Annotated in this window: 50 protein-coding genes and 1 other annotated feature; of the genes, 6 read left to right on the forward strand and 44 right to left on the reverse strand. The window is 49.7% G+C overall.

The genetic code is table 11. The features are described 5' to 3' along the window. Positions 1–1801: condensation domain-containing protein (locus PEL01S_RS26310; RefSeq protein WP_255320167.1), on the reverse strand; the 1801-nt coding region annotated here is incomplete at its 3' end. Positions 1802–2294: 493 nt separating this feature from the next. Between PEL01S_RS26310 and PEL01S_RS26315 the strand changes: the two genes are divergently transcribed. Beyond that, a complete protein-coding gene (locus PEL01S_RS26315; RefSeq protein ID WP_127462361.1) occupies positions 2295–2660 on the forward strand; it encodes a hypothetical protein in 366 nt (121 codons plus the stop codon). 113 nt (positions 2661–2773) lie between these two features. On the opposite strand, the gene ptsP is transcribed toward PEL01S_RS26315, so the two are convergent. The 11 genes from ptsP to PEL01S_RS26370 all read right to left on the reverse strand — a co-directional run bounded on the left by ptsP (position 2774) and on the right by PEL01S_RS26370 (position 15011). After that, the gene (gene ptsP / locus PEL01S_RS26320) at positions 2774–4513 is read right to left on the reverse strand and encodes a phosphoenolpyruvate--protein phosphotransferase (protein WP_127462362.1); all 1740 of its coding nucleotides are present in this window, start codon (positions 4511–4513) and stop codon (positions 2774–2776) included. A gap of 39 nt (positions 4514–4552) precedes the next feature. Continuing rightward, on the reverse strand, positions 4553–4831 hold the full coding sequence (locus PEL01S_RS26325; RefSeq protein WP_127462363.1) for an HPr family phosphocarrier protein: 279 nt from the start codon (positions 4829–4831) through the stop codon (positions 4553–4555). Positions 4832–4845: 14 nt separating this feature from the next. Further along, positions 4846–5298, reverse strand: a complete 453-nt coding sequence (locus PEL01S_RS26330) for a PTS sugar transporter subunit IIA (protein ID WP_108533588.1) — start codon at positions 5296–5298, stop codon at positions 4846–4848. Positions 5299–5347: 49 nt separating this feature from the next. Beyond that, a complete protein-coding gene (locus tag PEL01S_RS26335; protein WP_063177916.1) occupies positions 5348–6721 on the reverse strand; it encodes a PTS fructose transporter subunit IIC in 1374 nt (457 codons plus the stop codon). 36 nt (positions 6722–6757) lie between these two features. Then, positions 6758–7696, reverse strand: coding sequence for a 1-phosphofructokinase (gene pfkB, locus PEL01S_RS26340; protein WP_127462364.1), 939 nt, complete (start codon positions 7694–7696; stop codon positions 6758–6760). Further along, positions 7686–8477 (reverse strand): DeoR/GlpR family DNA-binding transcription regulator, encoded by a 792-nt coding sequence (locus PEL01S_RS26345; protein ID WP_127462365.1) that lies wholly within the window; start codon positions 8475–8477, stop codon positions 7686–7688. The genes pfkB and PEL01S_RS26345 overlap by 11 nt, the downstream gene beginning before the upstream one ends. 188 nt (positions 8478–8665) lie before the next feature. After that, positions 8666–9865: a Ger(x)C family spore germination protein gene (locus PEL01S_RS26350; protein WP_127462366.1), complete on the reverse strand. Its 1200-nt coding sequence runs from the start codon at positions 9863–9865 to the stop codon at positions 8666–8668. Next, positions 9852–10946, reverse strand: a complete 1095-nt coding sequence (locus tag PEL01S_RS26355) for a GerAB/ArcD/ProY family transporter (RefSeq protein ID WP_127462367.1) — start codon at positions 10944–10946, stop codon at positions 9852–9854. The genes PEL01S_RS26350 and PEL01S_RS26355 overlap by 14 nt, the downstream gene beginning before the upstream one ends. Before the next feature lie 28 nt (positions 10947–10974). Next, positions 10975–12453 carry a spore germination protein gene (locus PEL01S_RS26360; RefSeq protein WP_127462368.1) on the reverse strand — a complete coding sequence of 493 codons (1479 nt, stop codon included), beginning with the start codon at positions 12451–12453 and terminating at the stop codon, positions 10975–10977. Positions 12454–12617: 164 nt separating this feature from the next. Next, on the reverse strand, positions 12618–13550 hold the full coding sequence (locus tag PEL01S_RS26365) for a response regulator (RefSeq protein ID WP_127462369.1): 933 nt from the start codon (positions 13548–13550) through the stop codon (positions 12618–12620). A gap of 168 nt (positions 13551–13718) precedes the next feature. Beyond that, a complete protein-coding gene (locus tag PEL01S_RS26370; RefSeq protein ID WP_127462370.1) occupies positions 13719–15011 on the reverse strand; it encodes a sensor histidine kinase in 1293 nt (430 codons plus the stop codon). A gap of 189 nt (positions 15012–15200) precedes the next feature. Here PEL01S_RS26370 and PEL01S_RS26375 point away from each other — a divergent pair, with 189 nt between their 5' ends. Further along, the gene (locus PEL01S_RS26375) at positions 15201–16790 is read left to right on the forward strand and encodes a sensor domain-containing diguanylate cyclase (RefSeq protein WP_127462371.1); all 1590 of its coding nucleotides are present in this window, start codon (positions 15201–15203) and stop codon (positions 16788–16790) included. A 58-nt stretch (positions 16791–16848) separates the two neighbouring features. Here the strand turns inward: PEL01S_RS26375 and PEL01S_RS26380 are convergent, their stop codons facing one another. After that, positions 16849–18057, reverse strand: coding sequence for an FAD-dependent monooxygenase (locus PEL01S_RS26380; protein ID WP_127462372.1), 1209 nt, complete (start codon positions 18055–18057; stop codon positions 16849–16851). Between the two features lie 77 nt (positions 18058–18134). On the opposite strand from PEL01S_RS26380, the gene PEL01S_RS26385 reads away from it, so the two are divergent. Beyond that, entirely contained in the window at positions 18135–18518 is a 384-nt protein-coding gene (locus PEL01S_RS26385; protein WP_204343403.1) for a TetR/AcrR family transcriptional regulator, read from the forward strand. Between the two features lie 342 nt (positions 18519–18860). Further along, complete coding sequence (locus tag PEL01S_RS26390) at positions 18861–20702, forward strand: fibronectin type III domain-containing protein (RefSeq protein ID WP_127462374.1); 1842 nt, start codon at positions 18861–18863, stop codon at positions 20700–20702. Positions 20703–20813: 111 nt separating this feature from the next. Here the strand turns inward: PEL01S_RS26390 and PEL01S_RS26395 are convergent, their stop codons facing one another. The 4 genes from PEL01S_RS26395 to PEL01S_RS26410 all read right to left on the reverse strand — a co-directional run bounded on the left by PEL01S_RS26395 (position 20814) and on the right by PEL01S_RS26410 (position 24235). Further along, positions 20814–21296 carry an anthrone oxygenase family protein gene (locus tag PEL01S_RS26395; protein WP_127462375.1) on the reverse strand — a complete coding sequence of 161 codons (483 nt, stop codon included), beginning with the start codon at positions 21294–21296 and terminating at the stop codon, positions 20814–20816. Positions 21297–21442: 146 nt separating this feature from the next. After that, positions 21443–21868 (reverse strand): MarR family winged helix-turn-helix transcriptional regulator, encoded by a 426-nt coding sequence (locus PEL01S_RS26400; protein ID WP_127462376.1) that lies wholly within the window; start codon positions 21866–21868, stop codon positions 21443–21445. Between the two features lie 284 nt (positions 21869–22152). Beyond that, positions 22153–22590: a NucA/NucB deoxyribonuclease domain-containing protein gene (locus PEL01S_RS26405; RefSeq protein WP_127462377.1), complete on the reverse strand. Its 438-nt coding sequence runs from the start codon at positions 22588–22590 to the stop codon at positions 22153–22155. 196 nt (positions 22591–22786) lie between these two features. Then, entirely contained in the window at positions 22787–24235 is a 1449-nt protein-coding gene (locus PEL01S_RS26410) for an amidase (protein WP_127462378.1), read from the reverse strand. Between the two features lie 156 nt (positions 24236–24391). On the opposite strand from PEL01S_RS26410, the gene PEL01S_RS26415 reads away from it, so the two are divergent. Then, complete coding sequence (locus PEL01S_RS26415) at positions 24392–25657, forward strand: MerR family transcriptional regulator (RefSeq protein ID WP_127462379.1); 1266 nt, start codon at positions 24392–24394, stop codon at positions 25655–25657. Between the two features lie 94 nt (positions 25658–25751). Here the strand turns inward: PEL01S_RS26415 and trxA are convergent, their stop codons facing one another. From trxA to PEL01S_RS26485, 14 genes are all read right to left on the reverse strand, one after another. Continuing rightward, positions 25752–26072 carry a thioredoxin gene (trxA, locus tag PEL01S_RS26420; RefSeq protein WP_010496933.1) on the reverse strand — a complete coding sequence of 107 codons (321 nt, stop codon included), beginning with the start codon at positions 26070–26072 and terminating at the stop codon, positions 25752–25754. A gap of 116 nt (positions 26073–26188) precedes the next feature. Further along, on the reverse strand, positions 26189–27094 hold the full coding sequence (locus PEL01S_RS26425; protein WP_127462380.1) for an NAD(P)/FAD-dependent oxidoreductase: 906 nt from the start codon (positions 27092–27094) through the stop codon (positions 26189–26191). Between the two features lie 111 nt (positions 27095–27205). Then, on the reverse strand, positions 27206–27604 hold the full coding sequence (locus PEL01S_RS26430; protein WP_063177951.1) for an Rrf2 family transcriptional regulator: 399 nt from the start codon (positions 27602–27604) through the stop codon (positions 27206–27208). A 158-nt stretch (positions 27605–27762) separates the two neighbouring features. Beyond that, positions 27763–29082 carry a hypothetical protein gene (locus tag PEL01S_RS26435; protein ID WP_127462381.1) on the reverse strand — a complete coding sequence of 440 codons (1320 nt, stop codon included), beginning with the start codon at positions 29080–29082 and terminating at the stop codon, positions 27763–27765. Between the two features lie 114 nt (positions 29083–29196). Continuing rightward, positions 29197–30465, reverse strand: coding sequence for a molybdopterin molybdotransferase MoeA (locus tag PEL01S_RS26440; protein ID WP_164824321.1), 1269 nt, complete (start codon positions 30463–30465; stop codon positions 29197–29199). Between the two features lies 1 nt (position 30466). After that, positions 30467–31471, reverse strand: a complete 1005-nt coding sequence (gene moaA, locus PEL01S_RS26445) for a GTP 3',8-cyclase MoaA (protein WP_127462383.1) — start codon at positions 31469–31471, stop codon at positions 30467–30469. An 82-nt stretch (positions 31472–31553) separates the two neighbouring features. Further along, a complete protein-coding gene (locus PEL01S_RS26450; RefSeq protein WP_063177958.1) occupies positions 31554–31847 on the reverse strand; it encodes a hypothetical protein in 294 nt (97 codons plus the stop codon). Then, positions 31847–32197, reverse strand: coding sequence for a hypothetical protein (locus PEL01S_RS26455; protein WP_127462384.1), 351 nt, complete (start codon positions 32195–32197; stop codon positions 31847–31849). The genes PEL01S_RS26450 and PEL01S_RS26455 overlap by 1 nt, the downstream gene beginning before the upstream one ends. Then, complete coding sequence (locus tag PEL01S_RS26460; RefSeq protein WP_063177962.1) at positions 32198–32380, reverse strand: hypothetical protein; 183 nt, start codon at positions 32378–32380, stop codon at positions 32198–32200. Further along, complete coding sequence (locus PEL01S_RS26465; protein WP_010496944.1) at positions 32370–32921, reverse strand: Rieske 2Fe-2S domain-containing protein; 552 nt, start codon at positions 32919–32921, stop codon at positions 32370–32372. Before PEL01S_RS26465 ends, PEL01S_RS26460 begins: the two co-directional genes overlap by 11 nt. A gap of 24 nt (positions 32922–32945) precedes the next feature. Beyond that, the gene (locus PEL01S_RS26470) at positions 32946–33509 is read right to left on the reverse strand and encodes a 4Fe-4S dicluster domain-containing protein (RefSeq protein WP_010496945.1); all 564 of its coding nucleotides are present in this window, start codon (positions 33507–33509) and stop codon (positions 32946–32948) included. After that, positions 33506–35683, reverse strand: a complete 2178-nt coding sequence (locus tag PEL01S_RS26475) for a molybdopterin oxidoreductase family protein (protein WP_063177964.1) — start codon at positions 35681–35683, stop codon at positions 33506–33508. The genes PEL01S_RS26470 and PEL01S_RS26475 overlap by 4 nt, the downstream gene beginning before the upstream one ends. Then, complete coding sequence (locus PEL01S_RS26480; RefSeq protein ID WP_063177966.1) at positions 35670–36710, reverse strand: hypothetical protein; 1041 nt, start codon at positions 36708–36710, stop codon at positions 35670–35672. The genes PEL01S_RS26475 and PEL01S_RS26480 overlap by 14 nt, the downstream gene beginning before the upstream one ends. Positions 36711–36784: 74 nt before the next feature. Next, entirely contained in the window at positions 36785–37924 is a 1140-nt protein-coding gene (locus PEL01S_RS26485; protein WP_063177968.1) for a TIGR04053 family radical SAM/SPASM domain-containing protein, read from the reverse strand. Between the two features lie 103 nt (positions 37925–38027). On the opposite strand from PEL01S_RS26485, the gene PEL01S_RS26490 reads away from it, so the two are divergent. Continuing rightward, entirely contained in the window at positions 38028–38393 is a 366-nt protein-coding gene (locus PEL01S_RS26490; protein ID WP_063177970.1) for a group I truncated hemoglobin, read from the forward strand. Between the two features lie 67 nt (positions 38394–38460). Here PEL01S_RS26490 and PEL01S_RS26495 read toward each other — a convergent pair whose 3' ends face one another. The 13 genes from PEL01S_RS26495 to PEL01S_RS26555 form a co-directional block, all read right to left on the reverse strand. Continuing rightward, positions 38461–39963: a nitrate/nitrite transporter gene (locus PEL01S_RS26495; RefSeq protein ID WP_063177971.1), complete on the reverse strand. Its 1503-nt coding sequence runs from the start codon at positions 39961–39963 to the stop codon at positions 38461–38463. 361 nt (positions 39964–40324) lie between these two features. Next, positions 40325–42250 carry an anaerobic ribonucleoside-triphosphate reductase gene (gene nrdD / locus PEL01S_RS26500; protein ID WP_127462385.1) on the reverse strand — a complete coding sequence of 642 codons (1926 nt, stop codon included), beginning with the start codon at positions 42248–42250 and terminating at the stop codon, positions 40325–40327. Between the two features lie 45 nt (positions 42251–42295). Beyond that, on the reverse strand, positions 42296–42955 hold the full coding sequence (locus PEL01S_RS26505) for a radical SAM protein (RefSeq protein ID WP_127462386.1): 660 nt from the start codon (positions 42953–42955) through the stop codon (positions 42296–42298). A gap of 142 nt (positions 42956–43097) precedes the next feature. After that, positions 43098–43814 (reverse strand): iron-sulfur cluster repair di-iron protein, encoded by a 717-nt coding sequence (gene ric, locus PEL01S_RS26510; protein ID WP_127462387.1) that lies wholly within the window; start codon positions 43812–43814, stop codon positions 43098–43100. Between the two features lie 246 nt (positions 43815–44060). Further along, positions 44061–45392 (reverse strand): radical SAM/SPASM domain-containing protein, encoded by a 1332-nt coding sequence (locus tag PEL01S_RS26515; RefSeq protein WP_127462395.1) that lies wholly within the window; start codon positions 45390–45392, stop codon positions 44061–44063. Positions 45393–45477: 85 nt separating this feature from the next. Then, complete coding sequence (locus PEL01S_RS26520; protein ID WP_127462388.1) at positions 45478–46209, reverse strand: YwiC-like family protein; 732 nt, start codon at positions 46207–46209, stop codon at positions 45478–45480. A 102-nt stretch (positions 46210–46311) separates the two neighbouring features. Beyond that, positions 46312–48207, reverse strand: a complete 1896-nt coding sequence (locus PEL01S_RS26525; protein WP_127462389.1) for an arginine--tRNA ligase — start codon at positions 48205–48207, stop codon at positions 46312–46314. Between the two features lie 56 nt (positions 48208–48263). Further along, positions 48264–48528, reverse strand: a binding site (T-box leader). Positions 48529–48627: 99 nt separating this feature from the next. Further along, positions 48628–50103 (reverse strand): protein adenylyltransferase SelO, encoded by a 1476-nt coding sequence (locus PEL01S_RS26530; protein ID WP_127462390.1) that lies wholly within the window; start codon positions 50101–50103, stop codon positions 48628–48630. A 1059-nt stretch (positions 50104–51162) separates the two neighbouring features. Continuing rightward, positions 51163–51600, reverse strand: a complete 438-nt coding sequence (locus PEL01S_RS26535) for a hypothetical protein (RefSeq protein WP_127462391.1) — start codon at positions 51598–51600, stop codon at positions 51163–51165. Beyond that, positions 51554–53020: a P-loop NTPase fold protein gene (locus PEL01S_RS26540; protein WP_127462392.1), complete on the reverse strand. Its 1467-nt coding sequence runs from the start codon at positions 53018–53020 to the stop codon at positions 51554–51556. The genes PEL01S_RS26535 and PEL01S_RS26540 overlap by 47 nt, the downstream gene beginning before the upstream one ends. 1219 nt (positions 53021–54239) lie before the next feature. Next, positions 54240–55358 (reverse strand): HNH endonuclease signature motif containing protein, encoded by a 1119-nt coding sequence (locus tag PEL01S_RS26545; RefSeq protein ID WP_163767575.1) that lies wholly within the window; start codon positions 55356–55358, stop codon positions 54240–54242. Between the two features lie 241 nt (positions 55359–55599). Continuing rightward, complete coding sequence (locus tag PEL01S_RS26550; protein ID WP_255320168.1) at positions 55600–56151, reverse strand: hypothetical protein; 552 nt, start codon at positions 56149–56151, stop codon at positions 55600–55602. A 217-nt stretch (positions 56152–56368) separates the two neighbouring features. Next, complete coding sequence (locus PEL01S_RS26555) at positions 56369–57430, reverse strand: suppressor of fused domain protein (RefSeq protein ID WP_127462394.1); 1062 nt, start codon at positions 57428–57430, stop codon at positions 56369–56371. Between the last annotated feature and the right edge of the window lie 241 nt (positions 57431–57671).

Consider the following 57671-nt stretch of genomic DNA (forward strand, 5'->3'; position numbering starts at 1 on the left):
CCGTCGGGCCGGCTGCGGCATCCGGATTCGAGCTGTCGTCGCTGTAGACATCGTCTTGGCTTAAATCGACGATTTTACCCGCAAAATCGGTGTGCATCCGTTCGCCGCCCCGCACAAGCAGCAGCTTCGCGCCCGAATCCTCCAGCATATACCGGATACGCTCCTCGGGATAGTCCGGATCGATCGGCACATAAGCGCCTCCGGCTTTCAGAATGCCGAGGATGCCGACGATCATCTCCAGAGAACGCTCGGCCATAAGGCCGACGGGTTGATCCGGGCATACACCTTCGCTCCGCAAAGTCTGCGCCAGCCTGTTCGCCCGCTCGTTCAATTCCCGGTACGTCAGCCCATGCCCCTCGAAAGCAACGGCAAGCCGCTCCGGCGACCGCTCCGTTTGTTCTTCAAAGAGCTGTTGGATTGTTTTGTTCCGGGGATAATCTATCGCCGTATCGTTGAATACCGATACAAGAGTATGCCTCTCCTCCTCGCTAACCAAGGATACCCGAGACACGGTTTCGTGCGGATGACAAACGATATAATCGGCAATCTCAAGCAAATGTTCGGTCATCCGCTTCACTTCGGCTTCGTCAAATAATTCCGTGCGATAATCTACAATCAGCTCTATCCGCTGCTCGTCGGGCATTTCCTTGACGTGTATGACAAAATCATTCACTTCGTGGCCGCAAAATTGATTGCGGGTTTGGACGCTGAGATTGTCGAAATGTACCCATCGCATCGGCTGATATTCCACCGCAACGCTGAACAGCCGGCCCAGGTCCCTGTTATTGTGCAGCTCTCTTACGTCTTGGATAAGCTGATTGTACGGGTATTTTTGATGGCGCATAATCGTGCTCTGCTCCTTCGCCACCGTCCGCAAAAACGACACCAGATTCTCGTCCGGCTCTACGCCGACCCGGACCGCCACGGTGCTTGCAAACATTCCTAACGTCTCTTTTTCTTTTTTCGAGCTCCGATTGCCGTAGATGGCTCCGAGCGTTACCTCGCGCTCATTCGTCATTTTATGTAAATAAATATAGATGGCTCCTAAGAAAAACGTGAATGCGCCTATGTTATGTGCTTCCCAAAACGTTTTCAGTTTGGCGTAAAATTCACCGCTGACCGCTGTGTTGTCCCGCTTTGCAACCGTGCTCACCGACAGGTGATTGTACGTTTTTAGTCCGGTCGCTTCCGGAAGGGTTTGAAACTTATCGAGCCAGTACGCCCTGTCTTTTTTGAAACGTTCCGATTGCTCGTACTCGATTTCGGTTTGAATATAGTCCAAATACGAATGCGTCGCTTTGCCGGAAGGAGACTCCCCTCGGACCAGCTCCAAATAGGTGTGCATGATCCCATTCCCGATCAGCCCCATGGAAATACCGTCGGAGATGACATGATGCATTCTTAAGTTACACCGGACTTCATGCTCGTTGACTTTGAGAATCGTAAATTCGTACAAGTCGGAATGAAGCAGCTCCATCGGCTTCCGATTGTTGAGCTCGACCCACTCCTCTACATCCTGATCGCCTGCGGAAAAATCCAAGTACCCGATTTCGGCCGGCTGATAAGGCTGAATATACTGCTTCGGCTCGCCGTCCTCCGTCAGCAGCCGAATGCGCAAAGCCTCGTTCCGTTCGATAAGCAGCTGGACGGACCGGACCAGCGCTTCCCGATCGACCTGGCCTTTCATAATGATGGCTCCCGAGAGCATGCAGGCGGCGCTGTTCGGATACAGCAATTCCGTATACCATATTCTTTGCTGCGCCCGGGTTAAAGGAAATAATTGAAGACTCGTCGTGCTCACATGAATTCCTCCTCGTTGAAATTACGGTTGGCAGCGGACAAGCGGTTTTCAAACGCTTATCCCACATACTCTTTGCCCCATGAGATCAGGGGTGGTCATAACACGATCGGTTATCCGAAACGTTTTGGAAAATCGATAAAAGAAAGCAGGTCATGCTGACGAAGTCAGTCGACCATCTGGAACGTGATTACAAATTATAAATAAATATCTTATTTAATTAAAAATTTACTTATTCATTATAACCCCCTATATATTCCATGTATATACATAATATGTGATTATTTTGTAAACAAATACATACTTATGACGACACATTGAAATGAAGATTTTCATTCTAATCCGCAAAATAAACCAAATCATGGATAAAATCATTCTAAACCCGGAGGTTAATATATGTAAAATTAAGTTATTTTTATTAAATTTTACAACCTCTCTATTGACTCTACGAAAATATAATAATAACCTTATTTTGACAAATTTAGGAGGTGTTTATGTGAAAAAGAAATTATTATCTATCGGTTTAACTGCTATCTTAACCATTGTTGGCGCAAGTTCTGCATTAGCTGTTCCAGGTGATTCTACTGCCGTAACAGCATTGCCCTATGCAAGTGATCAAACGAGAGGTATTGCAGGAGCCGATACGAATGGAAAAATCACGTTGCAATCCAAAGGTCAAGCTTCTGCTGTTTTGTGGAAAGTATGTCCCGGCAGAACAGAAAGAGTTGTTGATCTGAGTACATCAGCTACTAAACAGGAAGATTCTTGGCAAGTTTATATGAATGAAGGCTGCAATTATTACGCAGACGTATTTTCTAATAGTTCTTCTTCCGCCACTCTCTATCTTCGAAACTACAATTAATCAATAAAAAACAGCGCCTTCTTCATGAAAATTAAGAAGGCGCTGTTTTTCGATAAATTTAACGTTGGGAGAATTTCCACCCGCTTCGAGCTGTTGCTCGATAATACTTTAAGTCACACGCCCGGCTCTACCTGCCGATGGAAGGCTTCCAGTGCTTGTCTCACCTCGGCGGCCGTATCCAGCGCCAGTACGCGCTCTGCAAGAGAGGCACACTCGCTTCGATTCACATGGACGATGACCTTTTTCACCTTGGAAAGCGAAGATGCGGACATGCTCCATTCGTGAAGGCCTAAGCCGACCAATAGAGGGGCGGCAAGCGGGTCGCCGGCCATCGTTCCGCACATCCCCGTCCATTTGCCGTGACGGACCGACGCATCGATAACCTGTTTCACCAATCTGATGACGGCTGGATGGAAGTAGTCGTACAAATGGGATACCTTTTCGTTCATGCGGTCGACGGCAACCGTATACTGCACCAAATCGTTCGTTCCGATGCTGAAAAAATCAACTTCCTTAGCGAAGCTATCGGCCATCAGAGCCGCGGACGGAATTTCGATCATGATCCCAAGCTCTACCGAATCGGCGAACGGCTTGCCTTCCTGACGAAGCTGTTCGCATGCCTGCTCGTAAATCGACTTCGCCTCGCGCCATTCCTCCAGCCCCGAAATCATCGGAAACATAATCTTGACGGTTCCATGAACGCCGGCTCTGGCGATCGCTTTAAGCTGGGTAAGAAGCAGCTCTTTTCGATCCAAGCCGATCCGGATCGCCCGATAGCCGAGAAAAGGGTTCTGCTCCTTCGGCAGCTCCAGGTAAGGAAGCTCCTTATCTCCCCCGATATCCAGCGTACGAATGACGACGGGACGGCCCCGCATCGCTTCGGCTACGGCCGAATACGCTTGATATTGGGTTTCTTCATCGGGCAATTGCGATTGTCCCATGAACAAAAATTCCGTCCGGTACAGCCCTACCGCTTCGGCCCCTTGCTCCAACAGGGACAACGATTCCTCAACCGTTCCGATATTCGCGGCCAGTTCCACCCGAAAGCCGTCCTTCGTGACGGCCGCACGATTCGCGTAGGCCTTTAGATCGGCCCATTCCGATTCTTCCCGCTGCTGCTGCTCCCGAAACGTTTCGATCGTTGCCGCAGACGGGCTCACGATGCAATCCCCCACAGAGCCGTCGATAATAAGCTCATCGCCGTGACCGATAATTTCAATCCCTTCCCCGATCCCCAAGACGGCGGCGATGCCTAGCGAGTTGGCCAGAATCGCCGTATGCGACGTCTTGCCCCCTATTCGGGTAACAAACCCGAGCACCAGGTTTTTATCCAATTGCACCGTATCCGAAGGGGTCAGATCGTCCGCGACGAGAATAACCTGCTCCCGAATGTCCGAGAGCCGGGTGCCTTGATGATCTGACAATTGGGCGAACAGCCGGTTGCCCACATCGCGAACGTCGGCCGCTCTTTCCCGCATGTACTCGTTCGCCATGCTCTCGAACAAGCCCGCGACCTGAGTCACGACTTTGTGAACCGCCGTCTCGGCCGTCCACTGCTCCCGCAAGATCAGATCTTCCATCGGAGGGTAAAAGACCGGGTCCGACAAGAAGCTAAGCTGCCCCTTCAAGATCATCGCCTTATCTTCCCCTAGCGTGCTTTGCGCGCGATCAATCAGCGCTTGAAGCTGCTCCGAGCATTTCGCCTTGGCTTGTTGAAGCCGCTGCAATTCCAGGCCGCTATCGTCGGTTTTCCTGCTCTCGATATCCACTAGTCTGACAGGCGAGTAGACGAAAGCTTTTCCAATTCTCACCCCGGCCGATACGCCAAGTCCCTTCATCTTTTTTTCCGCCATCGATCGTCTCTCCATTCCCTGGCTCTTTATTCTGCGATGCTAACCTTCCCCAAAGCCGCTCTCTACCAGTTCGACTAGCGATTCAAGCGCTTCCCGCTCATCCGGTCCGTCCGCCGAAAGGGTAACGACGGAGCCTTTCTCCAGTCCCAGGGTCATCAGACCCAGGATGCTTTTTCCATCCGCTTCCGCCGTACCTGCTTCCTTATGGAAGTTCACGGTAATTTTCGATTCAAATGTCGTTGCTTTCTCCGTAAATAGCTGGGCAGGCCGAATATGAAATCCCGAAGCGTTTCGGATCGTAACCTCTTTCGTTAGCATACACTTGTCTCCTCCTAGATGGTTTGCAATAAGTCGATCAATTGCTGTGGCTCTGTAACGTTCAACAAGCTTTGACGGAACTGTTCGTCAATGAGCTTCCGGGAAAGCGCGATCAAGATCTGCAAATGCTCGTTGCCCGCCGCTTCCTCCGGAACGGCGATCATGAACACGATCGATACCGGATTTCCGTCCAGAGACTGCCAATCGAGCGGCTGCGTCAGCTTGGCAAAAGCCAATCCGGCTTTGCTTACGCCGCCAGACTTTCCGTGCGGAATGGCGACGCCGAAGCCGATTCCTGTCGATCCCGTCTCCTCCCGCTTCAGCACAGCGTCCAAATAAGCGGACTTGTCGCGGAGACATCCTGCGGCTTCAAGCCCGTCGATCATCGCCCGGATACAGCTTTCCTTGTCCGATGCTTCCAGTGGAATCATAATGCTTTGTTCCTGCAAAAGCGCTTGAATATTCATGTGTTCATCCTCCTGATGGAATAAGGGTGGTGTTGGATAGAATCCGCGTTTATTTCAGAACAGGCTTTTTTAACAAATTCAATACGATCGCCGTAACAACCGTTCCTGCTACGATCGCTGCGGCATACAAGGCCAGATGGCTGACCGCGTTCGGAATCGGCAGTACGAAAATGCCGCCATGAGGCGCACGAAGCGTCGCGCCGAAAAGCATCGATAAAGCGCCCGTTAACGCGGAGCCGATCATGATCGAAGGAATGACGCGGAACGGATCGCTTGCCGCAAACGGAATCGCCCCCTCCGTAATGAAGGAAATTCCCAGTACGGAGGCTGCCTTGCCGGCGTCCCGCTCTTCCTTGGTATACTTCTTCGGAGCGAGCAGAGTCGCTAACCATAGTCCGAGCGGAGGCGTCATCCCTGCGGCCATCACGGCAGCCATCGGCCCGTACACATCGCTGGCCAATAAGCCTACGGAAAACGTATATGCCGCTTTATTCACCGGTCCGCCCATATCGAACGCCATCATCAGTCCGAGCAAACCGCCGAGCAGGACGGCATTCGTCGACCCGAGCGATTTCAGCCATTCCGTCAAGCCGTCCATGATCGTCTTCACAGGTTCACCGATGACATAGATCATTAGAAGTCCGGTTATGCCAGTCGCCAGAAGCGGAATAAGCAAAATCGGCTTTAAGCCTTCCAAGTTTCTGGGCAGCTTGATGTAGTCCTTTAACCACTTCGCAACATAGCCGGCCAAAAATCCGGCAATAATACCGCCAAGGAACCCTGCGCCGATTTTGGAGGCCAGCATGCCGCCTACAAGACCGGGGGCAAGACCCGGCTTTTCCGCAATCGAGAACGCGATGAATCCGGCCAAAATCGGAACCATGAGCGCGAACGCCGCTCCGCCCCCGATATCCATTAGCGCGGCAGCCAGCGTGCCTTTCTCTTTAAACGCCTCGATGCCGAACACAAAGGAAAGGGCAATCAGCAGCCCGCCTGCCACGACCAAAGGAAGCATATGGGATACGCCTGTCATCAAATGCTTATACGCCCCGGTACGGGAGGCGCTGCGCTGCGCCTTCGATTGCTCCACCTGCTCCCGGTAGTCTGCGGCGGGTGCGGCTTGTTTGTTCAACGCTTCGTCAATAAGCCCCGACGGGTCTTTAATGGCCTGAGCTACCGGCACTTTAACAACGGGCTTCCCTGCGAAACGGGATTCCAATACATCCGTGTCAGCCGCCACAATAATCGCATGCGCCTCGGCAATCTCCTCCGGGGAAAGCTCATTCTCCACGCCGACGGCTCCTCGCGTCTCTACCTTCATCGGAACCTGCTTCTCTCTCGCCGCTTTGGCCAAAGATTCGGCAGCCATATAAGTATGCGCCACACCGGTCGGACAAGCAGTCACAGCCAAAATCTTTTTCATACGGAGCGCCTCCTCAACTCATGATCGCAAATGAAATTATAAGGGCCATATCGTCACCTTGCTTACCTTCTCTTCCACTTCGGCAAGCGTACAAACTTCCGTTCCCGGCTTGGAAGCGGTCACCGTTCCCGCCGCCGATGTCCACCGGGCCATCTCCTCCAGAGGCTTCCCTTCCAGCAGGCAGTACACCAAAGCGGCCACCATGGAATCGCCGGCGCCGACCGTGCTCAGAGGCACAATCGGAAACGGCTTGGCGCGCACCGCTTCCGTTTCGCTGACCAGAATCGACCCTTCGGCTCCTAAAGAAACGGATACATATGCGATTCCTTTACCTGTAAGCCTTCTTGCAGCGGAAACAATCTCTGCGTCGGTCTGGAAGGTTTCATTAAAAAGCGCTTCCAACTCGTGAATGTTTGGCTTAATCGCATACGGAACAGCCTCAATCCCGTGCCTGAACGGCTCTCCGTCGGCATCCAGCACCGTCCGGGCTCCGGCGCGATTCGCAATCTCGATTAACGTGTTGTACGTATCGTCCGGAACTCCGGGCGGCAGGCTGCCTCCCAATACGACAATCGAAGCGTTGCGGACTGCGTCGGTATACCTCTCAATGAACTCATGCAGCGCTTTCCGGCTGACCGTAAAGCCCGCTTCGTTGAGCTCCGTCGTTTCTTGGGTGCATTCGACGTATACTTTCAGATTGGTTCTGGTCTCGCCTTCCGTCTCGATAAAAAAGCTAGGAATGCCCAGACCGGTAAGCTGTTCGGTAACGATCTTTCCCTGGTGACCGGCCGTCAATCCCCAAGATGCCACATCGACGGCAAAATGCTTGAGCGCTTTGGCGACGTTAATTCCTTTGCCGCCGGCGTCCGTTCTCCACGCTTTAATCCGATTTAATCCGCCGCTCACGAACTCTTCGATCGTTACCGTTTTGTCCAAAGCCGGGTTGAGGGTTATGGTAAGAACTTTAGAGCTCATGTCCTCTCCCCCCGGTATGGACAACCGTCACCGGCAGGCCAGCAGCCTCCAGCTCCTCTCGCGCATTTTCCGGCAATCCGTCGTCGGTGATCCAGCGGTCAATCTCCGGCAGCTCGGCCACTTTGGCAAACGATACTTTTCCGAATTTGCTGTGATCCGCAAGCAAAATCACCTGTTTGGCAGAACGAAGAATACTTTGCTTCGCCGAAGCTTCCAATATATTGGGCGTTGTCAGCCCGATCACCGGGTCCAGCCCGTTGGTTGCCAGGAAGGCTTTGTCCACATAGACCGCCTTCAAAGCTTTCTCCGTTAACGGCCCGACCATGGCGAGCGTTTCATGACGAAGCGATCCGCCGGTTAGCACGAGATCCACGCCTGGATGCGTGAGCAGTTCTTGCGCGGCCATGACCGAATTGGTCACCACGGTTAATTGCTTGAATGCCTTCAGTTCCTTGGCCAAATAATACGTTGTCGTGCCGGAATCCAGAACGATCGTGTCCCCTTCTTCGATCATGGCCGCGGCGGCTTTGGCAATCGCCTCCTTTTGTGCCCGGTAGCTGTCTTCCTTCTCCATGAACGGCGGCTCCGAATTATCGTTTACCAACGCTACCGCTCCCCCATGCGTGCGGCGAAGCTGGCTGCTCTCCTCCAGAATCTTCAGATCCCTGCGGACGGTCGATTCGGATACTTGAAACTGCTGTGCCAGTTCCTGAACCGAGGCTCGTTCCCGTGTTTGAACATAATCGGCGATTTTCTGCTGACGTTCTTCCTCAAACAGCATTTGTGTCCCTCCCCCTGCTCTGCCTCTCTCATGCTCATATTTGACTGATATTTCATTAATGTTTCTCATTTATGATTGTATATGATTATTTGTGATTTGTACAGCGCTTACTTTTGTCTAATTTATTAAATATCAGTCGAAAATGAGCATAAATTTGCACATGCTAACAAAGCAAAATGAGTCTCCCTTCATCCCCCCTTGCTTCCTCTCGTTCCAAATTCGACGATTCGAGCCTTAACTTGGACCTCGACCGGGGCTTCGCTAAACGTAGAATCCCAATTCTCTTTCACCTTCCCCCATACCTGAGGGTATTCGATTTGTACCCGCTTCCCGAAGCCTGCGACATCCAGCCTCAGCTTCTTTTGCATTTTGACAAGCGCCTTGTTCATCGAGGTCTTGATCGACGCTTCTGCCGCCCGCTCCGCTCTGGCGATAAATTCTTCCTTAAAAGCATCGTCCGAAGCGACCCAATCCTCCCGCAGCCTGCCCTCCGTCTTAATCTCGACGTCAAAGGAAATACGTCCGTCCTTGTGCTTGGGCTTGATCGTTCTTTTGATCTTGCGAACTTCATAGACGATCTTGCCCCCGCCTTTCGGGTCCGTTCCTTCGATAATGCCGGTTCTCTGCTTCTGCTCCTTCAGCCAGTTCAAGCCAACCGTCTCTTCCTCGTCCAACCAGCCGGCCATTCTGGCATCCTTTCCCCGGATCACGGCGGCACCGGACACTTTCGTCTCTTCTCGCGCTGTAGAAAGCCATTGAATGACGAAATTGCTTTTCTTGGTCAAGTTTTCGGACATTTCCCCCAGCTTCATGATCGACGGCATGCGCAGCGTTGTGCGGTATCCATCGGTCATGCCTCTTAATTTCAAGGCCGGATTGGTCACGATGCCTTTTTTCTCGAAAGCCGTTCTTGTATTTCCTTCGCATATTAACACCCGGATCGACCGTCTCGCTTCCGGATTGCGAAGCAAGAAGTTGATGATATTTCTCAGATCAAAGCTGCGCGCCACCTCCTCGCTGATGAGAATGATCCGCAAGTGCTCATAACTGGGCTTACGGGATAACCGCGTTGACAAACCGTTAATGATGTCGAATACGAGACTCCCCTCGCTAACGACGTTTATATAATCTTTTTGCGCGGTCGCTTTCTCTTTTGCCGCGAATTGCTTTGGCACGGCAAAATGATGCGTCATCGAGATTTGCCGAGACTTTTCTTGTTTCCCCTCCGGCCTCGCATTCCCTTGATTCGTTATTTCTTTGGCGGACTTGTCAAAGCCGATGCCAAGCACGATCCCTACATCCTCAATCTCGACCCGGTCCCAGCAGCCTGTCATGGACAGCAGAAAAAGACTTGCCGAAAGCACGCGTAAGCCTCTAGCCGTTCTCATGGCCTTTCCTCCTCAGCTTGACGAAAATCCAGAAGTAGATCGGCATGATCACAATAACGAACATGGCAAAATTATTAAGAAAACTGCCGAAGCTCAAGACGTCGTTTAATTTTTTCGGGAATATGGCAATGATATAAATCACCGGGAACAGCAGGTAAATAAAGGTCCGAAAATTCCTCCGGAACAAATGCCCGAGCCCGAGGCTAGCAACATAATAATACGGAACAAACGTCGCATACATCGAGATGACCCAAAGCACGGAGAACAAAGACTCGAACCGTTCGAAGAATCCTCCCGGCAATTCGATGTCCTTGGCTACCGACATCGTCGGCCAAGTCAGCGTCCTGACTTCCTCCACCGTCAGCGTTCCGATAGAAATCAAAACGGTTAACGTATACAGAGGAATCACGATGCCGATGCCTGTCAGCATGGATTTTACGGCGTCCCGGGGCTTCTTCATGAACGCGCTTAAAACCAGCATAATCTCGAAGCCGCTGTAAGCGAAAGTCGAGGAGGCTATTCCTTTCCATACCGGCATAAATCCTTCCCCCAGCACCGGCCTGATATTGTCCAGTTCGAACTCCTGAAAGCTGAATCCGATAAGAGTAATCAGGATAATTAAGATCATGGGGAAAAATAGCTCGATGAATCGCGCAATCGGGTTGATCCCTCCTGTAGCGAGATATGCCCCAACCATCATAAAGACAAGGATGATGCACGAAATCGGAGTTTTATCCAGCAAATACATGTGGATCACCTCGCCCATCACACGCGTCAAATACCCGGAAGATATCGTAAAATAGGCGCTAAGGAGGACGATGTGAATCGCACCTATCGCCTTGCCGAATACGGTTTGGCTAAATTCAAAAAATGTTTGCCTTGGAAAACGCCCGTTTAACTTGATGATGATATACCCGAACAGCAAGGCGAGGAGCCCGCCAATCAGAACGGAAATCCATCCGTCCGGCGTCCCCGCCTCCTTCGCCATGACTTGCGGCAAAAAAAGGATTCCCGTCCCAATCATGCTTTTTGCTACGATAAGCGAAGCTTGCAGCGATGTGATTTCATCTTTACGGATCATGATTAAGACGATCCACCCTTACCCTTTTCTATTGGCGTGTGCGATCTTGCGGTCTGCCCAGTTCCGGACGCCGCTTCATCATTTGGAGAGGCGCTCTTATAAGCAGGTCTTTCCAATTTCTTGCCCGCATGGGCACAAAGGGAGCCATATAATCGACCCCGAAGCTCTTAAGCTTCACAAGATGCGCCATAATGAGAATAAACAGCAGGATCACGCCATAAAGTCCAAGTACCGCCGCGGCCATCATCATCGCAAACCGGAGCATACGAATGGCAATCGCCGAAGAATACTGGGGAAAAGCGAAGGAAGAAATGGCGGTCAGCGCCACGACGATTACCATAATAGGACTGACGATGGCCGCTTGCACCGCCGCTTGCCCAATGACCAACCCGCCGACAATGCCGACAGCTTGTCCGATCGGCTTCGGCAGCCGCAGCCCCGCTTCCCGAAGAAGTTCGAGCGTCACTTCCATAATGAGCGCTTCGATGATCGATGGAAAAGGAACCCCTTCCCGTCCCGCTGCAATGGAGATGACGAGTTTCGTCGGAATTAATCCATGGTTGTAAGAAATCAAAGCAATATAAAGTGCAGGAAGAAACAGAGCGATGAATGCCGCCCCATATCGCAGGATGCGAATCAAGGAGGCGGGCAGCCACCGTTCGTAATAGTCCTCGGAAGAAGTCATCAGCATCGAAAAAGTGACCGGTATGATCAAAACGAAGGGCGTGCCATCCACCAGCAAAGCAATCCGGCCTTGCAATAAGGCGCTCGCTACCCGATCCGGCCGCTCCGTGTTCTGCATCTGGGGAAACGGCGACCATTCATTGTCCTCAATGAGCTGTTCGATATAGCCGGATTCGGAAATCTCATCGATATCGATCCGTTCGATCCGGCTCTTCGCTTCCTCCACCAGCTCACGGTTTGTCAATCCCTCGATATAAATCAGGTACACGTCCGTTTGAGACCGGCGTCCAAGCTTGTAAGGGATCATGGTGAAGCCGGGGTCTTTAATTCGGCGCCGAAGCATGGCCGTATTGCTATGAAGCTTCTCGACAAAGCCTTCTCTCGGACCCCGAACAACCGCTTCCGATAACGGTTCTTCAATGGAACGGCTCTCTCCTCCGACGGTGCTTAGAACGATAACATCGGTCAATCCGTCCAGTAATAGCGCGGTATTCCCATCAAGAACTTTACGAACGCAATCCTTCAAGCAGCGCATCTCATGAACCTCCGCTGTCGAAACGACGGAATCGGAAATGATGCTCTTGAGCTGCTGTTTATTCGTGGCGGAATCGCTGGACAGACCTCGTTCCCGCATTAAAGGCTTGATCACTTGCTCGTTCAGAACGGTTTTATCGACCAGACCGTCGATATAAACGACAGCCGCTTGCCAGGAGGAATGTCCAACTCGAAACTCTCGGAAAATCACGTCGGGGCTATGCCCGATCGCATCCTTCAGCATCCGAAGGTTTCCGGATAGTTTATCTGTGAACGGAACATCCGGCATCTCTTCCACCTTCTCCTGCCATGGGTTTTTTACAAATTTTCACCCTGTATTATCTCCAAAGAATTACATTTTATGATGTTTTTGTTTTTGTCTATAAAAAAACCTGCACCGGCAGGCTGCATACGCCAGTAACAGGAGTTTCGGTATCAGATACGCTTCGGGAGTCAATTCAACGTCGCCATCATTTGCTTTGCTTCCAAATATAGGACTTGTACGAATTTTTTCGTATTGATTTTATGGTTTACAGGGGGCTTTCGATGTTCTTCAAGTTCGATCATTCTTTTTCGAACTTCCATAAAATCGAAAAATTTCACGGCGTAATTTTCAAACTTGGGATTCGTATAATCCGTTATGCCTAACGAGGCGAGATGATTTAGCGCATGAGATATCGCTCTCCGTACACGTTGTTCAGCCGCCTTGATTTCTTTTTGCACGAGCTCGGAGTCAACGGATCGTTCCTCGAGTTTTTTCAACGAGATATACCAAAAGAGATCTTTTAAAGGCGGAAATTCATCCTTTATCGTTCGCTCCGATTCGCCTTGGACCAAATACTCCAACATCTCGAGCAGGTCATAGGTTCCGCTTTCCCCCGTCATCCCCAGCTCCGACAACAAATAATTGCCGCAAGCCAGAATGGTCGTTTCCCCTGACCGTTGAATCTTTTTTTCGTTTAGATCAACCGGGGAAAGAAAGTCGATCGATTGCCTGATGGCTTGAATCGATGTTTCCAGCAGCATGCATTCCATCACTTTCTTAACGATCGCTATGAGCTCAATCCGGTTTATAGGCTTAAGGACGTAATATTCGATGCCCAGCGAGTAAGTACGGCTGACGATGTCTTTCGAGCCAACCTCGGAAAGCATAATGATCTTTCCCAAGAATACAGGCAGTAGTCCACGAACGGTCTCGATTCCGTCCCGGTTCGGCATGAGGACGTCCACGAAAAGAATGTCCACTTGGTTCATGACGATCGATTGAGCATCGAGCTTCGCTCCATCCTCTGCTTCTCCCACGACTTGGCCGAGACCCTCATCTTCAATGATCTGCGCCAGCATAACACGAACCGCAGGGTCATCGTCTACAATAAAAAACCTCATGAGTTTGCCCCTCCAGTGGCCATGTTGCTCACGAATGCCTTCCCTGCTGCTTCCATACTTATCGATAACGCTTCCACTCCCTCGGCCGGAAAAGGCATGTATCCAATCGTTTCCATAAGTCAAACTCACTTTGAACATACCATCTCGACTACTAAAAAATATAAAATTCTACACGACGCTTGATGCGCTTCTAATTTTGAAGGTCGGAAGACATACGATAAATGTCGTGCCGGTGCCTTCTTCGGAAGAGCGTACGGCAATCTCCCCACCGAGTGAATGGACAATATTCCGCACATGCGACAGTCCGATTCCGGCTGCGGCTACCCCGCTTTCGTTATATTTTGTCGTGAATCCGGGTTGAAAAATAATACCGCGGTGCGATTCCCGAATGCCGCATCCCGTATCGGAAACAACGAAGACCGTCTCCACCGACTCTTCATACACGCGTATACTGATCGTCCCATGCTCATGAATGGCTTCCACCGCGTTTGAGACGAGGTTATTCACAATGGTTAGCAAGGGAATAAAATCGCCGGTTCGGTAATCCGTATCGAGATCGGTCGTGAACTTGATTTTCTTTTGGAACATGCGGCTGTACTTTTCATTCGCTTTTACGACAAAGCCGAGCATTTCCGCCAAGCTCATATCGACAACGATTTCACTGTCGTATAATTTGGTGAGGCCGGCCAAGATGCGCTGAGAATCCTTCTTGACTTCGTGAATCTGCTGGGCGATGCTTAAAGCTTCTTGGCCGTAATGCTCCAGGTTCTCTTCTTTTAATTTGGAATAAAGATTGTAGCTCTGCTCGGTAATCGCTTCGATCGTACCCATGGATTTTTGCAAATAGAACGTTTCCCCGTACAGCCCCGTACCCACATGCAGCATCTGCTCCATCCGTTTTTCCTTCTCGGCATGAAGGATGCGCATTTGGCCAATCACGATGCTGCTGTACAGCCCGATGACAAAATAACTGCGCACAACGGTAAGGATCAATAAAAGAAGCCAGTCGTCCAAATGCATCACATTCACGCCGAGCAGCAGCCACCGCAAGAACAGCTCGGCCCCGTTCGAGATCAGATCGATTCCCGAGACAAGCCCGCCTAACCTAAGGGGATTGTATTCATGAATTGTTGTTCGAAGCCTGTCCATGCAGAGAGCAAACACGATATAATATACACCGGCGGCCACATTATTCTGAAGGCTTGCGGTGAAAGAGAGCGGCGTCGAGTGGGTCAGCCATTCGGTCCCCTGAAAGCATACGCTGAATATTCCCGTGATGATCCCGATCTTGAGGTAAGGCAAGTGGCGCATAAACAGCAAGAAGAACAAAAACGTGCTGGCGCCAAGCCCCATACGAAAATAATCTCCATGAAACGGATATACTTTGATTTCAGCGCCGATAGCCGTCGTTAGGGCGATAAGCAAAATTTGCATCGTTTCATTTTTGAGAAACCGCCTCACAAGTGTTCCCCCTATGGCGATATTTTTTAAAATGAGTATAAACGAAAGAAGATCATCCGCCAACATTCATATTTGGTTCTCTGCAAAGCTTGGGCGCTTTTTTTAAAAAATCGGTCAATGAAAAGGATTATGGCAGATCATGTCGAAAATGAAGTGGAACTTAACTTGGAAAATAAGGAGGGGGATACCATGTCCGGACCGTTCGGGATTCGCTGTGCCGAAAAAAATAAAATCAGTCTTGCCACCCTGTTAACCGGGCTGGTCTCCCTTTCCGTCGCGCTTACTTTGACGATTCTGCTTCTCGCGTCTTATCATTCCAATAAGGAATCGTTATTCGAAACGACCTTTGCGTTGAACTATTCGGCGGCGACGAAAATGAGCCATTCCATCGATTCGTTATTCCAATCGATGCGGGCCGGTCTGGCCTATACCGGCGCCCGTCTTTCGGCCGGCGATCTATCGGACTCACAAGAAATGCAGAGGCAGCTTGAAGCGCTGCGCCTGGGCAGCCATTATTTCAACTCGATCGCCGTCGTGGACGAAACGGGTCTTGTCCGCGGTGTGGAGCCGCCTTCCGTCGGCACGACCGGACTGCACATCGCAACGGAAGCGACCAAAGAAGCGCTCGCGGTAAAAAAATCGTATATATCCAAGCCCTACTATTCGGCCACCGGGCGGCTTATCGTTTTTATGAGCGAGCCGCTATTCGATAAAGACGGCATATATCGCGGTTATATCGGAGGCAGTCTTTATTTGCAGGAAAACAATATATTGAATATGATGTTCGGGATGCATAATCTCAATAGCGACGGTTCGTACTTTTATGTCGTCAGCTCCAACGGTTATTTATTGTTTCATCCGGACAAATCCCGGATCGGCGACGATATCAATGCCAATCTAATCGTTCAGAAGGTACTTCGGGGCGAAAGCGGATATGATCAGGTGACCAATTCCCAAGGAATCACCTTTCTTGCCGGCTATTCCCCTGTTCTGGAGAACGGCTGGGGAGTCGTCGTCCAGTCCCCCATCGATGTCGTTTATGACGAATTGAACCGGAATATTCGCGCGATCCTGCTGTACACTCTGGCCCCGTTCGCCGTATTGATGATCGCCGCCATCTGGCTTGCCCGGCGTTTGGCCCGTCCGTTCGTGTCTCTTGCCGATCTGGCCGGAAGATTGGGCAGAGGCGAAAGAATCGTTCTTCCGGAGGCCAAGCATCACTGGAACCGGGAAGCCGACTTGTTGACACAGACGATTACGCTTGCGTTAAGCGATCTGCAGAAGCAGACCGAGCAGTTGGCTCATGCCGCGATGACCGATTCTTTAACGGGGTTAACGAACCGCAGGACGTTTGAATCCATCATGACGCAATGGACGGAAGAGCAGTACTCCTTCGCCCTGATTGTCATGGATATCGATCGGTTCAAGTCCATCAACGATACCTACGGTCATCAAGCGGGCGACGAAATATTGAAGCATCTGGCCCGCGTCGTCACTTCGTCCGTAGGTCCCCATGACATATGCTGTCGCTACGGCGGAGAAGAATTTGTCGTGCTTCTGCCGCTTGCCACCGCTCCGGAGGCTTTGATCACGGCGGAACGTATTCGTACAGCCTTTGAAACGAGGGAAAATCCTCTCGGAATCCCGATAACCATCTCGTCGGGCATCGCCCATTATCCATCCCACGCCGAATCGGCTGACATGCTGTTTCAACGGGCCGACCACGCTTTGTATCGGGCCAAGGAATCGGGGAAAAACAGAACCATCGTCGCCGACTAGAAAATGGAGCGTTTCCACATGAGTCGAATCGTGGAGACGCTCCGTTCGTTGTGCCGGTTTATGGTTCCTCATATCGTTTTAACTCGATCCCGCTCGCAGCTTTGGCGATCATCTTCGAAATCATTCGAAACGTGGCATTCATCAAGAACGGCACGCGAAGCATCCAATTTTGCAGGATGATTTTGAAGCTGGAGCTGGCGACCATCCCCTCTGCCGCTGACTGGCCGATTTTCTGGTTTTTCTCCACAAACGCTCTCATCCCTTGCTCGTAGGCTGCAAAAGCCTGTGCATGATCCCCTTTCGCGAGTTTCAACTCACCGGCCAGCACATAAGCACCGACGAGCGCCAGGCTGCTGCCCTGCCCGGAAAGCGGCGACGGGCCATAGGCCGCGTCGCCTACAAGCGCAACACGGCCTTTCGACCATGCAGGCATGTGAATTTGGCATATCTCGTCAAAATAAAAGTCTTCCGCCTCCTTCATCGCATGAAGCAGCCGCTGGGTTTCCCAACCGTTCTCGCCGCCGAAAATATTGGCTACAAGCTGCTTCTGGGCTTCGAGATTGTGCCGGTCGCATGGCAATGTCCCCGATTTAAAAATGAACAGTCCTCTAGCTTCCGTGTTGTCGCGTGCGCTGTACATCCCTACCGTCTTACCACGAACGGCATAGATTTGCTGGCAATGGTTGAGGTCCAGATAATTGCGGGTCGTAAATATCGAAATATAGCAGCCCAGCGAACGTTTAAACTGTTCCTCCTCGCCAAAAGTCAGCCTGCGAACATTGGAATGAAGCCCATCCGCTCCGATCACCAAATCGAAGGTTTGCGGCTTGCCGTTCGCAAATTGCACCTCCGCCCCCTCTTCCGTCTCGCGAATTGCGGTGATCGAATCATTCCATAGATAGTTCACCGTATCTTTTGTGAGATTGTACAACATATCAGTCAGATCATCGCGCATCACCTCGATGTCCAAACCTGCCTCGTTGCCGATGCTCGCTTCGCTGATCCGGCCTTTAATCTTGCCGCTGCCGTTTACAAAATAAACGCCGGTCATTTGCGTATCCGCCGCACGTACTTGATCGAGAATGCCCATCCGCTCCAGGACCATAAGAGCCGCTCCGCGAATATCCACCGCGTAACCGCCCCGCCGCAGGGCCGGGGCCCGCTCAACGATCGTCACCTCAAAGCCATGGCGGTGAAGCCAGTAGGCAAGCGCCGGTCCGGCAATGCTAGCTCCTGAAATCAGTATGCGTTTCGTTTTTTCGGTCATATAAGACACGCTCCTGTCTTAAAATTATTAGGATGAGGATGATATCCGCTCGATCGCAGCGCGGACCGAAACGCGAAATGAGTCTGAAGCAGATCGTGGATTCCGCCATTGCCATAGCCGATAAAGAAGGACTGTCCGCTGTGTCTATGAATAAGGTCGCCGCATCCTTGGGATTTACGACCATGGCCCTCTACCGTTACGTTCCTAGCAAAGAAGATCTTATACTTCTTATGCAGGATGCCGTGCTCGATATCTCAATCCCGGAGGAAAATTCCGCTCACTGGCGCGAAAATATGACCGCCGTTGTCCTCGCCATCATGAGGTGCTTTCAGGAACAAGGCGGCATTGGAGCATCTCGTAACATCAGAGCGGTTTCCCCATCTGTCGCCGGTCATCCTTGCGGGCGCCTATTCGCCGGAGAACGATTACAAGGATGGGCATTCCTACGGTTTCGAATTTGATTTTGGCCTCGCCCGAATATTGGATGGGATTGAGCATTATGTGAATTCCAAGCGATAGTTATGAAAAAAGCTCTTGTCACAGTTAATGGCAGGAGCTTTTTTTCATAGAACGAAAATCTTTGGACTAATTTCTCCCCTTTCGATAAAAAGTTCTCCCTTCTTTCGGGCACGGACTATCCCATATAATAGTAAGTAATCCTTATTGCGGAAAGGAGGATAGTTAAGGGACTGAACGACCGGAAGGAGGGCATGCCGAAGATCGAATTTAGCGATGAGGATTTTTTGTAAGCGCTTTATATTTTATGCGATTTCAATTACCAATCCATTAAAGGAGGCTCAACGATGAACTTTCATGGTTCCCGCTTGTATGCACGTCTACGCCCCCGTTTGCTATTAGGGCTCGTTACCGCGCTCATCATCTCGCTTTTTTCCGTCATTGCGTCCCCTCTCCCCTCTGCCGCGGCTCCCGCCGGAGGCTATAAAATCGTCGGCTATTGGCACAACTTCGACAACGGCTCAGGCTTTATCCGGCTGCGCGACGTATCTCCGGATTTCGACGTGATTAACGTTTCGTTCGCGGAGCCGACAAGCGGCGGTGGCGGTGTGATCGGCTTCACCCCCTATAACTACACCGATGCCGACTTCAAAGCCGACGTCGCGTATCTGCAAAGCAAAGGCAAGAAGGTCGTCATCTCCATTGGCGGCGCGAACGGTCAAGTGCAGCTCGCGACTACGGCCGCTCGGGACGCGTTCGTCAGCTCGGTGACGGGCATCATCGAGAAATACGGGTTCGACGGACTCGATGTTGACTTCGAAGGACACTCGCTCTATTTGAATGCCGGCGATTCCGACTTCCGCCATCCGACAACGCCCGTCATCGTTAATTTGATCGATGCGCTCAAGTCGCTGAACAGCCACTTCGGCACGGACAAATTCATTCTGACCATGGCGCCGGAGACGTTCTTCGTCCAGCTTGGGTATTCATTCTATGGCGGAAGCTGCATCAGCTGCGATTCGCGCGCCGGCGCCTACCTGCCCGTTATTTATGCGACGCGCGATATTCTGGACTGGCTCCAAGTGCAAAATTATAACTCCGGCCCGATCACCGGCCTCGATGACCAGTACCATACGATGGGCAGCGCCGATTTTCACGTCGTCATGGCCGATATGCTGTTGACCGGGTTCCCCGTGAACAAGAACGCCAACCTGTTCTTCCCGCCGCTGCGTCAGGAGCAGGTGCTGCTTGGCTTGCCGGCGAACGGCAATGCGGGCGGAGGCTTTACACCGGTTGCTGAGGTGCAAAAGGCGCTCGATGCGCTCGTGAAGGGCCAGCAGCTTAGCACCTACAAAACGCGGGGCAGCGCAACCGGTTACCCGAACTTTGGCGGTCTGATGACATGGTCGATCAACTGGGATAAGTTCAATCAATTCGAGTTTTCCACGAAGCACCGCGCCTATTTGAACGCCTTGAACCCGCCGGCGCCGGATACGCAGCCTCCGACGGCTCCGACGAATTTGGTATCGACCGGCAAAACCGCAACCAGCGTCTCCCTGTCCTGGAATGCTTCGACCGACAATGTCGGGGTGACCGGCTATACGGTCTCTTATGGCTCCTCGCAGGTGAACGTGACGGGCACGAGCACAACGATACAGGGCCTGAAGCCGAATACCAGCTATACGTTCTCGGTAACGGCCAAGGATGCCGCCGGCAATGTCTCGCCCGCCAGCAATGCGGTGATGGTCAAGACGGACGAATCGTCCGGCGACACCCAAGCCCCGACTGCGCCGACTCAACTGAGCGTTGTCTCCAAATCGGCTACGAGTGTAACGCTGAGCTGGGCAGCGTCCTCCGATAATGTCGGAGTGACCGGTTACACGGTCGCCTACGGATCGTCGCAAGTGAACGCGACAGGAACGAGTGCCTCGATAGAGGGCCTGAAGCCGAATACCAGCTACACGTTCTCGGTAACGGCCCGGGATGCCGCGGGCAATGTCTCGCCTGCCGCAGTAATTACGGTGACGACGGATGCACCGTCAGGCGCGCAGCCGTGGGCCCCCGGAACCGCCTATAAAATCGGCGATGAGGTTACATACGCTGGCAAAACCTATGTGTGCCGCCAAAACCACACTTCGCTGCAAGGCTGGGAGCCGCCGAATGTCGCGGCGCTGTGGCAGCTGAAGTAAGTCGAGCACGCAGCAGCTGACGAAGCCGAGATCACTCACGCTGCGAAAATGCCGCTTGCCGCCGGATGGCGGCAAGCGCATAAGCTCAAGGATTCCCGCCGCGGCTGAGATTCACCACTTCCGGATCGCAAGGATGAACGAAGCCAAAGCCGCAAGGGAGGCAATCGTCCGTACATGATTCCAAGCGACCCACTTGGAAAGATAAAGATTCCATAGCTGTGCTCCCTCGGAGCTTCCGGGAGCGACCGCGGCCAAAGCGTCATTCAACGGAACGTTAAAAACGATCGTCACCAGAAAAGAGCCGACGAAGTAAAGTATACACCCGACCAGCACATAGGCCGCGCTGTCCGTTCCCCATTTTGTCAAGGAAGCGATCCCCAGAATGACACACGCCAAGGCCGTTCCCATAAACACCAAGCTAAACAACGGATTAAGCACCGTGACGTTGATCGACTGCATGGCAGCAATGCCTTGCTCCGCCGGGAGACGGGCCAGAGCCGACATCACAAAAGTCGAAAAAGCGAAAAACAATCCGGCAATCAAGCCGGAGCCTAATGCCGAAGCATAAGTCAGACCAAACAACAAGTTCCCCATTCGGCTCACACCTCCCATACGCAGACCCCTGCGGTAATTTTCGCATCCCTAGCTGATTTCACATCCTGCTTGTTCATTGATTTTCCTCCTTGTTCACGGTCAATTGTTTGTACAAGCAAATGTTTGTCCAAAAAATCAAATGAAACTCATTCGATTTTTTCCAACCGATCGCTTACCTCGTCTAATTGAAGCGACAGTGCGTCACTTTCTTCTCCGAGAATGGCTGCATAGCGGCTCCGGAGATTAATCCAGCACTCGTTAATGCTAGCTTCCAGCGCTTTGCCTTTATCCGTTGCGTAAATCAGCGATAACCTGCCCTCTACACGGTTATACAGCAAGCCTTTGGCCGCGAGCTTCTCAATTAGGCGAGTTACCGTGGATGGCTGAAGGTGTAAAATTTGGCCTAATTCTTTCTGCGAAATTCCGTCATGTTCATACACGGCCATAAGCAAAAATGCAGAGGTCGGAGATATGCCGCTTGATGCAAATTCATCCTCCGCCATTTTGGTAATTACCCTGCCGAGACGATTTGCCGTGAAATATAGACACTCTTTAAGATAGACCTGCAACATGGCTGCAACCTCCTTATCTTCAAAATTGTTTGCACAAACAAATTTAGTCCAAATTCCGTTTTTTGTCAAGGGTGTTTTATCGCGTGAATGGAGCCGTAGAAGTTTTTCTACGGCTCATAGTGTAGTAATCTTTGTAAGTCTATAGAAACATACGGAGGTGGGGTATCTACTGTAGGAGTGATAGCGTTCGCCTTTGTCTGCGGGAAATACCCGCTGACAACAGCGACCGGAAGTAGATACCCCGCCAGCCTGATCACAGAACAAAGCGTAAACCGTTCGAGCGTTTAGTTTACGATAAATTTTATTCTGGTTCCGTCCGAGTATTTGGAAAGCTTATTTCCTACCCAGCTTCCTGCCCCCCGGTTGTCGGACGGAGTAACGTACCGAATATCCGCGCCTTTTCCCCCTTCCAAGCACATCGCCATCGGCCATTCGTCCCGATCGTAGCCTTTCTTCGGCGGATAGCCTTTCAGTGACTCTGCACGCCGCTCACGGGTACCGTCGCGCTCGATAGTACATACATCCGATTTGCCCGCTGCAATGGCATCTTTAATATGCGCTCCGGTTTCGGGGTATCGGTCTCTCGGAAAAATTAAAACGTAATCGTAAGATGATGCCGCAAAGGAAACGTTATTCGAGCCTGCAACCGGGAAAAAACTTGCCAGTAAAACCGAGACGAGGAATAAAATCGAAAATAGTGCCTTGCCCAACTTCTTAACCATTCGGTTACCTCCATATCTCATATTTGGAATATTATTCCTATATCATTGTAATTGATAATAGATTATCACTCAATAGTTTTGTGCCAAGTTGTTTCTATAGCTTTTGTAAAGACGTTATGACCGAAAAAAAGCCAGGTCCTCTTCTTGGCAGAAGTTGACCTGGCTTTCTCTCCGTCTGTATGTGGGAATGAACAGCTTATTGCATACTTCCCGCATGAATGCCGGGGCGTTTATGGTTCCATGGCCGGGCGGCTTCCAATTGACTCGCAAGCTGCAGCAGCGTAGCTTCGTCGGCGAATCGTCCGGCAAACTGCATCCCGATCGGCAAGCCGTCTGCGCTCCAACCAAGCGGCAGCGAAATAGCGGGCTGGCCCGTCGTATTAAAGAGACTCGTGAACGGGGCGTGGGTAAACACCTGCTCCGTCCAGCGTCTGACATCGATTTCCGGGTCGTTGGCATTCAGCACGCCCAGCGGAAGCGGCGGTGACGCGATCGTCGGGGAAAGCAGCACATCAACCTGCTCGAAAAATCGGCCGACGGATCGGGAAGCTTTCGCACTGATATCGATAGCCGTCAGCAGATCATGGGCGGACAAGGACGCTCCGTGCCGGTACGCTTTCAGGATCGTCGCTTCAAGGTTATGCTCCGACGGTGTACGATTCAGGGCTTTTGCAAGCCGCTCGATCCCATGGCAAGTATTGGCTGCCCAGATATTCATCGTCGCCACGAACAATGCCTCGTAATCCACCTCAGGCGAAGCCTCCACCAATTCGTGCCCCAGCTCCTCGCATAAGCTGACGGTTTCGTGCAATACCCGCAAGCATTCCGCATCAACGGGCGTGCCCGATAACGGCTTGGCTGTCCAAGCAATGCGCAACCGCCCCGGCGCCGCAGCCGCTTCTACGGAAAACGGTCGGCCCGGCCTCTCCGCCCAAGCATACGCGCCCGGATCGGGACCCGCTACCGCATCCAGCAGCGCAGCCGCATCGCGAACCGTTTTGGTTACGGCAAACTGAACTCCAAGGCCGCTTAAGACTTCTCCGCTGTCCGGTCCGTTGGGCGTTCGCCCGCGTGTCGGCTTCAAGCCGACCAGGCCGTTGCAAGACGCCGGAATGCGGATGGAGCCTCCGCCGTCATTGGCATGGGCGAACGGCACGATGCCTGCCGCTACCGCCGCGGCCGAGCCGCCGCTTGAACCGCCGGGACTCCTTTCCGGATTCCAAGGGTTTCTCGTCGGCCCGTACAAGACCGCTTCCGTCGTCGCGTTGAATCCAAATTCCGGCGCCGTGGTGGACCCCAACGTCACCAGACCTGCCTGACGGAACCGCCTCATCAGCTCGGAGTCGTACGGGTAAACCATCCCTTCTCCCAGTCGGCTGCCGCTGTTGAGAGGCACTCCGGCAGCATGCAGCGTCGAATCCTTGGTCAAAAACGGGACACCTGCAAACGGGCCGTCCGATAACACGGACTCGCTCTCCTTTTCCGCTTGCTCCTGCATCGAGACGGCCATCACATTCAATTGCGGATTCACCAGCCGGATAGCTTCGCTGGCTAACGCCGTCAGTTCCCGGGGCGTAACCTCGCCGCGCTTGACCAGCTCAGCCAGTCCCAGACCGTCATAACTCGAATACTCGGATAACTTCATATCACTCACCTCTTTCTTGGGAATGCACTTATCATAAGAGGTGGAGCGTCCTTGAGATCAAGCCCGCAAAAAACTACTTTTTCCAAAAAAATCTGGAGTACCCCCACATTTTTATTGTAATATTCATATATTAAGGTAGAATTGGGGGTTGCTTACATGAAAATCGGGGCATTCGCCAAACGGTTTGACGTGTCTGTCGATACGGTCCGTTACTACATTGAGCTGGGGCTGCTGCTTCCGGATAAAAAAGCAAGCGCCCAATATGAGTTTACTCCTTCGTGCGTAGACGATATGGTGCTCATCAACGAGATGAAGCAGTATCATTTTACACTCCAGGAGATCCATCAGATGCTTATGTTTAAGCGGATCACTGACTTTACCGTCGTCAAAGACGCCCGCTGCCATTATCTGCGTTTGTTGAACGAAAAGAAGCGGCAGCTGAAGAGAGACAAAGAGCAGCTGGAGAACGCGCTGCGGCAGATCGAAAACAAATTGCGCGCTTTGCAAGACGAACCCGAGGCGGGAGCGCAGACCGGGGTGCCTTACTCCTTTTTGCCCCTGCTCTACTGCCCTTCCTGCCAGATCCCGCTGCAAATCCGTAACGCCCACCTTCAGGGAAGATACATGCTAAGCGGGCAATTGGACTGCCGCTGCTCTTATCGGGCGGAAATCCGAGACGGCATCCTGCTCACCATGGATAAAGAAAACGCTCGCTCCGCCTATACCTATGGCTATGATCACGAGCGCTTTGAACTGCTCTCCTCCGCTTTTATCCGCCTGACGGAAAAGGGCAGCCTGTGGATGGCCGGCCGTCTTATGAACGAGTCTCCTGCGAAGCATCGGCTGATTGTGGAAGCCAACGCTGACGTGTACACGATGCTGCCGAAATATATCTCGTCTCTCCCGCCGGAGACGATGTACGTTTTTTGCGGTACGTCGCGCACAATGCTTTCCAGGCTCAAGGAGCGGCTTACGCAGAGCCATGCCGATTTGCAAGCGTTGTACCTCGAGAGCGGTGATTGGCGGCTTCCGCTTGCTCCCGCTACCGTCGACTTGATCGTCGACAGCTTTTCGTTCAATGACTTTTCGTTGGACAACCGGCTCTTCCCGCTTCTCCCGATGCTGCCTTATCTCAAGCCGGACGCCCATGTGATCGGAAACTATTTGTTTTACCAGCCGCCGGCAGCTTCGCTTTCGCAAATTCGCCATCTGTTTCCGCGAGCGCATGAGCGAACCTATTATCCGGATTATTTGGACGAGAACTTCTCCCGTATTGGCATGGAGCTATCCGAGCGCGAGCTGCTTGGTACCATGAGCGATCCGGGCAGCTATTTGCGCTATCACGTTCCGAATGAAAAGCTTCATCTGTTAGCCTATCTGGCTAAGCATCGTGATACCGGGGGACTTCGCTCTAGGTGTTAACCTTACTGCCTGTCAATCGATAAAAAACAAAAGCCGCCGGACGATGTGTCCGGCGACTTGCATTAGGGGCTGTTCCACTGCTCTTCAGCTCGTACTACTTTTTATGACTGTCTATAAATTTCTTAAGTTCTTCCACAGGAATGGCGCCAACGATTTTGTCGACCGGTTCACCGTTTTTAAATAGGATCGTCGTTGGAATGCTCATGACTCCAAACTGAGCGGCCGTATTGGCTTCTTCATCTACATTGACCTTGAGAATTCTCACGTCGCTGTTATGTTCCCGATCAAACGCTTCGAGTATGGTACCGAAATAGCGGCAAGGCGCGCACCAAGTCGCCCAAAAATTGACTAATGTCAAGCCATCATTCTTTAAATCATTAGTAAAGGTAGTATCCGTAGTATGGCAAATGGTCATTTGTAGCTTCCTCCCTTTATTTCTATCCTAAATTTAATTCAAACAAATCGAACCGACGGAGATTTCATCACCTCCTCCGCCCTGCTCCGTGGTTCCAGCAGCTAACTAAGCATTTATTATCCGAAATCTTCCTCCGTCAAGTCCAAATTAACGCCCATCGCTGTTCGGCTGCCGTCAGCTGCAGCAAAAACCACTTGGGATGGCATGAAGTACGAAGCGTCTCCTGCGGCATATAAACCAGGTATCGAGGTTCTTCCCGATGCATCCGTCTTGAGTCCGCCATTCTCCGTCCGTTCACAGCCCAGACGTTCTCCGAACGGTACAGCCGGTACAAATCTCGGCATCACGAAGCCACCGGCTCTCGGCAGCTCAGTTCCATCCGCGAAACGAACATGCTCAAGCCGCCCATTGTGGCCGACGAAAGCCGTGACAAGCTGCTCCATCACCACGATTCCCTTGGATTGAAGGCGTGTCTTCTGCTCGTCCGACAAGGACGACTTGCCGTGCGTGCAGACGACCACATCTTTGCTCCAATTGAGGAGAAGCTTGGCTGTATGAAAAACAGTCGGAGATTCGGACACAACGACAAGCGGCTGATCCTGCAGCTCCCAGCCGTCGCAATAAGGGCAATTAAACAAGCTTTTCCCATACAGCGGATAGAAGCCGTCGATTTCGGGAAATACTTCTTTTACCCCCGTCGCTAAAATCAGCTTTCGCGCTTGAATCCTATAGCCCGATGCATCCACCACCTCGAAAAATCCGGATTCGATTTTGCGAACCTCGACGGCTTCGGTTTGCAGATGCTTGACGGATGGATAACGAAGAACCTGTTCATAAGCGACGCGGCGGAACTCGGCCGGCGTCACGCCGTCTCTCGTAATAAAGCCGTGAGACGCATGCGTAACGGCATTTCGCGGCCTGTTGTTATCGATTAAAGCCACGCTTCGTCTTGCCCTGCCGAGCACGAGGGCTGCATTCAATCCGGCAGGCCCGCCGCCAATAATCGCGCAATCGTAAATCATGATGCTCATCTCCTCAAATTAGATATTAAAGACTCATTATATCTATGATTAATTTAAAAAAAACTTGTTCGTGCACTGCACCGTGCTTTTTCTTTTAACGAAGGGCACGTCTTAAGCTTGTGTTTGCTTTCGGGCCAGATCCGCCAATTTCGCTTCCTTAAGATGCGACTCCATCTTCTCTTCCGCTTCCTTCATTACCGCTTGAATCAAACATTCGTCGCCGTGGACAAAATCGCATTCGAATAAGGAGGCGTTGCCTTCAATGGCATGGATAATGTCCAAAAACGTAATGTCGTCTTTCTTGCGGGTTAGCCGGTAACCGCCGTTAGCTCCAGATACCGATTCGATCATTCCTGCCTTCACGAGCCTCGTTAAAATTTTGGAAAGATAGGTCGGTGAAACGCCTTGGGATTCCGCCAACTGCTGCACGCCTACCGGTTTAACCGGAGAAGCTTCAATCAGCGCGAGCATCGTGTGCAGAGCATAATTTGTCGCTTTTGAAAATCTCATGGCCAACACCTCAATTAAAGACTTATAGTGTCTATAATATCCTTGAATTACGGACCTGTCAAGGCGCATCTTATCATTTCGACTTTCTTGACACAAAACACCGCAATGTGAACTGCGGCATTTTGTATCAAGCGAGAACCGTTCACAGGCTCCTGCTGTTATCTCATGCTCCTCTGCTCGTCAATCGAAGCGCCGACCCGCTTCGTCAGAAGCTCCAGGAGATAAAGACTCGCCTCGTCTTTATCAGTGGTTAGCTCTTTGAACTTTTGCAGAGCGGTGTTAAGCTTCGGAAACTCGGAATCGAAACCTTCCTGTGCTTCTTTTACTCTTTTAGTATCCATTAGCTCCTCTAACCCCTGAACTCCCTGCTCCTTCAATTTGTCCAAGTTCGAATCCAGCTCTTTGACGAGCGCATCATATTTTTTAGAAGCGGACTTGGGATCGTTTAATTTCATCTTGACATACACGTTTATGCGATACCCGTAGAGTCCAATGGCCCTGTAGCCACCGTGAATCCACATGGTACCGCCGCCGTTACGGGTATAATCAATACTGGACAGCTCTGACATCGCTTCATTTACCGTTTGATGAATAGCGTCCGTCTGAGTCTTCAGCTTGCTGTTGCTTGCAAGCAATTTGTCCGTCTCTTGTTGAAAGCACTCGCCGATATAGCGATACATTTCATCCTGGCCGTGTTCGGAGCGATCCAGCTCGTTCTTGGCATATTCGTCCTCATAAGTCTGAACGATTTCATCCTCGGACATGTTGGAGGCAGCCACTCTTGTGCACAGGCTCCGGTTTACTTTCTCTAAGGTGGCGTTACTGTCAGTATCCGTCGGGGCCTGAGCAGCGTCTGGTTTCGCTTTCGCTTTAAAGAACGCCACAACGTCGCTCACGGTCGAGATTTTCCCGGAGGCATTCAGCCGGTTATCGATCTCAACATCCGATACAAAGCTTTTGTCCTTTTGAATAAATATGGACGGGGCAGTAATTGCGGCGCTGCCTCCCGAGCCTTTCCCGGTAACGTAATCGGCGAGCACGATCACATCCTTCTTGCCGTCTCTATCAACGTCTTTAAAGGAAACCGCTTGGACGGATTCGAAATTCCACGACGCGACGAGCTTCGGCTGCGGGAACGTATACAAGGAATGGCCTTCGGCATCCTTTAAGCTAAGCACAAGCTCTTTGCGCCCGTCTGCATTCGCGCGTTTCGCGGACACAAAACGAACCTTGCCCCACGACTCCAGTTCAACCTGAAACGACTGGTCCGCAATTTCTTCAAGCGTTGCCCCATCATTGGCAGGAGCGGCTTGCGATGCTGCGCCCGGAGAGGCCGCCGAAGGAGCAGGCGCTGCCGATCCGGACGGAGGCGATTTCGAATCGGAAGCTTTCGCGGGCTCGTTAAGCTGGCTTTGCTGTCCGGACGGATTGCATCCCGTTAGCACCATTAATAAAATACATATCGCCAATAACCTCATTTGCCCATTCTCTCCCACCCTTCTCTATAAACCAGAAATGAACCATATATTGGCACATTCGACCATTGCCTTTTCATATTCGCGCTGTACGGACAAATTCCTGCAAACCCTACATTACTCCGTTACTCCGAGTTGAACCATGCGTACCTTTTCTCCGGCGAGAACACCGCGGCCTCCCGGAGGGATGACCAAGAAACAGTCGGAATCCTTGATCGAAAGCATCACGCTGGACTGATCGGGTCCTGCCATTTTGACATACACCTTGCCGTCTTCGATATAGCTTTTGGCCCGCACGAAGCGAGGATAGGCATTGACTTTCGTAAAATCCTCCCCTAAGAATGCGGTCGCTTCCGGCGGGAGAACGTCCTTCTTCCCCTGCATGCCCCAGAGCACCGGACGAACAAACAACTCAAACCCCACAAAGCAAGCCCCCGGATTCCCGGAAAGTGCGAAAAGAAACTTGTCCTTCATCACGCCAACCGTCGTAGGGCTGCCCGGCCGCATCATGACCTTGTTGAATAACGTTGTCCCTTCCCACGCTTCAAAAATGTCGACCATAATATCGTAATCGCCTACCGAGACTCCGCCTGTCGTAATGACACAATCCGCTATGGAAAAGGCGTCGGTTATTCGCTCCATAGCCCGCTCCGCATCGTCAGGGATCGTTTCCATCAGAACCGGGGTGCCGCCCGCCTCCCGGACTAGTGCTGCAAGCATATGCGTATTGCTGTTCCTGATTTTCCCGGGCTCAAGCGGCGCATGAACGCTCAACAATTCCGAGCCGGTTGCAAATATGGCTACTTTGGGGCGCTTAAATACGTTAACCGTTTCCATGCCGAAGGCAGCTAGCAGGGCAATCTCACCCGCATTTATTTTCCTCCCCTTTTCCAAGACAAGCTCGCCTTTTGCCAGTTCAAATCCGGGTAAGGTTATGTTTTGACCTTCCTTCTGTTCTTTTTTGATCGAAATGAACGTTTTTCCATCTTGCTCAAAGCATTCCGCAATCTCAAGCATGACGACCGCATTTGCGCCTTCCGGCACCATAGCACCCGTCATAATCCTCGATGCCATATTCCCCGTTATGGTTTTTGTCGGCGTCGAGCCGCAAGGAATGCTCTCGATGACTTCCAGAACAACCGGCTGATCGGAAGATGCGCCGATTGTCGATTCCCACCGTATGGCAAACCCGTCCATACCCGAACGGCAAAAATGCGGCATGGGGTCCGATGCGAAAACATCCGCCGCCAATCTCCTGCCAAAAGCTTCCTCTAATGGTACGCGCTCGACGTCTCCCGGCCGAATATGCTGTTGAATCATCTTTTGCGCCGCATCAGGTTGAATGGCGTTCCTGCGAAAACGGTTCGAAAGCTGTACACGTTCCATACTATCCTCCAATCTGCGACATTCTCCTGGAAGTCGGCTGATGCGTCTGTTTTTCATCGTCTAAGACTTTTGCCATTTCATGATTTTGGGGCTTCAAATGCAAAGCTTTAAGAAAGAGCTCGCGAATGGCATTATCATTTCCGATCGATTTTCGTACATTAAATTCGTCCGACCAGTATAAACAAGGCTTAATGCTGCCGTCAGCCGTCAGGCGAAGCCTGTTGCACGTCTCACAAAAATGATCGCTTACCGGATGGATGAGTCCGAAGCTTCCTTGTGCTCCTTCGATTCGGTAATTTTCGGAAGGCCCGCTGCCACGGATCGTATGGCAAGGGATAACCTTCCACCCCATTTCGCGACATTGATCGAAAATGGCCGTTAACGGCATATAAGAAGCCTTCCACCCTTTGTCTTGATGGCCGATCGGCATGTATTCGATAAATCGGATTTGAAGCGGCCGTTCCACGGACAACCTCAAGAAATCTGCAATTTCATCATCATTGATCCCCTTCATGAGCACGACATTTATTTTGATCGGATGGAGCCCCACTTGCAGGCAAGTATCCATACTATCCAGAACACGCCGCACATCTCCGCCGCGGGTAATGAAAGCAAACCTGTCTGCGCGCAGCGAATCCAAGCTGATATTGACGCGAGTCAATCCCGCCGCTTTCAGCTTAGCCGCTTTCGGTGCGAGAAATATGCCGTTCGTGGTCAAAGCGATATCTTCTATTCCCGGAACGGCGGCAATCATGGCTACAAGTGTTTCAAGCTCCTTGCGAACTAACGGCTCCCCTCCGGTGAGCCTTACTTTTCGCACACCCATTCCTGCCAGTACCCGCACAACCTCTGCGATCTCCTCATACGTCAATATCTTCTGGCCAGGTTCGAATTCCATTCCCTCAGGAGGCATGCAGTATACACATCGTAAATTGCAGCGGTCCGTCACGGATATACGCAAATAATCGTGGACCCTGCCGAACGAATCGATCAATGGACGGTTCATCCCTCGGCCTCCTTTCGTCACACCGTTTTATAAAAATGCGCTACCCGATGACATCATCGAATAGCGCACGACTTTGCTCCTTCTATACGCGTTCTTCAAAGTAGATATGATAACGCAGGTTGGCTTTCGGATCATGCGAAACAAAACAGTTTCTTGCTTGGCTGCGCTCCAGCTTGGTCAATGATTCGTCAAATAAAGGTACGGAAAGAAACTGAGCGGCATTGAAATAAAACTTCAAATAGGCCCGGTCTTCCGTGAGCGCTGTCTTGAACAGGGTGAACGGCTTGGGCTGCGTTTGCTCTTCGCCCGAGAGATCTTCAATCCATACGGTGATCCGGCTTCCTTCATACTTGGATAAGATCGTATCCCATTCCATCATAAGCCCCCGGCTTTGACGTTATTTTGGCCGCAATGGCTGCACTCCGCATGTTCCTTGACTTCGACTTCTAACCGGTAGCCCTGCAGCCAATCCCAGAAATGATAATCTGCCCGCTCTTCAAGATAGGCGAGCATGTCCTCCTCCTTCTCCCAAGCCCCAGTCCCCGTAACCTCTGCAACGACGTATTCGAGCCCTTCTGCCTGTTTCTGCTCCAGGCTCCATTTCGCATGCCTCGGAAACAAGCTTTTCAACTGATCGTCAATGGTTTGCTCAAAAGATTGCCCGGTCGCATCCGCTGCAGTTTCCCGAATGAAACATAAATCCATGAAAAACTCCGATTTCTTCATCTATTTCACTTCCTTCTTGTAAATAACTAAGGCAATTGGAAACAGAATGACGTTTAACGCGGCAAACAAAATCACCAGCTTATAGTTTTCAAAATAATAATTGTTGATCGTATACTGCGTGAAAATGATATTGAGCAGCAGCACAACACTCAGCAGGATGACGCCCCGATAGCTACGCTTCATACCGCTTCACTCCCGTTGCATAAATAGTCGGCCCTTCGACAGCTACGATAATTTCCGGCAGCGGCCTTCTTGGCGGCCCTCCTGTCGGTGCACCCGATTTAGGGTCAAAAAATCCGTGATGGCACGGACAAACCATTTTTTTCTCCTCGCCGTTCCAAAATACGGGGCATTTCAAATGAGTGCATGCATTTTGATACGCTTTGTATTCATTTTCGCCCAAGCGAATCAGCAACGCCGAATCGTGTTCCCCGGGATAAGCAAATTCGACCGCCTCCCCGACTTTTAACGCTTGCACGTCGGCGATTTTCATTTTGGGATGGCTTTTTTGGCCGAGCCCCGCAAGCTCTTTGGCCGCCAGTCCGCCCCAGGGTAGCGTGGAAATGGCAAACACTCCCGCCGCCCCCACCATCGTCTTCATAAAGCCGCGCCGGTCCAAGGTTCGCTCATTATTTTTACGAATGTTATGCGTGTAATTGTCTTCGTTATACGGAACCTTGTTATTCTTCTCTTGATCCATGCGGTCCACCCGCTTTCTAATCATAGTCGCTTTCCTTAATCAGACGGTTCAGAACAGCTTCTGTATTCCTTGAATAATACCGGGAAGGCTGATTTGTACACGGGTCTCCCCTTCCAGCGGCTCGAACGGCTGCCGGCTGGACACCCATTTGCCTACCCGATGACGTTCCCGCTTCTCGGCCAACTCGTTCTCGTCGATCCACTGCAGCGTATTGGTCGGGCAAACGGATGCGCACATCGGCGGGATGCCGTCCTTCGTACGGTCGTAACAAAGATCGCATTTATACATCAGGTTCTGCTCTTCATCGAATTTCGGAATCCCGTAAGGACAGGCAATCGTACAGTTCTGACATCCGATGCATTTCTCGACGAGCGCGGACAGCACCGCGCCTTCTTCCGTGATCTGGATGGCTTGCGCCGGACAGCTTCTGGCGCATGCCGGATTGACACAGTGCAGACACATCAGCGGAATCGTCTGCCGGTCCACAAGCGGATTAACATCATAGACATAATTGCGGTTCCGTTCGTCGTGACCGCCGCATTGCGTACAAGCGGCAAGACAGCTTCGGCAGCCGATGCAGTTATCCATTTCGATATACAATAGTTTTTTCACAGCAGTGCCCCCTTCGTCCCATCCGCCAGCTTCTCAATCTGGGCTGCACAAGCTTTAAATTCCGGCATTTTCGACATCGGGTCCAGCGCGGCAATGGTCAGCAGGTTGATCGACTGTTCATGTCCGAAATGATAAGGCACGAAAACGGTATCCTTACGTATGGCCTCGATGATCTTCACTTTAAAGTACGCTTCGCCGCGCCGGGTATACAAACGAACGATTTCTTCGTGCTCGATACCGTACAGCTTGGCGGTTTCCGGGTGTACTTCGACGAACGGTTCCGGGCACATATCCCGCAAAAAGGGAATTCTCCGCGTCTGGTTCCCGGATAAGTAATGATAGACGACCCTGCCGGTGGTCAGCCTGAGCGGATACTGTTCACACGGCTCCTCCGCAGGCGGCCGGTAAGGAAGCGCGCATATTTTCGCTTTGCCGTCCGGATGGTAAAACTTTTTATCCAAAAACATATAGGGAGTTCCTTGATCCTGCTCGTCCCGGCACGGCCAAAATACACCGTTTTGCTTCTCGATTTTATCCCACGTCGCCCCGTAGTAATCCGCATATCCGCCTTTGGAGGCTAGCCTGAATTCCTCCGCAACTTTGCTTGCCGTCGTCAGATGACGGAAATATTGGCCTCGGCCGAGACGCTCGGCCAGCTCCACCTGAATCTGCCAATCCGGCTTCGACTCGCCAAGCGGCTCCTGGGCTTTATTGATCTTGATGATCCGGCCCTCCAGGTTGGTCACGGTGCCCTCATCCTCCGACCATGTTACGGAAGGAAGAACGACATCGGCAAATTCCGCCGATTCCGATAAGAACATATCGCAGCAGACCATGAAATCCAGGCTTTTCAGCGCCGCGCGGACGAAGTTTTGATTCGGCGCGGAAACTGCGGGATTGGAGCACAGCAAGTATAAGCCGCGGATCGTTTTTTCGGTCATCAATTCGAACATTTCATAAGCCGAAACGCCAGGCTGCGGCATTTCTTCCGGCGTAATTCCCCAGACACTGCACACTTCCTGCACGTGCTTCGGATTCGTGATTTTGCGATAGCCCGGAAGCGCATCCGCTTTCTGTCCGTGCTCCCGGCCGCCCTGACCGTTTCCTTGGCCTGTAAACGTGGCGACGCCGGATTTGGGCCGGCCGATTTTGCCGGTCACCAGGCACATGTTCGTGTACGCTGATACGTTGTCCGTTCCTTTATGCTGCTGCTCGATCCCGCGCGCGAACAGGACGACAGCGTTCGGCGCTTTGCCGTAGATTTCTGCGGCGCGGATCAATTTCTCCGGTGCCACTCCCGTAATTTCACTCGTATACTCCGGGGTAAACGCCTTCACGACTTCCATCGTTTCTTCGAAGCCGTTCGTATGCTCGCGAATAAACGCTTCGTCCGCAAATCCTTGCTGGATAAGCAAATTCACCATGCAGTTCGCGAGCGCCAGATCGGTGCCGGGCTTGAGATCGAGATGGACGTCGGCCCGTCTCGCAATCGGGGTTTCCCGCGGGTCCGCAACAATCAGATACCCGCCGCGATTCTGTACCTCCCATACCCGGAACATCGAGGTCGGATGGCATTCGGCCGTATTGCTTCCGGCAATAAACAAGCAATCCGACTGGTGAATATCCGTCCACGGCAGCGTAGATCCGCGATCCACCCCAAGGCTGCGCATGAAACCTGCTGCCGCACTGGACATGCAGAATCTGCCGTTGTAATCGATGTAGCGCGTCTGCAGGCCGACGCGGGCAAATTTGCCGGTCAAGTAACATTTCTCATTCGTCATGGACACGCCGCTGAACACGGACAACGAATCTTTGCCGTAGTTGTTCTGCAGTTCCTTGAACTTCCGCGCAATCAAGTCATAGGCTTCGTCCCACGTCGCTTCGCGGAAGCCTTCCTTCGTTCCTTTCTTCGATGCGTCTTCCCGGATCAACGGCCGGAGCAGCCGGTCGTCATGGTTCGTTTGCTGGTAAGCCGTCACGCCTTTCGGACACATTTTCCCCAGATTCACCGGAAAATCGTACCGCGGCTCTACGCCGATAATCTTGTTACTATCCGTATCCACCCTTAAATTCATGCCGCACTGCATGCCGCAGTAAGAACAGTGGGTCGGAACCAGCTTTTCCTTCGGATGATGCTTATTTTCAATCTCGCGATAAAACTTATCCTTTTGCATTCTGGTTCGCCTCCTTGACCTTGATTTCATGGGTTGGGATACCCGCAAACCGCGACATGCGATACTTCCGCCGGCAAGGTAGGCACAGCTCCGCCAGATGAAAGCCTTCGTCCATCTTGAATTCGACGCCGCTTTGCTTCAACACTTGAATAACATCGTTCGATTGCTCGACCGAAACAAATCCGGTGCCACACACTTTACATGCTTTCATTTCCTTCTCCCCATAGTGCTCCCGGTAATTTCGGGCCAGCACGCTCATCGGCCGGAACGGAATATGCGCCAGTTTACCGAATGGAAGGTAAATTAATGTAAGTATGACAGACCATTGATGAATCAGCGTAATGACCGGATGGCCCCAGCCGTGCAGGAAAATATTCACCCCCGTGAGCATCAATCCCGTAATGCTGATGAACAGGAGCAGGTACAAGGGGAGAAAATCGTATACGAACGTTTGCTCCGCTCTTGCCTGCATGTTCTTGATGCGCCGGTACAGCGCCATGCATACGCCGGCGATGACCATGAAGGCTGTAATGTTCAGTGCGTTGTAAAACAAGAAGGCAATCCAGCCGTCCGCTTGGACCCGCATGATGTCGAGGCCGAAGCCGACAACCGTGTAAGTTCTGTTATCTTCCATCGTAAAGTACATCCAACCGAATACGAGCGGAAACGTAACCAGGCAAGAGAGAATACAGCCCCACCCCAGCAAAATGTGCTGCGTCCAGCGGTAGATGCCGCGGTTCCATATAAACTTGTAGGTGGCCAAATGCTCAACGGTTGTTTGCGGAGTGCTTCTGCGAAACAGCAGCCGAAGGCCTTTCTTCATGATGACCTTCGTCGGCGGACGCTCGGCCCAGGCGATAAACCGGTAGAAAAAGCCGCCGATAAAAACAACCGTACCGACCATATACCCGTATAAAGCCAAGTCAATATGAGTAAAAAAACGGGAGCCGATATACATCAGAATGATGAGACAAACAACCGTAAAGAAGTAATTCTTAGCAAATTTAGATGCAAACGCCCGGTCCATGTGATGACCTCCATAATTCATTTTTGGTCACTTTCATTAAAGCATCGGTCTCTCCCCACTGACTGTGACGCAAATCACAAGTCCGATCCAAGAGGTGAATTTTGTTCAAAAAACATCTTTGACTCCGCTGCAAGGGCTTTCGGTACATACGCACAATAGGGATCGCTTTCCAGATAATCGCCGGTAACGGCATAGGCTCTCGCCCGCGAGCCTCCGCACAATGCCTTGAATTCACAAACCCCGCACTTGCCCTTTAACAACGCTTTATCACGTAATGCGGTCATGACCGGAGAGCTGCGATAAATGTCCGTTAGCGGCCGCTCCCGGACATTGCCGCATACGACAGGCAAAAATCCGCTCGGGTAAACATCTCCGATATGGCTAATAAACACAAACCCATCTCCGTCGTTTACCCCCTTAGGCGCGCGTCCGAGAAAATCCGGGCGTTTCGTTCCGATGGCCGCAGCCTGCTCGCCTAAACGCTGCTTTTCCTGCAGGAGAACCCGCCGGAAATGGGGTGCTTCCGTTGCTTTTACACCATACGGCATCTTTTGCTGGATGTGACACAGCCACTTCATCACTTCTTCGTGCTGCTCCGGGGTGATGATATCTTTCACCATCCCGCGTCCGGTGGGCACAAGGAAAAATACGCTCCAAAGCACAGCTCCCATCTCCTTGACCTTGTCCGCGATCGCTTCCAGATCATGAAGATTATAGTGGGATACGGTCGTATTCACCTGAACCGGGATTTGCAGTTCCTTTAAGTATTCGATCCCTCTCATCGTGAGATCGTATGATCCTTTTGTTCCGCGAAAATGGTCATGAATCTCCGCACAGGAGCCGTCGAGACTGAACGCCCACCGCGACAGCCCGACTTCCTTCGCCTTCCGGACGGCTTCGCGTGTCACCTTCGGCGTGGCGCTCGGCGTCATAGAGACGGCAAGACCTCGCTCTTCGATCGCATAGCGGGCAAGCTCGAACAGATCGGGCCGCATTAACGGATCTCCGCCGGTAAAGACGAATAGCGGGTTATCCATTTTGGCGATCTCGTCAATGAGCTGCTTCCCCTCTTCGAAAGACAGCTGTCCGGGGTCCGCTCCAACCTGTGCCTCCGCTCGGCAGTGCAGACATTTCAAAGCACAGGCCCGGGTGACTTCCCATATGACGATGAATGGATTTTCGTTGTAATCCCTTTCTTTTATAAGGGGCTTCAATAAGATCCCTCCTTCTCATTTGCCATCTGGAGAGAAAGCATGAATATTTTTATTGTTCCGAAGCATCCTATTCGTTGACATATTGTGACTCAGGAGGTTTCTTATGGAAACAACAAATAGCCTTTACGAAAAAGTTGGCGGAGAACAGGCCATTTCCAAAGTCGTCGATTATTTTTATAAGCTTGTATTGGCGGATGATACGGTGAACGAGTTTTTTAAGAACACTGATATGGAGAAACAACGGCGCCACCAGACCAAATTTATCAGTTTTGCGTTAGGGGGGCCTAACCAATACTCGGGAAAATCCATGGCCAAAGCTCATGAAGGCATGAACCTGCAGCCGGCTCACTTTAATGCCATCGTTAAGCACCTGCATGATTCACTTGCGCATTTCGGCGTCAGCGAGCCGGAAATCGAACAAGCCTTGTCACACGTGGCCGAGTTAAAAGACGATATTCTGTATAAGTAGGGAATGAGAAGAAAGCTGAGAAAGACCGCAGATTTGCATAGGTCCGAAGCTTTCTCAGCTTCTTTGTTTATTTATTTCTTAGCTCTGAAATGTCGCTGAACATCCCCGCGTAATGTTTTATTTCGCCGGCGTCGTTTTTGATCGCGCTGATCGTCAACCATTGAAGGTACTCGTCGCCGTTTTTCCTCCGGTTCCATATTTCTCCCTGCCAGAAGCCCTTCTCTTTGATCGTTTTCCACATTGCGGCATAAAAATCCGACGGCTGTTTGCCCGATTTTAATATGCGCGGATTTTCCCCAATGATTTCCTCCTGCGTATAGCCGGTCACTTTGGTGAACGCCGGATTCACTTGCCGGATCGTGCCCTTCAAATCTGTGATAATAATGGCTTCCGCCGTATTTTCAATAATTTCCGTTGCCAAACGAAGCCGGTCTTGATAATACATCCAGAACACAAGAACAAGGCTGACCAAAGCAAACTCGGACAAGGCCATGAATCCGATTGCATAGTGGCCCGTCAAGCTTAATAACGAAGCGAGAATCAGAGGCGGGAAAAATCCCCCAAGGCCGCCCATGGCGGAAACGATTCCGTTCACAAGCCCGGCCTGCTTCAGGAAATAAAGGGGCACCAGCTTGAAAATCGTGCCGTTTCCCGTCCCTGCGCAAACCGCGATCAGCAGACAACCGACGGTATAAAGCTGAATGTCCGGCGAGAAGGACAGCAAGATGCCGGATAAGGTCAGCCCACCGAATACGAACATCAGAATGACGAAAGAATTGAACTTGTCGCCCAGCCATCCGCCGATCGGCCGTGCCGCCGTCGCGATCGCGATAAACATAGCCGTTCGGAAGCCCGCGTCCGCCTTGGCCAATTGAAAGTGGCTGACGAGAAAATTCGGTAAATAGATGGTGAATGCGACGAAGCAGCCGAAGGTGATAAAATAAAACAGGCTGATCGCCCATAACCGCGGATTGCGGTATATTTCCTTCATCTGCTCCCGCACCGGGGTCACGACCTTCGGCTCCTTGCGATCGCCGAGAAAAACATGAAGAAGGACAAACACGGCAAGCAAAATCAAATACAGTTGGACGGTGGCCGACCATCCGATCGAGCCTGCGATAACGGGAGCACCGAATGCCGACACCGCCGTCCCGAGGTTGCCGATGCCGTAAAGCCCGTTCACGGAACCGTGCTTTTCCTTCGGATAATATTTCGGCAGCGAGGTAACGCCGACCGAAAATACGGCGCCGCCGATGCCGAGGAAGAAACCACCGATCAGCAGATCGACGAACGTCGTTGCTTGGCTTACATAATAAACAGGAAACAGCAGCAGAACAAAACTGATGGCGAACAGCTTTCTCGCGCCGTATTTATTCGTCCAAAAACCGATCGGAATCCGCAGGACCGAACCCAAAATCACGGGCACGGCCGTTACCCAGGACAATTGGCCCGGAGTCATCGGGATGTCCGACTTGATGAAAGGCATGAGCGAAGACAGAATCACCCAAACCGCAAAACCGAGAATAAGACTTACCGTCTGCAACGGCAATTGTAGCTTTCGAACATCCATCCTTTTCCCCTCCACTTCATAATCAATCGTCATCGTTCCAATTTCATAAAGTTCATTTCGGGCTTATGCCTGAGGCACAAGACGTGGCTGCGGCGCAAGTCAGCAACCGGCGCACCGCCTCCCCTTCCAAGTGTAACGATGCCTCCTTTACGGAATGTTCTTTTCAATGGGAACATCCTGAAAATATCACTTCTTATCATTTCATCTCTGTGATTCAAATCATCATAATCCGTACTTATGTAGTGAAAAATGATTCATTTTCACATAATTTTCACAAAATATTCGAAACGTGGCGGTATGTTATCCTGCGCCCAGATGATTGTTTTCTTCCAGGAAAGCTGCCACGTGCGCAGTTCATCGGTTACAGCTCTTCAACCTTAACTCGCTTTCTCGTATTCCAGTCAAACCTTCTCGCTTTGCTCCAGAAGTTGAACTCCCCGTGATAACAGCCTTCCTTATCCACCTTGATGCTTTTTCTGGAGATCATCTTTACATAACCGATCACACGACTGAAGGTGGCGATATCGTCACTGCCGCAAACCGGACAATTCCCGATATGCTTTCCATCCTGCGCCACCAATTGCCGATTGCAGCTTAAGCAGCTTGTAAGGGTAGGTGTAAGCGTGATGTAGTTAATCGGCTTTTCGAATATGTTGCTGAGATATTGCGCAAGTTGGCCCGGTGCAAGCTTGCTTTCCACAAAATGATGGAGAATGCTTCCCGATGTGGCGTACCCCTGAAATTCCGCACTGTTTTCGATTTGCTTGAGGAAGTCTTCCTCACTGAACGGAAGCATGCACCCGGACGTCAGGTATACGTTATCGTCACTTCCCTGAACATAGACATGCCGTCCATGCTGTTTCCCCCATTTCAAATCATGCCGGGCGAGCTTGATCGCTGCGTTCTCCCCGGGAGCATATTCAATCCCGCAGGCCACTTTATCCCGCACGATGAACTCATTGATGATGTCAGTCATCGCTTGCATGAGACGATGAGCCAGCCTCTTGCCGTCCTCATTCAACAATCCGCCTTCAAATCCCATATTATGCAATCCCTCGTGCATACCGGTCACGGCAAATACGTTAAAATAGTTTTTCAGATCGTTGTTGAAGGCGAAAAACGTCGGGTACAGCTCTTTATTTCTTTCGATCCATGCCCTTTTGGCCTGATGGCCTTGCTGCATGAGTTCGAGAACTTCTCTGATTTTATCCAAGAGTAGAGATTCGTTATGTCCGAATTCCATCAGCATTCGATTCAAGTTAAGATTCAACACTTGCACGGCGCCGGTCGATCCGGTAGAGCTGCCAAAAATGCCGCTTCCGGCTCTTGAAAGCACGGACAAATCGATCTGCAGCCTGCAGCATAAGCTTCGGCTCGCTTCCGGATCGCGCGGTTTCAACAAAGGGTTGCGTTTTTTGTAATATTCATTTTCAAACGGTTTCGTCCGGAAGTTTTCAAAGTAAACGCCGCCCCAATAATACATTTGCTCCAGCAAGTACAGAAACAACTCGTCCTGAAAATTAAAATGATCGTCAATTTGAACGGTAATTAAAGGAAACGTAAACGGAATCCCTGTTCCCGTCCCCTCTTTCATCACATCAATAATCGCCTTGTTGATCCGGTCAAAATAGATAGGCGGAATATCTTGATATTTGATATTTTTGGTAACGCCTCCGATCATGACGTATTCGTTTTTGATTTCCTCGGATGGTTTGCCGAATTCCATCGTGATGTTCGAAAATGCGGATTGCGAGCCTCCGCGCAGCGGCATGTTCATTTCCCATATCAAGCCTTGAAACAACTGCTTCAGTTCGTGATCCGAATACGCTTTACCGTTATCCAATTGTTCAAAATACAGGTAGGATGCAGCTATGGTGGTCAATTGGGACAACATCACCGCGCCGGACACCTGCTGCGACATTAGAACGATGACGTTGCTGACGTGTCTTAACAAAACATCCAGCTTTTTCGTCGGTTTGGAGGACAGCATATTTTTGGCCAAATTGGGGATTCCCATCATCGCGATATCTTTGCATCCGACGCTCATGCAGTACGGGCTTAATTGCTTATCGTGTATGTATACAACGCCTTCTTTATAGAGCTCCGTCAGTTTGGACGGCAATATGTGCGACAGCAAAAATTCCTCTTCGGCAAAGTTTGTAAGATTGTGGCGCAGCAGGGGCAGAGAGTACACAAAATTGCTATTCTCCCGTTTTAAGTAGTCCGATTTTTTGTCTTCGACCTCCGAGGTGAATTTTTCGATGATTTCGTTAAAATGATTAAACATGCATCCGTTCCTCCCTGACTACGATCGTTTTGATTCCATTCCCGTTCAAGCCGAATAATAAAATTCGTTTAATTTATACGTGACCTCGCTGTTGTAACGCTCCTTCAGCTCATCGACATAGCTGCGAATTTGTTCAAAATACTCCTCGCTTAAAACAGGATATTTTACGGTACGCACCTGACTGAAAGGACTATTGTGCCGAATGACCAATTGGATCGCCGACATCATGTTTTGAACCAGCGCAGAGGTAGGAACGACGCCGAGAACGGCTTGATAAGCGGCCATATCGACGTTCTTATCGAAAGCATGGTACGGCAATTTCATATCGATATGAATCCCGTCAGCCAGCTCTCTCTCCAGCAAATGGCGTATTTTCTCAGGAAACGTGCCGTTCGTGTTAATGATGATTTTGCCCGGGAACCCTTTCTTCAGATCCGTAAGAAACAAGGTGATTTCTGTAATATTTCCCATTAAAAATTCCCCACCGCTGAAGATGAGGGCATCGAATAAATAGCCGTTCATCTTGATTTGTTGCAAAATATCACCCGCCAACAAATAATGCTCATGCTCGGGTGTAACCAATTCATCATAGTTATGACATCCGAAGCAGTGCAAATTACAGCCGGCAAGAGAATGGATCACTAAAGAGGTGTTCCCCGGCAGATCGTCAAAAGTCCGAATCATGATTGGATAAAATCGTAGCACTTTCCCGTTAACCTCCTCTCTGAAACTATCTATATATGGTGTTTTCATTATCATTTTATCACTATATATAGTATATTTCGGTGATACAAGTCACATAAAGAGGTCGCCTTGCATAGACGACCTCTTCTTGGAAATCCGCTTGTTAGGACTCGTTGGCCGAATTGATCACACGCTGGAAAAGAATGTTGTTTTCCAAGTGGATATGCTGGAACAAATCCGATTCCAGCTCGTGCAGCTTGTGGAAAGCTAGCGTGTAAGTCCGGCATGCGCCGGCCGGCAGCTCGTAATCGCTCGTGACGGCTCTCATCTCATGCAGGAGATTGCCGACGCCGCTGTGATCCGCCTCGAGCTCCCTAATCGCATTCGCCGTTTTCTCCGCAAGGGATGGGGACGGATTGTGCTCCAATTCTCTGATTAACGGAAAGACAGTGGCCTCCTCGGCGATCAAATGCTGTTCAAGCTCCATTTTCATCTGATGGAAAAGCAAATGAAGCTTGGCAAGCTCACGGCGTTCCGGACCGTGTACCCGCAAAATTTTGGTGACGAATTCGCTTAATACAGGGAGCTCCCGTTCCAAATATGCGTGGTGGGTGGTGACGATATGATCGATCAACCGACTCGACGATAGCTTGCTCCAGTCTGTGTTGGGATCGGGTTTTTGGTTCGCTTCCGTGTAGAACCGGTTTAGTTTCTCGAGGAAAGCTTCTTCCTCGATGTTTTTCTGTCTTAGCGCTGTTGTCAGGGGACGCCCCCCGCCGCAGCAAAAGTCGATGCCGTGCTCCTGAAATAAGTTGCTGGACCCGGGAAACGCGGTCACGATTTGTCCGATCGTTTCGGAACCGTTAAAAGAAGTGTTCATTAGCTTGACCTCCTTTTGACATGACCGTTGATCCTTATGATCATGTTCTTGTCTAAATTGTAATGCAACGAGCATAAGCCTACTGTGTTTACAATCACGTTTTTTTCTGCTCTCCTATAGCCCAAAAATTATAGCCCCAAAATGAAAAGTCCAAGGTTCGTTGCCGGTAAGCAACAAAACTTGGACTTTTTCAGAACTGTCGTTGAACCTGCTTAAGCGAGATTTCCAGGCACCGACTTCAATATTTTACCTGTATTCACCGCTTGCGCGGTTGTTATGGCCGGACGAATCCACTTCATGTTCTTCTCCACCTCCTTTGACTTGATCTTTGCTCTTCCCGATCAATTCCAGCACGTGCTTGATTTTTCTTTTCTCATGCGGGCAAGGGCGCTTCCCCGTTCGCATCCGGTACAACGGGCAATGGTTGCCCTGACAGGCGGGGCGGAAATAACATGTGCGGCAAACCGGGTCTCGTTCTTCGCCGGAGCCCGTCCATCTCGCCATTTTGTCCATATCCAGAACCATGCTTCCGTCTGCGTGAAGCTGCCCGACATGATTCACCGGGTCGTCCAGCGCAACCGAGCATTTGTACAGCCGTCCGTCCGCTCCAATCACGAACGCATTGGGCTTGGCGGCATAACAGACGGCTCCGGACGGCATAAGCGAATCGATAATCGTCTCGCTGAGCGGCAGTCCGCGTTCCACTCCAAGGCCCGTCAATTCCCACAGATGCGCATCCGATGCGGTCCGGTCACACACGGGAATCCGGTCGTCGTTTCGTCCGCCCCACCGGCCGACCGGCCGGATCAGCAGCTGAAACCGCTTGTCTCCCGCGAACCAAGCGAAAAGCTTCGTCAGCAAATCCGGCACTTCATCCGCGTTATCCTCGTCAAAATTGATTCGAATATCGACAGCAAACGAAGCATCGACATTACGTAGCGCCTTCAAATTGCCGATGATTGTTTCGAAAGTTCCGCCGCCTCCGCGAAGGCACCTTCTCCTGTCGTGTACCGTTTCCGTACCATCCAGCGTCACCATGAATCGGCGCACGTTCCGGTCAAGCAACTCCATAAACCGCTCTTTCGTCAAAAAGTATCCGTTTGTGGACATGTCTACGGAGTAGGTGATTCCGTTTTTCAAGCAGCTTTCCAGGAAAGAATCCGACAATTCAACGATCGTATCGGGAACAAGCATCGGTTCGCCGCCGAACCAGCTGACGGCAAGATGCTCGATGCTTTCGGCAGCTTGCCGGACGTACGCTTTTAAACCGTCGATCGTCTCGCGCGTCATGGCGCCACGGGGAAAGCTCTGGTAGCAATACGTACAGCGAAAGTTGCACGCTTCCGTAGGCATGATCACAAGATGCATCGATTTCGCTTCGTTCAGAGCAGCGTGCAGCTTTTGCGCCTGCGCAAGCTCGTCCGTCACGTCCGGCACCAAAAATCCGGCATCGCGCAGATCGGAGGCCATTCCGGACAATTCCTCATGGCATGCGCCCTTCCCCAGTACTCTCAGGATTTCTGCCTCTTCGTCCGGTTCAAAGGCGGCCATGGCGCCGGAATAAGAGTTGTAAATCATCCCTCCTTTTCCGTCCCATCGTACGATGGTGGAATAGCGGGAAGGTATCCAACGGTTTGTCACTTGTGCCAATCCTTATCACCCTTCATCGTTGAATGAGCACAGCGGAAAGTATTACAAACAGTACCGCACCTACAATTTCAATCATTCCCGCCTTCGAGGGCCGCATCGGCTTGCCTGCGAAAGCGAAAGCCCGAGCAGCGGAAAACACATAAGCCAGGATCATCCACGGATGGCCCGCCGCCCACAAGACGAGTGGCAGCAAAATGTGATACGCTCGCGTATAAGCGATCCAGCGCTTGTTCTCTCTTTCGCGAAAGATGGCCTTCACAAAAAAGACGCTGCTTGTAAAATACAAAAAGCTGAACAGAACGACCGACGCCATCATCCGGTTCCAGCCTCCACCGCCCACCAGATAAGCGGCGGCTCCACTAAGGCTGAACATGAGGATGGCGCAAAGATCGTTAAGCAGCGCCCTTTCCGATTTGTGTCTCGTATGCCATATGTTCACCGAAAGCAGCGCAAGAAGAAGCGGGCCGAAAACAAGCAATGCCGGATGGCTGACAAGCGACGGCACCAAACAACAAGCCGCCAGTAAACCGTAAATCGTCCCCCATGTGATCCAATGCCGCCGATTAGCTTTATTTTTCATGGACTGAAGAAAAGGATAAGACGATAGATAGAGAAACAGCCATCCCATTAATAACGGCAGATGCATCCACTGCGGCTTCCCGGCGAACAGGCCGAGCAGAAAAGGAACACTGACCATCGCCCAACCGCCGTGTTCATGAGGAATCACGATACTTCGCTTCTTCACGGGACAGTCGCTCCTCTCGCACCTTATTGCATAACCATCATATAATTGTCTCCCCCGTCCGCTCTATGATATTGTTCACTTGTCTTGTAAATGACCTGTCGTCTACATCCGGTTCGGGGTCGGCAAGCCGAGGATGGACAGCCCGTCGTGCATCGTGTCGCGATACCGTCCGGCCAGCCATAGACGGAACTGCTTCACCCCTTCGTCCGCCTTCAGAATCTCGCACGTCGCATAGAAATGGTTGAAAAGCGACGCCAGCTCATACAAGTACGTACAAAGCACATTTGGTGCCAAGTCAGCAACGACTTCCTCCAAGGTCTCCGGCCAGTAAGCGAGCTGCTTGAGAACCGCATATTCCTGCGGCGCAAGCCCCTCCGCGGCCGAAAATGCCGATATCGTAGAGATGTCGCTCATCGCTGTGTCCGTCAGGGTACCGCCTTTGTCCAAAATGCTGCATGCTCTGGCATAAGAGTACATTAAATACACGCCGGTATTGCCGGAAATCTCCGTTGCCTGATCTAAATCAAACACCACTTCCGTCTGCAGATGGAATCTAAGCAAATAGTATCTGATCGCTGCCGCTGCAATCGAACGGCTGTCCAAGCCTTCGTGCTGCGAGCGCTTTGCTTCGATGACAGCTTCCATATGCGCGACAAGATCCGCCACTTTGATGCCGATCCCCTGTCTCCCGGACATCGGATACGATGACCTGCCGTCGGACGTGTCGACGCCAAGACTTTCGGCCGTCGCCCGGCTCAGCGACACCACCCCATAGCTCACGTGATGCAGTTGAGCAGCTTGCTTATCGTACCCCAACGCCTGCAATGCCTGCTTCACCATTTGCTGCGGGTACTCCTGGCGATGATCGATCACGTTGACGACCATATCCGCCCGCCCAATGTCCTGCTCCACGCCTTGCGAATGCGTAGACCATACCCCATCTCCGAAGGGCTGGTAGCGGAATTGTTTATCGAGCAAGCCGAATTTCCACATGTGATAGGCAATATCTTTGGCCGTATACGTCAGTATGCCGTTGGATCGTACCAGCACCTTGTCACTGTGAAATTCCGGCCGGCCGGCTGGATCGCTCTCCTCCACCGTTTGCTTAAGCACCCAACAGCCGGCCAGCTTGCCCTCGCTTTCCTGGCGGAACAGATCGGTTTTTTGCAGCCTCTCAAACGTTTCCTGCCAGAAGCCTTCACGAACTATGCTGCTCTCCCAGACCAATACATCGTAGTCGATTCCAAACTGCCGCATGTCCTTCAGGTGCTCCCTGACGATTTGCTCTGCCACCAGCGTACCGAGCCAGGCGATATTGTTATGTCCCAACTCCAAATGATGCAGTACGTTCGCCCGCTCCTGCTCCAGCTCGGGCTGCTCGCGGTATTTCCGGTTGATTTCCGCATAGACGTCCCAGCAAAAATCGCCAAACCGGGAATGCTGCTGCTGGATCGACGTCCGCAATACTCCGACAACCGTATCGGCCAGTTGGTTGCCCAAATCGTCGATGTAATTGTGAACCTCAACCTGATGGCCCATCCGCTTAAGCATTCTTGCCAAAGTATCGCCTATGCACGAATTACGTAAATGTCCGATATGCGCCGATTTATTCGGATTAATCGACGTATGCTCGATCAACACTTTTTGGCGGTCATTTTCCGGCTGAAAGGCATCCTGGGGGTGCGAGTTAACGATCCAGCGCTCCCAATGAATAAACAAATTCACAAAACCCGGCGCCGCGACCTCGATGCGTTCGAACCATCCCGCAAGGCCCGGATGATCAACGAGCCTCGCCTTGATTTCGTTAGCGATCGTCAAAGGATTTTGCTTGAGCACGCGCACCAGCTTCATGGCCAGATTCGTGCTATACTCCCCGTGCCGGTCATTTGCGGGATGTTCAATCACGACCGACAGTTCCTCCGGTACGGAATGCCCTGCTTCCTGAAGAAGCTGCTCTGCAATGTCTTCAAGCGCTTGATGAAGCTGCTTATGAATCATTTTCCCGACCTCCATATGGATAAATTTGCAAAAATCAAAAAGGCTCCCGTCTCCAAAAAAGAGACGAGAGCCTATTGCTTCCCGCGGTACCACTCTATGTGCAAATCGCCAACATGGCGATTCACCGCTTAATTGTATAACGGTCCTTGACCGGATCTGCCTACTGCGCGTCGTTCCGAAGGCGTGAAGCCTGCTTGACGAGTTCGGTTCGGCAAATCATATCCCGGGTCCGCTTCATCCAAAACCAACGTACCGGCTTCCACCACCCCCGGCTCGCTGCGACTGTTCGTTCTGAACTACTGTCCCGTTCATTTATGTTTGGCTTATTCAATTTGTGGCACGATATTTAAAAGTAGTTATACCTAAATTGGAACGTATTGTCAAGAACCTTTCATTCAACAGCTGTTCCAGATGAAACGATCACGTGCCGCAAAAAGTGCGGTAAGGACGGTTGGATGGCTCGGGCAGCGTGCAGTATTCCGCCTGCTCGGGAGTGTGTGCGTACGGATTCGAAAGAGCCTGCACAAACCGCTCCATGACGCTGTAATCTCCCTCCGTCACCGCAGCGTCCAACGCTTCTTCTACCCTATGGTTTCGGGGGATGATCGCGGGATTGCTGCTGCGCATCAACTGCTGCGAGGACGCCTGCGGCTCTTGTTGCCTGCCTCGTCTCGCCTGCCACAGCTCATGCCACTGCGCGAATTCCGTCGTTCCGTTGAACGCCAAATCCTCGTGCTTATCAAACGTTAAGGCCCGGAACGTATTGGTATAGTCCGCCCGATGCTTTTGCATCATGACGAGAAGATCCTTCATCAGGGCTTCGTCCTCTGGCTCTTCGTTAAAGAGGCCCAGCTTCGCCCTCATTCCGGCAAGCCAATGACCGGCAAACTGTTCGACAAAACCGGAAATGGCATCCTCCGCCAGCCGAACCGCCTCATCTTCGTCGTCATGGAGCAGCGGCAATAACGCTTCGGCCAATCTCGCGAGATTCCACGCGGCAATTGACGGCTGATTGCCATAGGCGTAGCGGCCGTGAACGTCGATGGAGCTGAATACCGTTGCCGGATCGTAGGCATCCATGAAAGCGCAAGGACCGTAATCGATGGTCTCTCCGCTCAAGGCCATGTTGTCGGTATTCATCACCCCGTGAATAAAGCCGACGAGCTGCCATTTGGCAATCAGCGCGGCCTGCCGCTTGATCACTTCCTGAAACATGGCAAGATAGCGGTTCTCCGCCGCGCCGGCTTCCGGATAATGCCTTTGGATGGTGTAATCCGCCAAAGTCCGCAGCTCCTCGACGGTGCCCCAATTGGCAGCGTATTGAAAGGTGCCGACGCGTATATGACTGGCGGCTACGCGGGTCAGAATCGCACCGGGCAGCTCGGTTTCGCGGAAAATTTCCTCGCCGGTCGTCACCACCGCCAAGCTGCGGGTGGTCGGAATGCCGAGCGCATGCATCGCTTCGCTGATAATATATTCACGCAGCATCGGTCCAAGCGCCGCCCGACCGTCACCGCCACGGGAATACGGCGTTCTGCCCGATCCCTTAAGCTGAATATCTACCCGCGTATTGTCGGGGGTAATCTGTTCGCCAAGCAGCAAGGCCCGACCGTCTCCCAGCATAGTGAAATGCCCGAATTGATGTCCTGCGTAGGCCTGAGCAAGCGGCGCGGCCCCTTCGGGAATACGATTGCCTGCAAACACCGCTACGCCATCGTTGCCTCGTAGCGCCTCGGCGTTCAAGCCAAGGGATGCCGCTAATCGGTCATTCAGAACGGCCAGCTTCGGCGAGCGGACAGGGGGTGGCTCAAGCCTGGAAAAAAACGTTTCCGGCAGACGAGCATAGCTGTTGTCGAAATTCCATCCCGGATCTATGATTGCTTTGTTCTCAGTCATCGGATCTCCTTTTTACCGTTCAAAATAAAGCCGTCGCTTTAGTGTTTGTTTCTACCAGTTTATTATACACTTTCCAGCGCGTTTACTGCAGCTTAAATTGCAGAAAACCCAGCCTGGGCCGGGTTGGGTTACAAATAAAAATGTTCAAAAAGCATCATGCAACTGATCGTATCCGTTAGCGGAATGATTTATGATACGGTTCTCCCCACGTCACTCACTGGTAAAAGATTCCCTAAAAATATCGTCTTCTATGAACCAGCAGACGATATTTTTAATGCTCTTGCGAGCTGCTTCTACGCGGATTTCCTTTATAAGCGCCCGCAGTAACGTTCTTTTTTCTTCATTGGTGCCTGTCCAAACAAGTTATTGAAGTTTAATAATGCCTCGGTGATGATCTCTTTATTGATGGTCATTTTAGACTGCGACTTTTCAATTTCTTGCTCAGGGTATGAAATCACTTCCTTGCACTTACTCGACATCTTCCGATAGACAAATATAAACCGAAGCAACTAATTCGTCATTGTAATAGTCCATATCTTGTTTCTCTGTTTATCCAGCGCTTCCTTAAGCAGCCGCGTTGTATATCTAAGTCTCTTTCAAGTGCGAATGAACCCTGAGACTCTTCACTCTCGAGATGATTCCAAAATGCCATTCACAACCTGATCTTCAGCAAGGTTCTTGCGAACAAATTCCTTCTTCAACAAGTTCCTTACGGATTAAGTTTGAACTGCACTTTGTCTTTCCTTTTGAGTGGTGCCCTGATCCTCCCTTTCTCCTGCTTACTATCCAGTCTCGAAGTTTACCCCAGTTCATGCATCCTGTACACTTCTCGTTACTCAGAATTTTTTTTCTGCGTTCACGCTAAAACTTTACCCCTTTAATTGCTTAATTAGAGCATCACTTCCCGACTGTAAACTCTGAATTTCACTGACGATTTTCTGGCGCTCCGGTGTCTTAAACGCTCTAGGACGATCTTGCAATGGTGTCTGGCAATAGATAGAAGCATAGAAGTCAGACTTAAAGATGACGCCCATGCTGGGCGTAAATAAAACGAAGGAGTTACAGTGGTTTTCCACCCCTGGAGTTCTCCAAATGTTCGCTACATTTTTTAAGTGCCTCTACAACCTCTTTTAGAATATCAAGTTTCAATTTATCGACAGTTATATTTTGTAGTTTTATTTCTAATCCATTAGCAAATCCATCAAAAATTGGTTTAAGATTATAATAGTACTGCCCTGCGTTCGAAATCCTCATAAACCGTTGATTTATTATAGATGTTAAAAGACGTATATTTTTATTTTTGAGTACCACAATGTTTTCGACAAAACTCTCAGTAGGAATTGATTGAAAGAATTCGGGGTTTTGATCAATTTTTTTCCAAATCGGTGTAGAAAAGAAATTGTTGTTGGGATCATTAAGAGCATTAAAGAACTCATTGATATTATTTTCTTTAACCTTTTGAATATATTTGCTTCTTTTCTGTATCAAATATTTCATCAAAGTCAGGATCATTTCCGTATGTGCTTGTGGCATATTGATTTGAAAATTCGTTAACCATACTGAAAGTATCAGGATGATTTTTTAATGACAACTCAAGTCCAGTTTTTAATTTTTCTTTGTAATCGATTGGTAATTGAATGTATTCTTTAGCAATGTGTTCCTGAAGGTTACTATATATTGCTAGATATTGACTAGGTGTATATTTACCGTAAGAAGCATAATTAAGAACTTTTTTGGATATAGCAGATAATCGGTCTAACTCCAAATTATAGTAATTAAAAAAATCGTCAAGACTTTGATCCCATTCTTCTTTTTGTTTCGTGTAATAATCCATTTCTTTATTAAAAAGATCTTGGTCAAATGTTCCATTAACAATGAAGTCTAGTATCGATTTAAAGAATTTCCACTCTACATTGACGTTGTAAAGATATTTTTTGCAAAAAACACCTGAATAATTAAGTTCACTATCATCATTGACTTTTCTTATCTTTATAAAAATTGAATAGATTTCTCTTAATTCATTTAAATCGTATTTTTTGTCTCTAACAGGCAGTATACCTTTTTTAAATTCGTTTGATATTGTTAAAGTGAACATAAACATTGCTCGTGCCATTTGGTCGTTCATCCGAGTGAGTTTAGTTGTCTCAAACACAGTTGAAAATAATTCAAACACAAACCGAATTGTACGCAAATTTTTACATTGTGCTATATTGATCATTCTTAGAATTTCATCTTTATCACGCTCTATATATTTCAATGCTCCTGCATATTTACTTTTTATTGTGAGGAAAGATTTTATATAATCAATAATTGTACTTTCTAAGTCATGCTCAAATTTTACGATTCGATCAATGAATTTTTCTTGAACTTCATTAAATTTGCCGCTTATTTTCTCTTTATCTGCAACCAGAATGACTTTGTTATAATTGTGTTCAATAAAATTAGTATTAATATATCCAAGAACGGTCTCTATCTTCAAGCTAGGATCAATTCGCTCTAGGTCATCAAATACGATCACACAATTATGAAAGTCAAAAAGATTAGTTGCATTGTCTCGCAATTGTTTTGAGGCTACGAAAGCTGACTGTTGAATCAATTTCCCCTTAACTGGGATGTGTCCGGCTACCTCGAAGGCTGATTTAACGAGACCATAAGCGACATTAGCACTTTTAGTCGGAGATAATCTTGCCAAAATGACTTGTTCTGTAATCCAATCCAATTTATTTAACCCGTTAAGTGAAATATAGATCATTTTAAAAGGCTTATTTTCGTATCCTAATTTAGCTTCTAAGTGATTCTTCAAATCATTAAGTACAAAATATGTTTTTCCAATCCCCCATTCTCCGTCTATCATGATTGCGTAGTTCGTATTTTGCTTTTCAATATATTGGTCAATGATATTGATGATCTCTTTCATGACTCCTCCATGAAAAGTGTAGATTAAATTATTGGCGTATATTTAAAACATTTGCACATTATTGGAAAGTCGAATATGAATTTTTTATCTAAAATTCAAACGGCATCTCTACCGTTACGCAACCACCTTAGCTAGTTTTACTGTCCAAAAGAAGCCCTCGATAGTAAAGACAATAACCTATTAAGAGATGAAATAATACGTTGTTTAACCAAGGCATAATTGGTGATATTGAATAATGCTACTCAAACTCGTTTTTAGAGTTCTTATTACTTCAAAATCTTTCTAATCAAAAATAATTGATATTTGACTTTGATCTGATGCACCTTCGCAACACTCTAAATATTTAATCTATAAGAAAAGCTGTTATTAGAAAAAGATAATCTTTAAGGTTGAATTATCAAAAACGTTCAGATGTACTTTAATTGCGTGCTCATTTACATCGTAACTATAATCACTAAGTTGAAACGAGTATTCTTTTTCTATAATTTTCTTTCTCTGAACACCGAGTTCATTATAAAATAATTATTGAAGTTCATGATCCATAGATATCTTCCTCCATCACAAGAGCATGAGAATCCGGATTAAATATCGCAACCACCTTCATCAAAAATTACTCAATGCTCCTAATATTCGACATCTTCCTGGAAATTCCTTTATGTAATTTTTCGTAACATATTATATCAAACTTTATTGTTACAGACGTAGAATCCAAGCCGACAAAGCTTGGGTTCTCTGTGATTATAGTTTTAAATCACTACTTTTTCACCAATGACACAGCATATACCAAGAGGTCGCAGGTTCTTTGACAGGAATGCTGTTACTAGGAACCTACTAAATTTACTTTCCTAAAATAAACAAAAAGCTCATGCTTATTGAGCATGAGCTTTACTATCGTTTTTCCAGATTTTAGGCAGCCTCGATTATTTGTCAACACGGTATGTATCGAGTGATTATGCTCCCTTCTGGATATTTAGCATCGCAGCGTCAACCTTCAGTTTTATTTTCTGCTTGTGATACGGTTCACCTCGTTTGGGGCTTCGGCAACGATTCGACAGCACAAAAGGCTCACTCCAAACTTTATTATTAGAGATAGAATCCACACTATCAGCAGTGTAGTCTACTGCTCCAATTTCCCCGAAACCACGTCTACGTTCCAAGGCCTGTTAGGCCCGATGCGTGAATGCGGTCTTTATAAGAAATCGGCGGCATCACTGAATAATCAAACAATTTCATCTTCAGATTCATCGTCAAAACAGTTATCATCATAATCACATTCATCATCTTCAACGTAACAATGACTATAATATGTCGAGAAATAGTCTGGCCTATTAAATCCCGTACCAAGTGCAAGAGCAGAGCAAGTCAGAACCAAAAATTCCCCATCAATCTTTATTGATCTAACCAAACAATATACGGTCTTTACACTTCTTCCAGACAAATGACTTCTTGAGCTATCGCTATTACAATAAAAGACATCAAATTCAAATTCCACTTTTATTCCTTTTGCTTTCCGATAACCAAGTTTTATTTGTTGATTACCTTTTACCTTATTTGTTTTACTTCTAAAGTAGAAAACACCTTGAATTAAAATAAAATCCCCTGGCTTAATCACCGAAGTTATAGCCTTCCTATTCCAAATTCGGTTTAATCGAATAAAGTGTTTCTTATTAATGATCATTAAAAATAACGTCTTCAGATAATGATACAAATATGTACCTTCAAAAAAATCTAACCAATAATCTTTTTCCTCTATCCTCGTTTTTGACCAATTTTCAAGCGGCAATACAAGCCCTTCAGCATTAATAAAACCATGCTGCAGGGCATACCGATAGTACTTCGATTCTGTCGGGTTGATTTTTAAGTTGTCCACTAATTCGTAAACTCTACCCATATTGAAATAATCATAAAATGCACCATCTGTATTATGAATATTCAAAATTGTCTCAACATCTTTTTCCTTTATAGTTTGAATCCATTTCTGTTTTGCGTCACGAATCCGTTCTGTGGTCAAGTTTAAGCTCAATTCGTGTTTACTATGTGCTTTGTCATGATGTTCTAAACATAAAACTACTAAATTCTCTTCGGCGTGTGACCTAGACTCTTCCCATGGCACAATATGGTGGATAATAATAGATTTTGAACTGTCTCTACAAATACAACATGTATATTTAGATTCAAATAAAATCTTTCTGGCAACAATTTCGGGAATTGGAGGTCTGGATTCACTTAAAATTAACTCTATCGATTCCAAAGAAAGTCCAAGTTCATTCAAATTCTGTTTACTAATTTGTTTTAATTTTCCTAATGTAAATCCCTTTGATATTAATTGATTTGCCAAACTGGAGTCTACGTGTCTTTGAATTATGCTGTATACGTTGATTTCACAAACATCTCCCCCATTTTGAACGCCGATTGCTTATAACGTCTCTCGCATTTACAAACTCCTGAAGGGAGTTATCCGCGACTCCTCTCTTCCCCGAAAATGCTTCCAGCAAACCAAGGGTCGTCTCCACACAGTGGGAATACGATATTAACTAAAGCTATTGTCGTCTTCTTCAAATAAGATAAGCTTAATTTTATTAGAATTCTATCTCCCTATGTTCGGTTTTATAACCTTTATCATAGTATTCAATATATATTATTCTATTTTTATAATTAATTTCATAATAAATCCCTAATGCATATCTACAAACATGCTCTGGCAAAGTTTTTCCGTCAAAAGACCATATATCATCATATCTATCTTTCGTTAAGGCAATCAATCTATGTTTATCATTATCCTTCTCTTCTTGTTTTCTATCAGATTTTTTCATTTCTACTGCAATCAAGTTATCTTGATTGATAATATTACCCCTACTGTGAACAATGAGATCACAATTTATCTTTACTATAATTTCCTTTGGTCCACGAATGGTTTTTAAGTAGGTTTTAATCTTCCCATTTTTGTTACGATTGTATTCCACGTCTACTTTATAGTCTGCAAACTCGGAGTTTTGCAATAAGTTACTTAAATGTATCATTAACGCGCCACACAGCGTCCGTTCAGATACCTTTGAAAGCAGTAAGTCCAGATCACTTTTTAAGAACAGTTCGTTTGCATTCTCAAATAATTTTATTAGCCTTTTATTCACTGGTTTCCTCCATAATGTTTTCTTTGAGTTGACGCAGCAATTTCAGTCAACGTCTCTCGCATTCATGAAATCTCGTAGGAGCTTGTCCGCCATTCTAGCCTAATCCCTGATTAATGGTCTGCTATCGGCAAAAAAAGAAACCGCCGGCAGGACGTTTGTCTCGCTGGCGGTTTGCACTTCGCCGTTTCGATCATGCAGCCATCAGGAGCAGGCAGCTTTAACCGATAACCTCTACGACGTTCCCATCGTTATCCTTAATGTGTGTTTTTACAATTTGAATGGCAATTCCCGGTAAAGCAGAGAGCTCAATTACGCTTTCTTTCGGCAGCAATTTCCGGCTAAATTCCCCGGCCGTCACCTCATCCAACGTGAGTCGGACCTCATCCTCTCCGGCTTCGCAACCCGGCTTCTCCCCCGCTTCAAATACGACCCGGATTTCCCGGCTGACCAGTGTCAGATCTTTCCCCTTCAGAATGCGCCCTTGAAGCAATTTTCCGATGATTCCAGCTTGCTTGGCTCCCAGCTTAAGCGTAGAAGGCGTCTTGCTAAACCAGCCCTTCTTCCCAGTCTCCCAAGCCAATTGATCGACATATAAGAAACCGGTATTCGACCCTTCCTCCCGCATGCCTTTCTGCACGGCTTCCGATATGACAGGAATATCCAGATGCGAGGCCCGCGCCAGATCCGTGATGTAATGAGGCATATGATCCAAACAAACGGAGAGCACGCCAAGCGTATTCCACGTTTGCATCGCTTCGAGCTCGTCGCGCGTGATGCCGACCATCTGCAAAAATTCCACCCGCCCGTTCGGCGTATCGATGGCCGGAAGCTCCGGGTCCTCTACGAAGGCCAAGGCGGTCAGCAGCGTATCGGCACCCAGGCATATCGGGCCGTTGGCATCCAGGTAATCGCCCGATCTAAAAATATTGCCGCTGTTAAATACGTATCTTCCCATATTTTGCAACAGGTTCAGCGCCCAAGCCGGAGGCTCTTCCTCTTCTTCCTCGCGCGTCAGCCGAAACGTCAATTCGAATCCATAGCCGCTCTCTTCGGCATTGTCCGATTCCTTATCGTAGAGCTCCGTAAATCCATAAGTCACGAAATGCCAATGCGGCGCAGGCTTGTCCGCCTTATACACACTGATTCCATCCAGCGGGTCTTGGCCCCCCAACGAATAGGGAAGGATCGTTCCGTAATGCTTCGGCTCCTGATCCCCGTAAAGCCTCGACATTTCCCGATCAATGGCATCCCAGCCCGTTGTGTTTGCTTCTTCGTTCATTACCCGTTCCCTCCCAAAAGTTCAGCCCGTGCTGCCATAGCAGGCGTTTGGAGCCATGTCCCATCTATCTTTCATCGCTGTTCCCTGCATAAAAGTGTACGAGGGCGGCAATTCGCCGTTCCTTCAGCGTCAAGTTAACCTTGGGCGTAAAGAAACGCTTCTAACATGGTAACCCCAGTTGGAAATTATATCAATACTACGATATTCCCGGTTTAAGTTGAACACTCCCGCCACCTGCGCT

The sequence above is a fragment of the Paenibacillus elgii NBRC 100335 genome (assembly GCF_004000865.1).
Classification (GTDB): Bacteria; Bacillota; Bacilli; order Paenibacillales; family NBRC-103111; genus Paenibacillus_G; species Paenibacillus_G elgii.

Bases quoted from the DNA above. Each gene is read 5' to 3' on its own strand.
- ptsP (WP_127462362.1), bottom strand. From the start codon at position 4,513: ATGGCGGAAAAAAAGATGAAGGGACTTGGCGTATCGGCCGGGGTGAGA.
- PEL01S_RS26325 (WP_127462363.1), bottom strand. From the start codon at position 4,831: ATGCTAACGAAAGAGGTTACGATCCGAAACGCTTCGGGATTTCATATT.
- PEL01S_RS26330 (WP_108533588.1), bottom strand. From the start codon at position 5,298: ATGAATATTCAAGCGCTTTTGCAGGAACAAAGCATTATGATTCCACTG.
- PEL01S_RS26335 (WP_063177916.1), bottom strand. From the start codon at position 6,721: ATGAAAAAGATTTTGGCTGTGACTGCTTGTCCGACCGGTGTGGCGCAT.
- pfkB (WP_127462364.1), bottom strand. From the start codon at position 7,696: ATGAGCTCTAAAGTTCTTACCATAACCCTCAACCCGGCTTTGGACAAA.
- PEL01S_RS26345 (WP_127462365.1), bottom strand. From the start codon at position 8,477: ATGCTGTTTGAGGAAGAACGTCAGCAGAAAATCGCCGATTATGTTCAA.
- PEL01S_RS26350 (WP_127462366.1), bottom strand. From the start codon at position 9,865: ATGAGAACGGCTAGAGGCTTACGCGTGCTTTCGGCAAGTCTTTTTCTG.
- PEL01S_RS26355 (WP_127462367.1), bottom strand. From the start codon at position 10,946: ATGATCCGTAAAGATGAAATCACATCGCTGCAAGCTTCGCTTATCGTA.
- PEL01S_RS26360 (WP_127462368.1), bottom strand. From the start codon at position 12,453: ATGCCGGATGTTCCGTTCACAGATAAACTATCCGGAAACCTTCGGATG.
- PEL01S_RS26365 (WP_127462369.1), bottom strand. From the start codon at position 13,550: ATGAGGTTTTTTATTGTAGACGATGACCCTGCGGTTCGTGTTATGCTG.
- PEL01S_RS26375 (WP_127462371.1), top strand. From the start codon at position 15,201: ATGTCCGGACCGTTCGGGATTCGCTGTGCCGAAAAAAATAAAATCAGT.
- PEL01S_RS26380 (WP_127462372.1), bottom strand. From the start codon at position 18,057: ATGACCGAAAAAACGAAACGCATACTGATTTCAGGAGCTAGCATTGCC.
- PEL01S_RS26385 (WP_204343403.1), top strand. From the start codon at position 18,135: ATGAGTCTGAAGCAGATCGTGGATTCCGCCATTGCCATAGCCGATAAA.
- PEL01S_RS26390 (WP_127462374.1), top strand. From the start codon at position 18,861: ATGAACTTTCATGGTTCCCGCTTGTATGCACGTCTACGCCCCCGTTTG.
- PEL01S_RS26395 (WP_127462375.1), bottom strand. From the start codon at position 21,296: ATGGGGAACTTGTTGTTTGGTCTGACTTATGCTTCGGCATTAGGCTCC.
- PEL01S_RS26400 (WP_127462376.1), bottom strand. From the start codon at position 21,868: ATGTTGCAGGTCTATCTTAAAGAGTGTCTATATTTCACGGCAAATCGT.
- PEL01S_RS26405 (WP_127462377.1), bottom strand. From the start codon at position 22,590: ATGGTTAAGAAGTTGGGCAAGGCACTATTTTCGATTTTATTCCTCGTC.
- PEL01S_RS26410 (WP_127462378.1), bottom strand. From the start codon at position 24,235: ATGAAGTTATCCGAGTATTCGAGTTATGACGGTCTGGGACTGGCTGAG.
- PEL01S_RS26415 (WP_127462379.1), top strand. From the start codon at position 24,392: ATGAAAATCGGGGCATTCGCCAAACGGTTTGACGTGTCTGTCGATACG.
- trxA (WP_010496933.1), bottom strand. From the start codon at position 26,072: ATGACCATTTGCCATACTACGGATACTACCTTTACTAATGATTTAAAG.
- PEL01S_RS26425 (WP_127462380.1), bottom strand. From the start codon at position 27,094: ATGATTTACGATTGCGCGATTATTGGCGGCGGGCCTGCCGGATTGAAT.
- PEL01S_RS26430 (WP_063177951.1), bottom strand. From the start codon at position 27,604: ATGAGATTTTCAAAAGCGACAAATTATGCTCTGCACACGATGCTCGCG.
- PEL01S_RS26435 (WP_127462381.1), bottom strand. From the start codon at position 29,082: ATGAGGTTATTGGCGATATGTATTTTATTAATGGTGCTAACGGGATGC.
- PEL01S_RS26440 (WP_164824321.1), bottom strand. From the start codon at position 30,465: ATGGAACGTGTACAGCTTTCGAACCGTTTTCGCAGGAACGCCATTCAA.
- moaA (WP_127462383.1), bottom strand. From the start codon at position 31,471: ATGAACCGTCCATTGATCGATTCGTTCGGCAGGGTCCACGATTATTTG.
- PEL01S_RS26450 (WP_063177958.1), bottom strand. From the start codon at position 31,847: ATGGAATGGGATACGATCTTATCCAAGTATGAAGGAAGCCGGATCACC.
- PEL01S_RS26455 (WP_127462384.1), bottom strand. From the start codon at position 32,197: ATGAAGAAATCGGAGTTTTTCATGGATTTATGTTTCATTCGGGAAACT.
- PEL01S_RS26460 (WP_063177962.1), bottom strand. From the start codon at position 32,380: ATGAAGCGTAGCTATCGGGGCGTCATCCTGCTGAGTGTTGTGCTGCTG.
- PEL01S_RS26465 (WP_010496944.1), bottom strand. From the start codon at position 32,921: ATGATTAGAAAGCGGGTGGACCGCATGGATCAAGAGAAGAATAACAAG.
- PEL01S_RS26475 (WP_063177964.1), bottom strand. From the start codon at position 35,683: ATGCAAAAGGATAAGTTTTATCGCGAGATTGAAAATAAGCATCATCCG.
- PEL01S_RS26480 (WP_063177966.1), bottom strand. From the start codon at position 36,710: ATGGACCGGGCGTTTGCATCTAAATTTGCTAAGAATTACTTCTTTACG.
- PEL01S_RS26490 (WP_063177970.1), top strand. From the start codon at position 38,028: ATGGAAACAACAAATAGCCTTTACGAAAAAGTTGGCGGAGAACAGGCC.
- PEL01S_RS26495 (WP_063177971.1), bottom strand. From the start codon at position 39,963: ATGGATGTTCGAAAGCTACAATTGCCGTTGCAGACGGTAAGTCTTATT.
- nrdD (WP_127462385.1), bottom strand. From the start codon at position 42,250: ATGTTTAATCATTTTAACGAAATCATCGAAAAATTCACCTCGGAGGTC.
- ric (WP_127462387.1), bottom strand. From the start codon at position 43,814: ATGAACACTTCTTTTAACGGTTCCGAAACGATCGGACAAATCGTGACC.
- PEL01S_RS26515 (WP_127462395.1), bottom strand. From the start codon at position 45,392: ATGATTTACAACTCTTATTCCGGCGCCATGGCCGCCTTTGAACCGGAC.
- PEL01S_RS26525 (WP_127462389.1), bottom strand. From the start codon at position 48,207: ATGATTCATAAGCAGCTTCATCAAGCGCTTGAAGACATTGCAGAGCAG.
- PEL01S_RS26530 (WP_127462390.1), bottom strand. From the start codon at position 50,103: ATGACTGAGAACAAAGCAATCATAGATCCGGGATGGAATTTCGACAAC.
- PEL01S_RS26535 (WP_127462391.1), bottom strand. From the start codon at position 51,600: ATGAAATATTTGATACAGAAAAGAAGCAAATATATTCAAAAGGTTAAA.
- PEL01S_RS26540 (WP_127462392.1), bottom strand. From the start codon at position 53,020: ATGAAAGAGATCATCAATATCATTGACCAATATATTGAAAAGCAAAAT.
- PEL01S_RS26555 (WP_127462394.1), bottom strand. From the start codon at position 57,430: ATGAACGAAGAAGCAAACACAACGGGCTGGGATGCCATTGATCGGGAA.